This window comes from Geodermatophilus sp. SYSU D00696 (assembly GCF_054050235.1).
Genome location: NZ_JBJGYY010000015.1, coordinates 1 through 57,061, shown reverse-complemented (window position 1 = coordinate 57,061; position 57,061 = coordinate 1). Strand labels below are relative to the sequence as shown.

Here is a 57,061-nt window from a genome sequence, read left to right as displayed (position 1 = left end):
TGCGCGACGACGCCGGCCCGCTGCAGGATCGGTGAGGACGGGTCGGCCAGCGGCGGGATCCCCGCGCCGGACACCAGCTTGTAGCCGGGCGGGGTGCCCAGCCGGGTGGTCCGGGTGCGGTTGACCACCTTCCAGCTGCGCTGGGAGGCCCAGTCGGGGTCCTGGCCGCCCTCGGCCTCGGTCTCCAGCGGCCGGGTGCGCTGCACGACCGCGAGGCCGTAGGGGTTCTGCGGCGAGATCGGCGCCGCCTCGCTCTCGGAGACCAGCACGGTGTTCTCCGGCCCGTCGACCTCCATGTCGAGGCGGGCGACGACGAAGTGCTGGTGGAACGGCGCGTAGGTCTGCTCGTCGACGACCGTGCCGTACGGCGGCGGGGTGTCCGCGTAGGAGGTGGTCACCATGATCCCGGTGGCGCGGACCTCGCACTCGATCGTGCCGTCCTGGTAGAAGCGCCAGTAGGTCAGGTACTCGTAGTTGGCCACCGTGGCGTGGAACGAGACCACCATCCGCCGGGACCGCCGGACCTCGGCGCCGGCCTTCTCGTCGACGTGCTTCCACAGCACGCCGTCGTCCTCCTCGTGCAGGCAGATGGCGTTCTTGATCGTGTACGGCTCGCCGCGGGTGTCGTGCAGGACGGCGTCGACGTAGGTGATCTCGCCCAGGCAGTCGCAGCCGAGCTCCAGCGACGTCGTCATGAAGCCCAGGCCCCACTCGCCGATGTCGAACGCGGTGCGGCGGTAGTGGTCGGGGCCGGGGTCGCGGTAGGGGACCACCATCTCGGCGAAGGACAGCCGGTGCGCGATCGACCGGGTGCCGGTGCCGTCGTCGTAGCCGACCCGGTGGATCACCAGGCCCTCGCGGTGGTTGAAGCCCAGCCGCATCGTCCAGTTCTGCCAGCGCAGCTCGCAGCCGTCGAGGCGGAACGACACGCCCTCGGGCTGGGTGATCTCCAGCGGCTTCAGGTCGCTGCGCGGCACCAGCCCGGGGACCAGCGAGGGCGCGTACTCGCCCATGGCGAGGTTCGGCCCGGGTGGCGGCGTGTCCTCGACCCGGAGCAGCTCCATGGTGTTGAGGTCGACGACGAAGTGCAGCCCGTTGACCGGGTTGGCGTAGGGGTTGCCGCCGGGCACCGAGCGGCGCCACACGTCGGTCCAGCCCACCCGCCGGTCCCGCAGCCCCTCGGGGATGAGCGAGTGGCCGTAGGCCCAGGTGTCGATGAGGACCAGGTCGAGGTCGGTGATGCCGCGCGTGGCGAGCGCCTCGACGACGGTGGGGTGCCGGATGAGCGCCTCGTGGGCCTCGTGCCACTCGTCGAGGGTCATGTTGGGCTGCTCGCCGGGCACCGCCTCCCACGAGAGCACGGCGTCGTCGGTGAGGGACACGACGGCCTTGTAGGCGGTGCCCTCCTCGCGGCTCCAGCAGGTGACCCGGGCCTCGCGCCGGATCGTGTCGCCCGGGGTGAACGCGCGGACGACGTCCTTGGCCGGTTCCTTGAGCTCGATCGAGGCGAAGCGCCAGCGCTCGTCGACGCCCCGGTCGCGGCGCAGCACCGCGGCGGCGGCGCGGAACTCGTCGGCGTTGAGCGGGTCGAGGGGGTGGGCGGTCATGCCTGGGTCTCCGGGGTGGTGTGGGGGCGGTCGGCGAGGAGGGGGAGGGAGGGGTCCCAGCGGGTGCCGTCGCGGGCGTCGCGGCGGCGCCGGGCGATGGCCGAGAGGGCCTCGAGCACCACCCGGTTGGCGAGGGCGGCGGTGATGTCGGCGTGGTCGTAGGGCGGGCTCACCTCGACGACGTCGACGCCGACCACCGGCAGCTCGAGGCAGGTGCGGCGGACGGAGTCGAGCAGCTGGCGCGCCGACAGCCCGCCCGGTTCGGGCGTCCCGGTGCCGGGTGCGTGCCCGGGGTCGCAGACGTCGATGTCGACAGACAGGAACACGCCCTCGCACTCGTCGGTGGCGATGCCGAACGCCTCGGTCAGGCAGGCCTCGAGCCCGCGGTGGCCGATCTCGGTCATCTCGTAGGAGCGCATCCGCTGGCGCGCCATCCAGTCCAGCGTCTCCGGGGGCGGCCAGTAGCCGCGCAGCCCGATCTGCAGGAACCGGTCGCCGCGCAGGGCGCCGGACTCGATGAGCCGGCGCATGGGCTGGCCGTGACCCCACAGCGAGCCGAACTCGATGTCGCCGGTGTCGGCGTGCGCGTCGAAGTGGATCATCGAGACCCGGCCGTGGCCGAGGACGTTGGCCACGCCCTTCGCGTCGGCGAAGGCGATCGAGTGGTCCCCGCCGAGCACGACCGGGACGGCGCCGGCGCGGGCCACCTTCTCCACGGCCGCCTCCAGCGCGGGCAGGGCGGTCGCGATGTCGCCGGAGTACATCTCGACGTCGCCGGCGTCGACCACCCGCAGGTCGCGCAGCCCGTCGGTGCGCAGCGCCAGGCTGGGCCGGGACCCGTCGTGGCCCAGGTAGTCGGTGGTCCGGATGGCGTGCGGCCCGAACCGGGTGCCGGGACGGTGCGACGTCCCCCCGTCGAACGGCGCACCCAGGACGACGACGTCGGCGTCGGCGTAGCTGGCGGGGTCGTCGAGGTCGCAGCGGTCGACGCCGAGGTAGGTGACGTCGGGCCCGTACTGGGCGCCATAGCGGGTCATCGTGTCGCGGTCCGATCGGTCGTGCGGTCGCGGTGCCCGCAGCGTACGGGTCCATCCTGACGACGGGATCCGCGGTGTCAAGGAGGGCGGGCGACGGATTCGGGGGATCGTGGGTCCTCGGAGCGCTCGTTGCGGCGTCCCCGGCCGGGACCGCCGCTGCTCGGTGTGGGCCGTGCGGACGATCGACGGAATGCGTCACGAGCGTGCCGACACGCGCCGGAAACAGTCGCCGTGCATCCTCCTCACGCAGCGATCAGTGTGCCGGAGTGTCGACACCCCGGACGGCGGGTGTACGGCGCGGACCCTTCCCCTCCCGCGACGGTCACCCGATCGTCTCTCGCTGTGACCCGGCGCACAGGCCGGGCCTGGCTCCACGCCGTTCGGCGCAACGAGGAGGACGTGCATGACCCTGGACCAGCGGCCGGCGCCCGGACCGGCGGACCTGAGGGCCAAGGGGCTCTCGAGCAACTCGGTGGGGCTGCTCGCCAGCGTCGTCCTGGGGATCTCCAGCATCGCGCCGGTCTACGCGCTCACCGCGACGCTCGGCCCCACGGTGACCGAGGTCGGCCTGCAGATGCCGGCCGTCTTCCTCGTCGGCTTCATCCCGATGCTGCTGGTGGCCTACGGCTACCGGGAGCTCAACCGGGTGGCGCCGGACTGCGGCACGTCGTTCACCTGGGCCACCAAGGCGTTCAACCCCTACGTCGGCTGGCTCGCCGGCTGGGGGGCGCTGCTGGCCACGATCATCGTGCTGTCCAACCTCGCCGGGGTCGCGGTCTCCTTCTTCTACCTGCTGCTGGGGGAGATCACCGGGTCGGAGAGCCTCGCCTCGCTGGGCGACGACCGGCTGGTCAACGTGCTGACCTGCGTCGTGTTCGTCGCCCTGGCCACCTGGGTCACCTACCGCGGGGTGGAGGTCACCAAGCGGGTGCAGTACACCCTGGTGGGCTTCCAGATGGCGGTGCTGCTGCTGTTCGTCGTGCTCGCGCTGGTCAAGTCCGGCTCGGCGCCCGGCGGCATCCCCTTCGAGTTCTCCTGGCTCGACCCGACCGCGATCTCCTCGTTCAGCGCCTTCACCGCGGGGCTGTCGCTGTCGCTGTTCATCTACTGGGGCTGGGACACCTGCCTGACGGTCAACGAGGAGACCACCGGCTCCGCGCGGACGCCCGGCCGCGCCGCGCTGGTGACCATCGCCGTCATCGTGCTCACCTACCTGACCGCGGCGATCGCGGTGCAGATGTACGCCGGCATCGGCACCGAGGGCACGGGCCTGGGCAACCCGGACACCGGGGACAACGTCTTCGCCGCGCTCGCCGGGCCGGTGCTCGGCCCGGGGCTGGCGTTCCTGCTCTTCCTCGCGGTCGTGGCGAGCTCGGCGTCGTCGCTGCAGACCACGTTCCTCCCGCCGACCCGCACCCTGCTGGCGATGGCGACCTACGGCGCGCTGCCGAAGGGCCTGGCCGACGTGCACCCGCGCTACCGCGGCCCGTCCACGGCCACGCTCGTGGCCGGTGCCGGGACGGCGCTGTTCTACGTGGGGATGACGCTGATCAGCGAGAACGTGCTCATCGACACGATCTACGCGCTGGGCCTGATGATCTGCTTCTACTACGGGATCACCGCCTACGCCTGCGTCTGGTACTTCCGCCACGAGCTGCGCCGCAGCGCCAAGGACCTCCTGGTCAAGGGCGTCATGCCCCTGCTGGGCGCGCTGATGCTGACCGCGGTGTTCGTCCAGACGGCCATCGACACCCTCGACCCGGCCTACGGCAGCGGCTCGTCGGTGTTCGGCCTGGGCAGCGTGTTCGTCATCGGGATCGGGCTGCTGGTGCTGGGCGCGGTGCTCATGCTGGTGTGGCGCTCGCGGCACCCGGAGTTCTTCCGCGGCGAGACGCTGCGCCAGGACACCCCGTCGCTGGTCTTCGACGACTGACCGAGCGGCCTGCTCCGCGAGTCGATCATCGGACGTGTGCACGGTCGTGCGGCGTGCCCGCGCGTGTCGCGTGCACACGTCCGATGATCACGTGACGGGCCCGCCCGGGCGCCAGCCGCGGCCGACCAGGGCGGCTCGCGAGCGCTCGACCACGACGGCGGGTCCACCCAGGTGCCGCGCGGCGAAGCGCAGCACCAGCCACCCGCCGGCCGTCATGAGCGAGTAGCGATCGACGTCCCGGCCGAACTGGCCGGCCTCGGCGTGCTGCCACCCCTCGTACTCGACCGCGACGCGGTACCGCTCCCAGCCCAGGTCGGCGTGCGCGACCACGCGGCCGGACCGGTCGAGGACGGGCACCTGCACCTGCGGGCTGGGCAGATCGCTGGTCGCGAGCCAGTAGCGCAGCAGGCTCTCCGGACGGGACATCGACCCGCCGTCGAGCAACACGGCGCACGTCCGGGCCGCCACCACCCCGCGGACACGGTCCGCGCGGACCAGCCGGCCGTCGAGTGCTGCACGGGTCAGGGCGCCGGTCCGGAGCAGGGCGTCGCCGACCGCGACCAGCTCGGCGGCCGGGAGTCTCGGGGCGAGGTCGAGGAACGTCTGGGCGCCGGAGGTGACCCGCAGCCCGTCCAGCTCGGCGACGTCCTCGCTGCGCAGGTCCCTGACCGCCACGGCCAGACCGCGCCGTCGAGGCAGCACCGGCCGGGGTCGCAGTACGACCTGGACCTCAGGTGGAGGGTCAGTGTGTGCGCCGAGCAGGGCAGCGGCCGTCTCGAGGCCGAACGCGGCGTCGGGTGGGAGCAGCCGGGTCCACGCCCGGCAGCGGACGGCCAGCGACGACGGTTCCGCCCGGGACAGGTACAGGCCACGGGAGAGCTCCTCGCCGCCTTCCGCGATCTGGCGCCGCGTCGCTCCGCGCCGCCGGGCGTCCGTCCACGTCCAGCTCGACCCGAGGTCCAAGGGTTCCATGCGGCCACGCTCGGGCCGGCCGGCGCCGGTGCTGCGGGCGCGCCGTCAGCTGTGGACGGCGCTCCGGGCTGTGTACGGAGGCGCGTCAGGCCGTGATCATCCGATGCGTGCACGGGCGGACGGCGTGTCCCCGGCAGTGTCGTGCACACGTCCGATGATCAACTCGAGATGCTCCTCAGCCGTCCAGGCGGGCCAGCTGCTCGGGTGTCAGCCGCAGGTCCGCCGCGGCCGCGGAGTCCTGGATCGACGCCGGCCGCGACGCCCCGGGGATGGGCACCACGACGTCGGCCTGCGCCAGGTGCCAGGCCAGGGTCACCCGGTACACCGACACCCCCAGCTCCTGCGCGACCTCCGCGAAGGCCGGCGCGGCCGACCCCAGCGACCCGGCCGACGACACGCCGCCGAACGGGCTCCACGGCAGGAACGCCAGCCCGTGCCCGGCGCAGTGCGCGATCTCGCCGGCGGAGTGCCGCCACCCCGGCGAGAACTGGTTCTGCACGGCCACCAGCGCCGGTCCCACGATCGACCGGGCGACGTCGATCTGCGCGACGTCGGCGTTGGAGATGCCCACCATCTGCACCAGGCCGTCGTCGGCGAGCTGCCGCAGCGCGCCCATCGACTCCTCCCACGGCGTCGCGGGGTCCGGGCGGTGGAACTGGTAGAGCCCGATCGCGTCGACGCCCAGGCGCCGCAGCGAGGCCTCGCACGCCTGCCGCAGGTAGGCGGGGGACCCGTCGAGCTCCCAGTCGGTGCCGCGGCGGGTGTGCCCGCCCTTGGTCGCGACCAGCACGTCGCGCGCCCCGTCACCGTAGGAGGCCAGCGCCTCGGCCACGACCGACTCGTTGTGCCCGAACTCGGACTCGTCGAGGGCGTAGGCGTCGGCGGTGTCGACCAGCGTCACGCCCGCGTCGAGCGCGGCGTGCACGGTGGCGACGGCGTCCTCCCGGGAGGGGCGGTCGCTCCGGGTGGACAGGGGCATCGCCCCGAGCCCGATGGCGCTGACGGTCCGGTCTCCGATGTGTCGCTGCTGCACGGGACCGTCGTGCCCCGCGGGTAGCGTCGCCAAGCGTGACCAGCCTGTTCGACGAGCCGGTGGAGGCGGGCGGCGCCACCGTCGACCCGGGCGCCCCGCTGGCGGTGCGGATGCGGCCGCAATCGCTCGACGAGGTCGTCGGCCAGTCGCACCTGCTGGGCCCGCGCGCGCCGCTGCGCCGGCTGGTCGAGGCCGACGAGCCGATGTCGCTGGTGCTCTACGGCCCGCCCGGCACCGGCAAGACCACGCTCGCGCACGTCATCTCCCTGGCCACCAAGCGCCAGTTCGTGCAGCTGTCGGCGCTCGACGCCGGGGTCAAGGAGGTCCGCGCGGTCATCCAGGGCGCCAAGCGCGAGCTCACCTACGGCGGCCGGCGCACCGTGCTGTTCATCGACGAGGTGCACCGGTTCTCCAAGACCCAGCAGGACTCCCTGCTGTCCGCGGTCGAGGACCGCATCGTCAGCCTGATCGCGGCCACCACCGAGAACCCGTTCTTCTCCGTCGTCAGCCCGCTGCTCTCGCGCAGCCTGGTGCTGGCGCTGCAGCCGCTGTCCGACGACGACGTCCGCACGCTGCTGCACCGTGCCCTCACCAGCGAGCGCGGCCTCGACGGCGCGGTGACGCTGGCCGCCGACGCCGAGGAGCACCTGGTCCGCATCGCCGGCGGCGACGGGCGCAAGGCGCTCACGGCGCTGGAGTCCGGCGCCGGCGCCGCGCGGGCCGCGGGCGCGGGCGAGATCGACCTCGCCACTCTCGAGACCGCCGTCGCCCAGGCCGCCGTTCGCTACGACCGGCAGGGCGACGTCCACTACGACGTCGCCAGCGCCCTCATCAAGTCCATCCGCGGCAGCGACGTCGACGCCGCGCTGCACTACCTGGCGCGGATGGTCGTGGCGGGGGAGGACCCGCGCTTCATCGCCCGGCGCCTGGTCATCTCCGCCAGCGAGGACATCGGCATGGCCGACCCCACGGCCCTGCAGACGGCGGTCGCCGCGGCCGAGGCGGTGGCCTTCATCGGCATGCCCGAGGGCCACTTCCCACTGGCCCACGCCGTCGTGCACCTGGCCACCGCGCCGAAGTCCAACGCGGTCACCGTGGCCATCGGCGAGTCGGTGGCCGACGTGCGGGCGGGGCTCGGCGGGCCGGTGCCGCCGGGCCTGCGCGACGCGCACTACGGCGGGGCGAAGAAGCTCGGGCACGGGACGGGCTACGTCTACCCGCACGACGCGCCCGAGGGCATCGTGCCGCAGCAGTACCCGCCCGACGCGCTGGTCGGACGCGACTACTACCGGCCCACCGGCCGCGGCGCGGAGAGCGCCATCGGCGCGCGGCTGGTCAAGCTCCGGGCGATCCTCCGGCGCACCCGCTGACCGCCGGAGGCCGCGACTACTGTGGCCACGCCGGGCGTTGCCGACCACGCCGGCCGCCGACGCAACGAAGAGGAGACCCCGCGTGTCCGCAGGAGAGTGGGCCGGACTGATCGCCGCCCTGGCGCTGGTGCTGCTGGTGGTGCTGCTCGCCGTCCCGCTGCTGAAGCTCGGGCGCACCCTGGACGAGACGACGCTGACCATCCGCCAGGTGCGGGAGCAGAGCCGGCCGATCCTCGGCCAGGCCCAGACGACGATCGCCCAGGTGAACAGCAACCTCGAGCGGGTCGACGACATCACCGGCAACGCGGCCAACGTGTCGAGCAACGTCGCCGCGCTGACCAGCGTGGTGGCCGCCACCGTCGGCAGCCCGCTGATCAAGGTCGCCGCGTTCAGCTACGGCGTGCGCAGCGCCGCCCGCAAGCGCCGCGAGGGCCAGGCGATCGCCGAGGCCGCCGCCCGCGACAAGGCCGCGCGCCGCGAGCGCCGTGCCGCCCGGCGGGCCGCCTGATGCGCCGGCTGTTCTGGCTGGCGATGGGCGTCACCATCGGCGCGCTCGTCGTCCGCAAGCTGTCCCGCGCCGCCGAGAGGATGACGCCCGCCGGGATCGGCGCCTCGATCGCCGAGGGCCTGCGCGACCTCGCCGACGCCATCGGCGACTTCGGCGCCGACGTGCGCGCCGCGGCCGCCGCGCGCGAGGAGGAACTGCGCGCCGGCACCGGCCTCGACGCGCCGCTGCCCGAGCGCGACCAGGCCCAGCTGCCCACGCTGCCCGCGCGTCGGGGCGCGCACGCCGCCGACCGCTGAGCAGCTCCCACCCCGCGGGGGCTCCCCCCGCCCCGAGGACCGAGTAGGCCATGCAGACCGCCGAGATCCGCCGCCGCTTCCTGCAGCACTTCGAGCAGCGCGGCCACACCGTCGTGCCCAGCGCCTCGCTGGTGTCGCCCGACCCCTCGCTGCTGTTCACCGTCGCCGGGATGGTGCCCTTCATCCCGTACCTCACCGGCCGCGAGCCGGCGCCGTTCCCGCGCGCGACCAGCGTGCAGAAGTGCGTGCGCACCCTCGACATCGAGGAGGTGGGGAAGACCACCCGCCACGGCACGTTCTTCCAGATGAACGGCAACTTCTCCTTCGGCGACTACTTCAAGGAGGGCGCGGTCCAGCACGCCTGGGACCTGGTCACCGGGCCGGTGGCCGAGGGCGGGCTGGGCTTCGACCCCGACCGCATCTGGGTGACGGTCTACCTCGACGACGACGAGGCCGCCGACGCCTGGAACCGCGTCGCGGGCCTGCCGCGGGACCGCATCCAGCGGCTGGGCAAGAAGGACAACTACTGGCACACCGGCGCCGACGGTCCCGGCGGCCCGTGCTCGGAGATCTACTACGACCGCGGTCCGGAGTTCGGCCCCGACGGCGGGCCCCTGGTGGACACCGCCGGCGACCGGTTCCTCGAGATCTGGAACCTCGTCTTCATGCAGTACGAGCTCACCGACGTCCGGAGCAAGGAGGACTTCCGGATCGTCGGCGAGCTGCCGAAGAAGAACATCGACACCGGCATGGGCCTGGAGCGGGTCGCCTACCTGCTGCAGGGCGTCGACAACATGTACGAGATCGACGAGGTGGCGCCGGTGCTGCGCCGCGGCGCCGAGCTCGCCGGCGTCACCTACGGCAAGGACCACGACACCGACGTCCGGCTGCGCGTCGTCGCCGACCACGTCCGCAGCGGGCTGATGCTCATCGGCGACGGCGTCACCCCCGGCAACGAGGGCCGCGGGTACATCCTGCGCCGGCTGCTGCGCCGCGCCGTCCGCTCGATGCGGCTGCTCGGCGTCGACGCCGCCACCCTGCCCGAGCTGCTGCCGGTCTCCCGCGACGCGATGGGCGCGAGCTACCCCGAGCTGGTCACCGACTTCGACCGCATCAGCGCCGTCGCCTACGCCGAGGAGGAGGCGTTCCGGCGCACCCTCACCTCCGGCACCGCGCTGTTCGACACCGCGGTGGCGCAGGCCAAGGCCGCCGGCACGCCGTCGCTGTCGGGGGAGCAGGCGTTCTCCCTGCACGACACCTACGGCTTCCCGATCGACGTCACCCTCGAGATGGCCGCCGAGCAGGGCGTGACCGTCGACGAGGCGGGCTTCCGCGCGCTCATGCAGCAGCAGCGCGACCGCGCCCGCGCCGACGCCCGCGCCAAGCGCACCGGCTCGGTCGACGTGCTGGCCTACCGGCGGCTGCTCGCCGAGCACGGCCCCACCGACTGGCGGGCCTACGACACGCTGCGCACCGACTCCCGGGTGCTCGGCGTGGTGAGCGAACTCGGTGAGGAGGACGCGCCGGCCGCCCCCGCCGGGCCGGGCGAGGTCACCCGCGTCGTCCTCGACCGCACGCCGTTCTACGCCGAGTCCGGCGGCCAGGTCGCCGACGCCGGCACGCTCACCTGGGACGGCGGCCGTGCCGAGGTGCTCGACGTGCAGCGTCCGGTCAAGGGCCTGGTCGTGCACCAGGTGCGGGTGCTCGAGGGTGCGCTGGCCGAGGGTGCCGAGCTCACCGCCGAGGTCGACCGCGAGTGGCGGCTGTCGGCCTGCCAGGCGCACTCGGGCACGCACGTGGTGCACGCCGCGCTGCGCCAGGTGCTCGGCCCCCAGGCGCTGCAGTCCGGGTCGTACAACCGCCCCGGCTACCTGCGGCTGGACTTCGCCTGGCAGGGCGCGCTGACCCTGCAGCAGCGGCACGACATCGAGGACGTCGCCAACGCCGCCGTCCGCGCCGACCACCGGGTGCGGGCGGAGTTCATGACCCTGCCCGAGGCCCAGGCCATCGGCGCGCTGGCGCTGTTCGGCGAGACCTACGGCGAGAAGGTCCGCGTCGTCGAGATCGGCGGGCCCTGGTCGCGCGAGCTCTGCGGTGGCACGCACGTCACCGGCAGCGCGCAGATCGGCACGCTGGCGCTGACCGGCGAGTCGTCGGTCGGGTCGGGCGCGCGCCGGGTCGAGGCGGTCGTCGGCCTCGAGGGCTTCCGCTACCTCGCCCGCGAGCGCGACCTCGTCCGCCAGCTCGGCGAGCTGCTGAAGTCGCCCACCGACGGCCTGGTCGACCGGGTCGGCGGCGTCCTGTCGCGGCTGCGCGACGCCGAGCGCGAGATCGCCGAGCTGCGCGCCGCGCAGAACAAGGCCGCCGCCGGTCAGCTGGCCGCCGACGCGCGGGACGTCGGCGGCATCGCCGTCGTCACCGCCGCGCCGGCCGGGCTCTCCGGCGGCGACCTGCGCACCCTGGCCCTCGACGTCCGCGGGCGGCTCGGCGAGCGCCCGGGTGTCGTCTTGCTCGCCTCCGAGGCCGGGGGCAAGGTGGCTCTCGTCGCCGCGCTCACCCCGGCCGCGCAGGAGCGCGGCCTGTCGGCCAACGACGTGCTGCGGGCGGCAGCGGCCCCGGTCGGGGGCCGCGGAGGCGGGAAGGCCGACGTCGCCCAGGGGGGCGGCACGGACCCGGGCGGCATCCCCGCCGCCCTCCAGGCCGGCGAACAGGCGGTCGCGACCGCCGCAGGGAGGTGACCGGAGTGCCCGAGCAGCGCCCCGACGAGACCGGCGACGTGGGCGAGCGGCGCGTGCAGGGCCGCCCGGCCGTGCCGCCGGCCCGTCCGCGCCAGACCCCGCCGCAGCCGGTGCACCACCGCACCGAGCAGATCGACCTGCGCGCCGGGTTCCCGCCGGTGCGCAACGAGACGACCGAGATCGACCTGTCGCAGGGACTGCCGGCCGGGCTGCCGCTGCCCCCGCGCCGCACCCGCCAGGGGCGCCGGCTCGGTCTCGACGTCGGCACGGTGCGCGTCGGCGTCGCACTGTCCGACCCCACCGGCACGCTCGCCAGCCCGCTGGAGACCGTCGAGCGCCGCCGGGACGGGTCCGACCTGGACCGGATCGCCGCGCTCGTGACCGAACACGAGGTGACAGAGGTGATCGTGGGGGAGCCGAGGCACCTGTCGGGTGCGTCGGGCGCCTCCGCCCGGGAAGCGCGTGCCTACTCTCGGTCACTCGCCGGGCGCATCGGCAGCGTGCCCGTGCACCTCGTCGACGAGAGGCTCTCTACCGTGACCGCGTCCAGCTCCCTGCGGGCGAACGGGCTCGACAGCCGCGCCCAGCGCCCGGTGATCGACCAGGCCGCCGCCGTGGTCATCCTCCAGGCGTATCTCGACTCCCAGCGGGGGCGCTCATGACCGAGCTCGCGAGGTCATGGGTGGTCGCAGCACCGGCGGGCGCCGGTGCACCGAGCGCCAGCGAGGTGTGCCGGTGACCGGTCCGGTCCCGCCGTACGGGGGGCGGGGCCGGCACGCGGTGTCCGACGACGTCCCCGGCACGGGGAGCCCGGCCGGCGCCTGGTACGGCAACCGGCCGGTCGACGAGCCGCCGACGGCGCACCTCCCGGTGGGCCCGGCCCCGACCGGACCCGTGCTCAGCGGCCGGCACTCGGTACCCGGTGGCGGGCCCGACGACGTCCCCGGTGACGGCGTGCCCGGTCCCGGCGGGCCCGGCGACGACGACCGCACCGGCCCGCTGCCCACCGGGCAGCCGGCGCCGCCCGCGGCCGGCCTGCCGCCGCGCCCGAAGAGCGCCTGGTCGCGGATGGCCGGGCAGGGCGCCGCCGACCCCGACGCCACCGTGGCCGCCTACGGCACGGACCCGTCCGCCGAGGACCACCCCCCGTACGACCCGCACGAGGACGACGAGGCCACCGGCGGCCTCGACGTCCTCGGTGCCGGTGGCCGGGACGGCGGCCGCCGGGGTCGCCGCGGCCGGCGCGCCGCCGCCGCGCCCGAGCACCCCGAGCCCGAGCTCCACGAGGACGCCTACGACGTCCACTCCGACGACCACACCGACGAGCACCCCGTGCTCGGCGGGGGCCGGCGCAGCGGCTCCGGCAAGCGCCGCCGCGGGCCGCTGGCCAACGTGCTCGCCCTGCTGGTGCTGGCCGGGCTCGTCGCCGGCATCGTGTTCGGCGGCCGGGCGCTGATCGGCCTGGTCAACCCCCAGGCCGAGGACTACGCCGGCACCGGCACCGGCACCGTCGAGGTCCGCGTCGGCGAGGGCGACACCCTCAGCGACATCGCCGGCACGCTCGTCGACGCCGGCGTCATCGCCTCCAGCGAGCCGTTCCTCGACGCCGCGGAGACCCAGCCCGCCGCCATGGGCATCCAGCCCGGCGTCTACAGCCTGCGCGAGCAGATGAGCGGTGCCGCCGCCCTCGACCTGCTGCTCGACCCGGCCACCCGGCAGGTCTCGCGGGTCACCGTGCCCGAGGGCTTCACCGTCGAGGCCACCCTGCAGCGGATAGCCGAGACCACCGGGCTGCCGATCGAGGACCTCCGGGCCGCCGCGGCCGACCCCGCCGCCTTGGGCCTGCCGGCCTACGCCAACGGGCAGCTCGAGGGCTTCCTGTTCCCGGCCACCTACGACGTCGAGCCCGACGCCACCGCCGCCGACGTGCTGTCGGCGATGGTCAGCCGGTTCACCGAGACGGCCGCCGACCTGCAGCTCGAGCAGCGCGCCGCGGCCGCCGGCCGCTCGGTGTACGACGTGGTGGTCGTCGCCTCGATGGTGCAGTCGGAGACCCTGCTCGACGAGGAGCGCCCGAACGTCGCGCAGGTGGTCTACAACCGGCTGGCGCAGGGGATCGCGCTGGGCATCGACGCCACCCTCGCCTACGGCCTGCAGAAGAACGGCAACGAGCTCACCGTCACCGACCTGCAGACCGACAGCCCGTACAACACCCGCACCCGGGCGGGTCTGCCGCCCACGCCGATCAGCGCGCCGGGTGAGGCCTCGCTGGAGGCGGCGCTCGCCCCGAGCACCGGTGACCTCCTGTACTACGTCCTGGAGTCGCAGGACGGCCGGCACTTCTTCACCGCCAGCTACGACGAGTTCGTGGCCGCCCGGCAGCGCTGCGCCGACGCCGGCCTCGGGTGCGGTGGCTGACCGGCCGGTGCCCGCCGCTGGTCCCGCCGGCCGGGCGGCCGTCCTCGGCCGCCCGGTCGGGCACTCGCTGTCGCCGCTGCTGCACCGCGCGGCCTACGCCGCGCTCGGCCTGACCGGGTGGACCTACGACGCGCTCGACCTCGGCCCCGAGGACCTGCCGGTCCTGCTCGCCGGGCTGGGGCCGGAGTGGCGCGGCTTCTCGGTGACCATGCCGAACAAGCAGGCCGCCGTCGCCGCCGCCGACGACGTCGAGCCGCTGCCGCGGCTGCTCGGCGCGGCCAACACCCTCGTGCACACCGGGTCGGGCTGGCGGGCGGAGAACACCGATGTCCACGGGGTCGGGATGGCCCTGCAGGTCGGCGGCGTCGAGCGGGTCGCGCACGCGGCGGTCGTCGGCGGCGGGGGGACGGCGGCCGCCGCGGCCGTGGCGCTGGCCGAGCTCGGCGCCGAGTCGGTCGACGTCCTCGTCCGCGAGCCGTCCCGGGCCGCCGACGTCGAACGGGTGCTCGGCGCGCTCGGCGTCGAGGCCGTCGTCCGGCGGATCGCGGCCGGCCCGGTCGAGGCGCCGGTGGTCGTCAGCACCGTGCCCATCGGCGCGCACCGCGACCTCGCCGGCCTGCAGTGGCGCGGTGGGCAGACGCTGCTCGACGTCCTCTACGCGCCGTGGCCCACGCCGCTCGCGGCGCAGGCGGAGGCGGCCGGCGCCACCGTCGTCGGCGGCCTCGAGGTGCTGTTCTGGCAGGCCACCGTCCAGGTGGAGCTGATGACCGGGCGGCCCGCGCCGCTGGGCGCCATGCGCGCCGCCCTGGACGCCCGCTGACCGGAGTGGACGACGTCCTCCCGCGCGGGCCGCTGCTCGCGCTGGCGCTGCTGACCGCTGCCGTCGCCGGCCCTCTGCTGGCCCGCACCGCCGTCCGGCTGGCCACCCGCGACCCCGTCGCCCGTGCCGCGCCGGCCCGCACGGCCGCCTCGGCCGGCGTGCTGGGCGGACTGCTGTGCGGCGCGGTGCTGCTCACCGGCGCCCGCCCGGCCGGGCTCGCCTACGCCTGGGCGGCCGGTGCCGCCGTCGTCCTCGCGCAGGTCGACCTGACCGTCCACCGGCTGCCCGACCGGGTGACCTACCCGGCCACCGCCGTGGGGGCGGTCGCGCTGCTGGCGGACGCGGTGCTGATGGGCACCTGGCCGGCGCTGCTGCGCGCGCTGCTCGCCGCCGCCCTGGCCGGGGGCATCGCGCTGGCCGCCGCGCTGGCCGGGCCGTCGGGCCTGGGCCTCGGCGACGTCAAGCTGCTCGCGCTGCTCGGCCTGCTGCTCGGCTGGGCCGGGTGGGGGGTGCTGCTGGCCGGCGTGTTCCTCGGCCTGCTCGCCGGTGCCACGGTCTCGCTGGTGCTGGTGGCCACGCGGCGGGCCGGGTGGCGCACGCCGGTGCCGTTCGGCCCGCCGCTGCTGCTCGGCGCCGCCCTCGCCCTGCTCGTGGAGGGCCCGCTGGGCTGAGCCGCCCCCCGCGCGGGGATCAGGGTCCCTGATCGTCGGGCGTCCTCCCGCACCTCCCACCCTGTGGGTGGACGCCGCACGTTCAGGGACCCTGCTCGTGGCGCACGCCCCCGCGCACCACGCCCCGGACGGGTCGCGGGCCCCCGGCTGGCAGAATCCGGGGCATGTTGCGCTGGCTGACCGCCGGTGAGTCGCACGGCCAGCAGCTCACCGCCATCCTCGAGGGCCTGCCCGCCGGCGTGCGGGTGCAGACCGCCGACCTCGACGCCGACCTCGCCCGCCGCCGGCTCGGCCACGGCCGCGGCGCGCGGATGTCCTTCGAGCAGGACGTCGTCACCCTCACCGGCGGGGTCCGGCACGGGCTGACCATGGGCGGCCCGATCGCGGTGCAGGTCGGCAACACCGAGTGGCCGAAGTGGACGACGGTCATGTCGGCCGACCCGGTCGACCCCGAGGTGCTCGCCGGGCAGGCGCGCAACGCCCCGCTGACCCGCCCGCGGCCCGGGCACGCCGACCTCGCCGGCATGCAGAAGTACGGCTTCGACGACGCCCGGCCGGTGCTCGAGCGGGCCAGCGCCCGCGAGACCGCTGCCCGCGTGGCGCTCGGCGCGATCGCGCGGGCCTTCCTCCGCCAGACCCTCGGCGTGGAGGTGGTCAGCCACGTCGTCGGCATCGGCCCGGTCACCGTCCCCGACGGCGTGCTGCCCGGCCCGCAGGACAACCCGCGCATCGACGAGGACCCGGTCCGCTGCGCCGACCCCGCCACCAGCGCGGTCATGGTCGCCGAGGTCGACGACGCGCGGAAGAACGGCGACACTCTCGGCGGCGTCGTCGAGGTCGTCGTCCACGGGCTGCCGCCGGGCCTGGGCAGCCACGTGCACTGGGACCGCCGGCTGGACTCCCGCCTGGCCGCCGCGCTCATGGGCGTCCAGTCGGTCAAGGCGGTCGAGGTCGGCGACGGCCTGGAGACCGCCCGCCGTCGCGGCTCGGTCGCCCACGACGAGATCGTCAGCGACGACGGCCGGCTGCGGCGGGTCACCGACCGCGCCGGCGGCATCGAGGGCGGCATGACCAACGGCGAGGTGCTGCGGGTGCGCGCCGCGATGAAGCCGATCTCCACCGTGCCGCGGGCGCTGGCCACCGTCGACGTCGCCACCGGGGACGCCGCCGTGGCCATCAACCAGCGCAGCGACGCCTGCGCGGTGCCGCGCGGCTCGGTGGTGATGGAGGCGATGGTCGCCCTGGTGCTCGCCGACGCCGCGCTGGAGAAGTTCGGCGGCGACTCGGTGAGCGAGACCGCCCGCAACGCGCGGGCCTACCTCGACGCGCTCCCGTACCGGTGACCGCACCCGCCCTGGTCCTGGTCGGCCCGCCGGCGTCGGGCAAGACGACCGTCGGGACGGCGGTGGCGGCCGCGCTCGGCCTGGCCTTCCGCGACACCGACGCCGACGTCGAGGCCGCGGCCGGCGCGCCCGTCGCCGACCTGTTCGTCACCCACGGCGAGGCGCACTTCCGGGCGCTGGAGGAGCAGGCGGTGGCCCGCGCACTCGGGGAGCACGACGGTGTCCTCGCCCTCGGCGGCGGCGCGGTGCTCAGCCCGGCCAGCCGCGCGCTGCTGGTCGATTACGGCCGCGCCGGCGGCACCGTCGTGCACCTCGACGTCGACGTCCCCTCGGCTGCCCGGCGCGCCGGGCTGTCCCGCGACCGCCCGCTGCTGGCGGTCAACCCGCGGGCGGTGCTGCGCACCCTGCTCGAGCAGCGCGCCCCGCTCTACGCCGAGGTGGCCACCGCCGTCGTCCCCACCAGCGACCGCACCCCGGACGACGTCGTCGCCGACGTGCTGGCCGCGCTGCCCGCGGGAGCCGGCCGGTGAGGCGGGTGACCGTCGCCGGGGAGCGGCCCTACGAGGTGGTCATCGGCCCCGGTGCGCAGGCCGAGCTCGGCGTGTTGCTGGCCGGCACGCCGAAGGCCGCCGTCGTGCACGCCCCGCCGCTGGCCGCGCTGGCCGGCGCCGCGGTCGAGACGCTGCAGACCGCCGGGGTGGCCGCCGAGGCCGTCGTCGTCCCGGACGGGGAGGCGGCCAAGACCGCCGCGGTCGCCGCAGCCGCGTGGGAGGAGTTCGGCCGGCTGGGGCTGACCCGCTCCGACGCCGTGGTCGGGGTCGGCGGGGGAGCGGTCACCGACCTGGCCGGCTTCCTCGCCGCCACCTGGGTGCGCGGCGTGCGCGTCGTGCACCTGCCGACCAGCGTGCTCGGCATGGTCGACGCCGCGGTCGGCGGCAAGACCGGCATCAACACCGGCGCGGGCAAGAACCTGGTCGGCGCCTTCCACCCGCCCGCGGGCGTGCTCGCCGACACCGACGTCCTCGCCGGGCTGCCCGAGGCGGAGTTCCGTGCCGGCCTGGCCGAGGTGGTCAAGTGCGGGTTCATCGCCGACGCGGCGATCCTCGACCTGCTCGAGGCCGACCCGACCGGCCGCCGCGACACCGCGGAGCTCGTCGAGCGCAGCGTGGCGGTGAAGGCCGAGGCGGTCGCCCAGGACCTGTTCGACACCGGCGTCCGAGAGTTCCTCAACTACGGCCACACCCTCGGTCACGCCGTCGAGCGGGTCGAGGACTTCGCCTGGCGGCACGGCGAGGCGGTCGCCGTCGGGCTGGTCTTCGCCGCCGAGCTCGGCGTGCAGGCCGGGCGCCTGTCGCGCGCCGAGGCCGACCGGCACCGCGAGCTGCTCACCGCCATGGGCCTGCCCACCCGCTACCGCGGCGACTGGGCGGCGCTGCAGGCGGTGATGCGGGTGGACAAGAAGGCCCGCGGGGCGACGCTGCGCTTCGTCGTCCTCGACGGGATCGGCAGCCCGGGGATCCTCACCGACCCCGATCCGGCGTGGCTGGACGCGGCGTGGGCCGCAGTTGTGGAGGACGCGTGACGGTCCAGGTCCTGAACGGCCCCAACCTCGGCCGGCTCGGCACCCGCGAGCCCGAGGTCTACGGGACGACGACGTACGCGCAGCTCGTCGAGCTGCTCGAGAAGGCCGGGCACGAGCTCGGGATGGAGGTGCGGGTCCGGCAGACCGACGACGAGGCCGAGATGCTGCGCTGGGTCCACGAGGCCACCGACGCCGGGGACCCGGTCGTGGTCAACCCGGCGGCGTGGTCGCACACCTCCGTCGCGCTGCACGACGCGCTCGCCGCGCTGGGCACCCCGCTCGTCGAGGTGCACATCAGCAACGTCCACAGGCGCGAGGCCTTCCGCCACCACTCCTACGTCTCCGCGGTGGCCGACGGCGTCATCGCGGGGCTCGGCATCGAGGGCTACGTGCTGGCGCTGCAGTGGCTCTCGCTGCGGGGCGCGAAGTGACCCGGGAGGCCGGGCGCCGCGACCGGCTGCGGGTGACGGCGGCCGAGCAGGGTCTGGACGCCGTCCTGGTCACCAACCTGCTCAACGTCCGCTACCTGACCGGGTTCACCGGCTCCAACGGCGCGCTGCTGCTGCGCACCGACGGCAGCTCGTCCGGGGGCGGGGACCTGTTCGGCACCGACGGCCGCTACACCACCCAGGCCGGCGCCCAGGTGCCCGACGTCGAGCTGCTGGTCGACCGCGGGACCGTGCCGGCGCTGGCGCAGGAGGCGGTGCGGCGGGGTGCGGGGCGGATCGGCTACGAGAGCCACGAGGTCACCGTCGACGGGCACGCCCAGCTGCTGCGGGTGCTCACCGACGCCGCCGACGGCGGCACGGTGCCCGAGCTGGTGTCGGTGCGCCGGGCGGTGGAGGCGCTGCGTGCGGTCAAGGACGACGACGAGGTCGACGCGCTGCGGCGGGCCTGCGCGGTGGCCGACCAGGCGCTGGCCGAGCTGGCCGCCGAGGGCGCGCTGCGGCCCGGGCGCACCGAGCTGGAGGTCGGCCGCGAGCTCGACGCGCGGATGCTGACCCTGGGTGCCGAGGCGCCGTCGTTCGAGACGATCGTGGCCGCGGGCGCCAACTCCGCCATCCCGCACCACCGGCCCGACCGCACGGTGCTGCGCGAGGGCGACCTGCTCAAGCTCGACTTCGGCGCGACCGTCGACGGCTACCACTCCGACATGACCCGCACGGTCGTCCTCGGGCACGCCGCCGACTGGCAGCGGGAGGTCTACGAGCTGGTGGCCGCGGCGCAGGCGGCCGGGCGGGCGGCGCTGGCCGTCGGCGCCGACGTCGTCGCCGTGGACGCCGCCTCCCGCGACGTCGTCGCCGCGGCCGGGCACGCCGAGCACTTCACCCACGGCCTCGGGCACGGCGTGGGCCTGGAGATCCACGAGGCGCCGTCCATCGGCCCGTCCGGCGCGGGTAGGCTGGCCGCCGGCATGGCCGTCACCGTGGAGCCCGGGGTCTACCTCCCCGGCCACGGCGGTGTCCGGATCGAGGACACGCTCGTCGTCACGGCGGACGCGCCCGAGTTGTTGACCCTCACGAGCAAGGAACTGCTGGTCCTCTAGATGGCTACCACCAACGACCTCAAGAACGGCATGGTCCTCAACCTCGACGGCCAGCTGTGGTCCGTCACCGAGTTCCAGCACGTCAAGCCCGGCAAGGGCGGCGCGTTCGTGCGGACGACGCTGAAGAACGTGCTCTCGGGCAAGGTCGTGGACAAGACCTTCAACGCCGGCACCAAGGTCGAGACCGCCACGGTCGACAAGCGGAACATGACCTACCTGTACAAGGACGGCACCGACTTCGTCTTCATGGACGGGGAGACCTTCGACCAGATCCACGTGCAGGCCGAGACCGTGGGCGGCGGGGCGGACTACCTGCTGGAGAACACCGAGGCCGTCGTCGCCGTCCACGAGGGCACCCCGCTCTACGTCGAGCTGCCGGTGACCCTCGAGCTCGTCGTCGAGCACACCGACCCGGGCCTGCAGGGCGACCGCTCCACCGGCGGCACGAAGCCGGCCACCCTGGAGACCGGCGCGCAGATCCAGGTGCCGCTGTTCGTCAACACCGGCGACCGGCTCAAGGTCGACACCCGCGACGGCCGCTACCTCGGCCGGGCCAACTGACCGCGCCGGCCGGCACCGCACCCCGGAGCCCCCGCATGGCCGCCCGCACCAAGGCGCGCAAGCGCGCCGTCGACGTCCTCTACGCGGCCGACCTGCGGGGCGCCGACGCGGTGGAGATGCTGCGGGAGCGCATCGCGCTCGCCGACCCGCCGGTGTCCGACCACACGGTCCGGCTGGTCGAGGGCGTCGCCGCGCACGCCCGGCGCATCGACGAGCTGATCGGGCAGCACGCGCGCGGGTGGTCGCTGGAGCGGCTGCCCGACGTCGACCGGGCGATCCTGCGGATGGCGGTGTTCGAGCTGCTGTGGGCCGACGACGTGCCCGACGCCGTCGTCATCGACGAGGCCGTGGAGCTCGCGCGGGCGCTGTCGACCGACGACTCGCCGGCCTACGTCAACGGCGTCCTCGGCGCCATCCTCGACACCGAGGTGCCCACCTCCTCGTCGTGAGGTGCGGCCTCAGGCGGCGCCGGCCACCCCGGCGGCGGCCAGCATCGCCGCCGCCCGCGCACCGGCGTCGCGCCGCTGCGCCCGGCGCAGCGCGGCCCGGCGGCTGATGGCCAGCAGGGTCTCGCGGTCGGGCATCGGGACGGGCGGGACGGGGGTCACGGGTGCTCCTCGGGGGTGCGCGTGGTCGGCGCCGCCGACGCTAGGAGCACCCACCGACAGTTCCCGGCGCCCGGAGCCGGGCCCGGGTCGTGCACACACCGCGGTCGAGGAGCCCCGCCGGTCGCGCTGCGTGCACGTCCCGTCGGGAACGGGGCCCCGGGAACGGGACCCGGGGACGGATCGGTCAGCGCGGGGCGCGCCGGCGGTCCCAGGCCTCGTCGTCGTCGGCAGCGGCGGCGCCCAGGCCGTCCATGCCGCCCGGGTTGAGCACGCCCCACTCGATGAGGCGGGTGGTGAGCTCGTCGGGGCTCATGTCGTAGATGATCGCCAGCGACTTGAGGTCCTCCGCGCGGATGGAGAGGACCTTGCCGTTGTAGTCGTGCCGCTGTGCCTGGATGGTCGAGGCGTACCGCGCCAGCGGTCCGGCCTCGTCGGCGGGCAGCGAGCCCAGCGACTCGAGGTTGAGCACGATCTTCGTCGTGGACGTGACGGCCGAGGAGGGGCGCGGGTCGGGCAGCAGCTCGGAGACCGGCACGCCGTAGAAGACCGCCAGCTCCGAGAGGCGCTGGACGGTCACCGCCCGGTCGCCGCGCTCGTAGGAGCCGACGACGACGGCCTTCCAGCGGCCGTGCGACTTGTCCTCCACGCCCTGCAGGGAGAGGCCCTGCTGGTTGCGGATCGCCCGCAGCCGGGCACCGAGGGCCCGCGAGTAGTCCGTGCTCATGCGTGTCTGCTCACTGTCCGTCGTCGGTGGGAGGGCTCGGTCGTCACGCAGCGTACTGGTTGGGCGGACGGGGCGACAGCGCATCCCTCATCCGGGGGGCATCCTGCTTCACGCACCGCCACCAGCGGAACCGGGACGTGCCCCGAGGGCCCTCCGGCGGCATGCAGTACGGTCTGTCCCGGTCCGATCCGCTCCTTTAACGACCCGTCCCGTGAGGCGGGGAAGGAGGCCTGATGGCCGGCTCGCGCGAGCCTGCTCCCAGCCGCACGTCCACCGCCGGTGTGCTGCTCACCCCCGCCGACGTCGCCCGCGTGGTCGACCGCATGGCGCACCAGCTGATCGAGAAGGCGGGCAACGACCTCGCCGACCTCGTGCTCGTCGGCATCCCGACCCGCGGCGCCCCGCTCGCCCGCCGCCTGGCCGCCCGCGTCGAGGCCTTCAGCGGCACGGCGGTCGACGCCGGCACCGTCGACATCACCCTCTACCGCGACGACCTGCGGCTGCGCGGCGTCCGGACGCTGGAGGACACCGTCCTGCCCGAGCAGGGCATCGACGGCCGGCTGGTCGTCCTCGTCGACGACGTGCTGTTCTCCGGCCGCTCGGTGCGCGCGGCCCTCGACGCGCTGCGCGACCTCGGCCGGCCGCGGGCGGTCCAGCTCGCCGTCCTGGTCGACCGCGGCCACCGGGAGCTGCCCATCCGCGCCGACTACGTGGGCAAGAACGTGCCCACCTCGCGCGCCCAGACGGTGCGGGTGCACCTGACCGAGACCGACGGCACCGACGAGGTGCTGGTGACCGAGGGGGAGCGCCGGTGAAGCGGCACCTGCTGGAGGCGGCCGACCTCGACCGCGACGACGCCACGCTCGTCCTCGACACCGCCGCGCAGATCGACCAGGCGCTGGCCGGCCGCGAGGTCAAGAAGCTGCCCACGCTGCGCGGCCGCACGGTGGTCAACCTCTTCTTCGAGGACTCCACCCGCACCCGCATCTCCTTCGAGCTGGCGGCCAAGCGGCTCTCGGCCGACGTCATCAACTTCTCCGCCAAGGGCAGCAGCGTCTCCAAGGGCGAGAGCCTCAAGGACACCGCGCTGACGCTGGAGGCGATGGGGTCCGACGCGATCGTCGTCCGGCACTCGGCGTCCGGCGCACCGCACCGGCTGGCCGGCTGGGTGCGCGGCAGCGTGGTCAACGCCGGCGACGGCACCCACGAGCACCCCACCCAGGCGCTGCTGGACGCCTACACGATCCGGCGCCGGCTGGGCCGCCTCGACGGCGTCCGGGTGGCGGTCGTCGGCGACGTCCTGCACAGCCGGGTGGCCCGGTCCAACGTGTGGCTGCTGACGACGCTCGGCGCGGAGGTGACCCTGGTCGCGCCGCCCACCCTGCTGCCGGTGGGCGTGGGCTCCTGGCCGGTGGAGGTCTCCTACGACCTCGACGCGGTGCTGCCCAAGGCCGACGCGGTCATGATGCTGCGGGTCCAGGCCGAGCGGATGGACGCCTCGTTCTTCCCGAGCGCGCGGGAGTACAGCCGCCGCTACGGCCTCGACGCCCGCCGGATGGCGGCGCTGTCCGACGACGCGATCGTCATGCACCCCGGCCCGATGAACCGCGGCATGGAGATCGCCGCCGACGTCGCCGACTCGGTCCGCTCGACCATCGTCGAGCAGGTCGGCAACGGCGTCTCCGTCCGCATGGCCGTGCTCTACCTGCTGCTCGGAGGAACGTCCTCGTGACCACGCTGATCAAGGGGGCGCGCGTCCTGGGCGGCGACCCCGTCGACCTGCTGCTCAGGGACGGCCGGATCGCCGCGGTCGGCGACCGGCTCTCGGCGCCCGGCGCCACCGTCGTCGACGCCGACGGGCTGGTCGCGCTGCCCGGCCTGGTCGACCTGCACACCCACCTGCGCGAGCCCGGCCGCGAGGACGCCGAGACCGTCGAGACCGGCAGCCGCGCGGCGGCCCTGGGCGGGTTCACCGCGGTGCACGCGATGGCCAACACCGACCCGGTCGCCGACACCGCCGGCGTCGTCGAGCAGGTGTGGCGCCTCGGCCAGGAGGCCGGGCTGGTCGACGTCGTCCCGGTGGGCGCGGTGACCGTCGGGCTGCGCGGCGAGCGGCTGGCCGAGCTCGGCGCGATGGCCGACTCCGCCGCCCGCGTGCGGGTGTTCTCCGACGACGGGCACTGCGTCGCCGACCCCGCGCTCATGCGGCGGGCGCTGGAGTACGTCAAGGCCTTCGACGGCGTGGTCGCGCAGCACGCCGAGGAGCCGCGGCTGACCGCCGGCGCGCAGATGAACGAGGGCGACCGCTCCGCGCGGCTGGGGCTCACCGGCTGGCCGGCCGCCGCCGAGGAGGCGGTCATCGCCCGCGACGTGCTGCTCGCCGGCCACGTCGGCGCCCGGCTGCACGTCTGCCACGTCTCGACCGCGGGGTCGGTGGAGATCCTGCGGTGGGCGAGGTCCCGCGGCGTGCAGGTGACCGCCGAGGTCACCCCGCACCACCTGCTGCTCACCGAGGCCTGCGCCGAGACCTACGACCCGGTGTTCAAGGTCAACCCGCCGCTGCGCACCGACGAGGACGTGCAGGCCCTCCGTGCCGGGCTGGCCGACGGCACGATCGACGCCGTCGCCACCGACCACGCCCCGCACGCGGTGGAGGACAAGGAGAGCGAGTGGGCGCAGGCCCGGCCCGGGATGCTGGGGCTGGAGCAGGCGCTGTCGGTCGTCGTCGAGGCGCTGGTGGAGCCCGGCCTGCTCGACTGGGCCGGCGTCGCCGACCGCATGTCGGTCCGCCCCGCGGCCATCGGCCGCCTGGCCGGCCACGGGCGCCCGCTCGCGCCCGGCGAGCCGGCCAACCTGCTGCTGCTCGACCCCGCCGCCCGGGCGACCGTCGACCCGGCCGCGCTGGCCAGCCGCAGCCGCAACAGCCCCTACGCCGGCCGGGAGCTGCCCGGCCGCGTGGTCGCCACGTTCCTGCGGGGCGAGGCGACCGTGCTCGACGGGAAGGCGCAGAAGTGACCCAGGCGATCCTCGTGCTCGAGGACGGGCGGACGTTCCGCGGCGAGGCCTACGGCACGGTCGGCACGACGGTCGGCGAGGCGGTGTTCGCCACCGGGATGACCGGCTACCAGGAGACGCTGACCGACCCCAGCTACGCCGGCCAGATCGTCACCATGACCGCCCCGCACGTGGGCAACACCGGCGTCAACGACGAGGACGACGAGAGCCGCCGCATGTGGGTGGCCGGGTTCGTCGTCCGCGACCCCGCCCGCCGCCCGGCCAACTGGCGGGCCACCGGCAGCCTCGACGACGAGCTCGCCGACCAGGGCGTCGTCGGCATCAGCGGCATCGACACCCGCGCCCTCACCCGCCACCTGCGCGAGCGCGGCGCGATGCGGGCCGGGATCAGCAGCGAGTCGCTCGACGCCGATGCGCTGCTGGCCCGGGTGCGCGCGGCCGAGGGGATGACCGGGGCCGACCTCGCCCCGGGGGTGAGCACCCGCGAGCCCTACGTCGTCCCGGCGGCGGGGGAGCGGCGGTTCACCGTCGCCGCGCTCGACCTGGGCATCAAGAGCGCCACCCCGCGGCACCTGGCCGCCCTCGGCGTCGAGACCCACGTGCTCCCCGCGACGGCGACGGCGGAGGACCTGCTCGCGCACGGCTCCGACGGCGTCTTCCTCTCCAACGGCCCGGGCGACCCGGCCGCGGCCGACTACGCGGTGGCCGCCGTGCGGGGCGTGCTCGACGCCGGCCGGCCGCTGTTCGGCATCTGCTTCGGCAACCAGATCCTCGGCCGGGCGCTGGGCCTGGGCACCTACAAGCTGCGCTTCGGCCACCGCGGCCTGAACCAGCCGGTGCTCGACCGGGTCAGCGGCACCGTCCGCGTCACCAGCCACAACCACGGGTTCGCCGTCGACGCGCCGCTGGACCGGCCCACCGACACCCCCTACGGCCGGGTCGAGGTCAGCCACGTGGGCCTCAACGACGACGTCGTCGAGGGGCTGCGGCTGCTCGACGCCCCGGCGTTCAGCGTCCAGTTCCACCCGGAGTCCGCGGCCGGGCCGCACGACGCCGCGCCGCTGTTCGAGCGGTTCGTCGACCTGATGGGGGAGGCCCGCTGATGCCCCGGCGCACCGACATCTCGCACGTCCTGGTGATCGGGTCCGGCCCGATCCTCATCGGCCAGGCCGCGGAGTTCGACTACTCCGGCACCCAGGCCTGCCGCGTGCTGCGCGCCGAGGGGCTGCGGGTCAGCCTGGTCAACAGCAACCCGGCGACGATCATGACCGACCCCGAGGTCGCCGACGCCACCTACGTCGAGCCGCTGACGCCGGAGTTCGTCGAGCGGGTCATCGCCCGTGAGCGCCCCGACGCGCTGCTGGCCACCCTCGGCGGGCAGACGGCGCTCAACATCGCCATCGGCCTGTACCAGAACGGCACCCTCGACCGGTACGGCGTGCGGCTCATCGGCGCCGACGTCGACGCGATCAACCGCGGCGAGGACCGGCAGCTGTTCAAGGACATCGTCCGCTCGGTCGGCGCCGACGCCCCGCGCTCGCGGGTCTGCTCGACCGTCGAGGAGGCGCTGGAGACCGCCGCCGAGGTCGGCTACCCGGTCGTCGTCCGCCCGTCGTTCACCATGGGCGGGCTGGGCTCGGGCTTCGCCACCGACGAGCCGATGCTGCGGCGGATGGCCGCCCACGGCCTGGCCGACTCCCCGGTGCACACCGTGCTGGTCGAGGAGTCGGTGCTCGGCTGGAAGGAGTACGAGCTCGAGCTCATGCGCGACCGCAGCGACAACGTGGTCGTCGTCTGCTCGATCGAGAACGTCGACGCGATGGGCGTGCACACCGGCGACTCGGTCACCGTCGCGCCGGCCATGACCCTCACCGACGTCGAGTACCAGCGGATGCGCGACGTCGGCATCGCCGTGCTGCGCGAGGTCGGCGTCGACACCGGCGGCTGCAACATCCAGTTCGCCGTCGACCCGGCCGACGGGCGGCTGGTCGTCATCGAGATGAACCCGCGGGTGTCGCGGTCCTCGGCGCTGGCGTCGAAGGCCACCGGCTTCCCGATCGCCAAGATCGCCGCGAAGCTGGCCATCGGCTACACGCTCGACGAGATCACCAACGACATCACCGGCGTCACCCCGGCGTCGTTCGAGCCGGCGCTGGACTACGTCGTCGTCAAGATCCCGCGGTTCGCGTTCGAGAAGTTCCCCGGCGCCGACCCGCGGCTGACCACGACGATGAAGAGCGTCGGGGAGGTCATGGCGCTGGGCCGCAACTTCCCCGAGGCGCTGGGCAAGGCGATGCGGTCCACCGAGACGGCGGTGGCCGGCTTCTGGACCGGCCCGCCGGACCCGCGGACCGCCGACGAGCTGCTCGAGGCGCTGCGCACCCCCGTCGACGGCCGGCTGTACCTCGCCGAGCGGGCGCTCGCGGCGGGCGCGACCGTCGAGCAGGTGGCCGAGGCCAGCGGCTTCGACCCGTGGTTCGTCGACCAGGTCGCGCTGGTGCGCGAGGTGGGGGAGCAGGTGCGCGACGCGCCGGCGCTCACCCCCGAGCTGCTGCGGCGGGCCAAGCGGCACGGGCTCTCGGACCGGCAGGTCGCCGCGCTGCGGCCGGAGCTCGCCGGTGAGGACGGCGTCCGGGTGCTGCGCTGGCGCCTGGGCATCCGGCCGGTGTTCAAGACCGTGGACACCTGCGCCGCCGAGTTCGCCGCCCGCACGCCCTACCACTACTCGTCCTACGACGAGGAGACCGAGGTCGAGCCGCGCGAGCGCCCCGCGGTGCTCATCCTCGGCTCGGGGCCCAACCGCATCGGCCAGGGCATCGAGTTCGACTACTCCTGCGTGCACGCGGTCATGGCGCTGCAGGACGCCGGCTACGAGGCCGTGATGGTCAACTGCAACCCCGAGACCGTCTCCACCGACTACGACACCGCCGACCGGCTGTACTTCGAGCCGCTGACCTTCGAGGACGTCCTCGAGGTGGTCGAGGCCGAGCGGGCGGCCGGCCCGGTGGCCGGGGTGGTCTGCACCCTGGGCGGACAGACGCCGCTGGGCCTCGCGCAGCGGCTCAAGGACGCCGGGGTGCCGGTGCTGGGCACCTCGCCCGAGGCCATCGACGACGCCGAGGACCGCGGCGCGTTCTCCCGGGTGCTCGCCGACGCCCGCCTCCGCGCGCCCGAGCACGGCACCGCCACCACGTTCGCCGAGGCGCGGCAGATCGCCGCGGCGATCGGCTACCCGGTGCTGGTGCGCCCGTCCTACGTCCTCGGCGGGCGCGGCATGGAGATCGTCTACGACGACGCCACGCTCGAGGCCTACATCGCCAAGGCCACCGACGTCAGCCCCGCCCACCCGGTACTGGTCGACCGGTTCCTCGAGGACGCCGTCGAGATCGACGTCGACGCGCTCCACGACGGCGCCGAGCTCTACCTCGGCGGGGTCATGGAGCACATCGAGGAGGCCGGCATCCACTCCGGCGACTCCGCGTGCGCGCTGCCGCCGATCACCCTGGGCACCGAGGACCTGGCGAAGATCCGCACCGCCACGGAGGCGCTGGCCACCCGGATCGGCGTGCGCGGGCTGCTCAACGTGCAGTACGCGCTCAAGGACGACGTCCTCTACGTGCTGGAGGCCAACCCGCGGGCGTCGCGGACCGTGCCGTTCGTGTCCAAGGCGACCGCCGTGCCCCTGGCCAAGGCCGCGGCCCGGATCGCGGTGGGGGAGACCATCGCCGACCTGCGCGCCGCGGGCGTGCTCCCGGCCGCCGGCGACGGCGTCGAGCTCTCCGAGCGCGCGCCGATCGCGGTGAAGGAGGCGGTGCTGCCCTTCCACCGGTTCCGCACCGTCGACGGCCACGGGGTCGACACCGTGCTCGGCCCGGAGATGAAGTCCACCGGCGAGGTCATGGGCCTCGACGACGGCTTCGGCACCGCCTTCGCCAAGTCGCAGGTCGCCTCCTACGGCCCGCTGCCCACCTCGGGGACGGTCTTCGTCTCGCTGGCCAACCGGGACAAGCGGGCCGCGGTCTTCCCGGTCAAGCGGCTGGCCGACCTCGGCTTCCGCGTGCTCGCCACGGCCGGCACCGCGCAGGTGCTGCGCCGCAACGGCGTCGAGTGCGAGGTGGTCGGCAAGTACAGCGAGGGCCCGGGCAACTGCGTGGAGCGGATCCTCGCCGGCGACGTCGACATCGTCGTCAACACGCCGTTCGGGTCGCCCGGCAACAGCGGGCCGCGGCTGGACGGCTACGAGATCCGCACCGCCGCCGTCGCCGTGGACATCCCGTGCATCACCACCGTGCAGGGGATGGCCGCGGCGGTGCAGGGCGTCGAGGCGCTGCGCCGCGGCGGGCTCGGCGTGCGCAGCCTGCAGGAGGTCCACGCGGCGCTGTCCCCGCGCGCATGAGCGTCGTCGGGCGGGTGGGCGACGACCTCGCCGCCCGCGGGCTGCTCGACGGGCTGCCCGCCGCCTTCCTCGCCGGGGTCACCCGGTTCGCCGCGCCGCCGGCCGCGGAGCTCGCGGCGCTGCGGGCCGGCGCCGAGGGCCTGGCCGGCCGGCTGGCCGCGGGGGAGGCCGGCGACGCCGACCTGCCGCTGCTCACCCGCGTGCTCGTCCTCGCCGGGCACGGCGGGCTGCTGGCGGCGCACGGCGTGCGGACGCCCTCCTACGACATGCTGCGCTCCTACCGGGAGAACCTGACGACGCCGGTCGGCCCGCGGCTGGCCGAGCGCCCGCGCGCGGGGGACCGCCGCTGGCGGGTGCTCGGCCGCGACGTCGGCTTCCCGGTCGGGGTGCCCTCGTGCGTGCTCAACGGCGGCGAGGAGTGGGTGCGCTACCACGCCCGCAACGGCTTCAGCGTGCTCACCTACAAGACGGTGCGCAGCCGCGCGCACGAGCCCAACGCCCAGCCGAACTGGACCTTCGCCCCCCGGCCCGGGGCCGGCGTCGTGGTGGCCGACCCGTGGGACTGGATCCCGCCGGGCGACCCGGAGGTCAGCACGGTGAACTCCTTCGGGGTGCCCTCCCCGGCGCCGGAGGAGTGGATGCCCGACCTCGAGCGGTCGCTGGCCACCGTCGACGAGGACCAGCTGCTGCTGGTCAGCGTCATGGGGGAGGGCGACGGGCCGGCGCTGGCGGCCGACTTCGCCTGGACCGCGCGGCTGGCCGAGGAGGCCGGCGCGACCGTGGTCGAGCTCAACCTCTCCTGCCCGAACACGCTCACCGCGTCCCCCGACGGCGTCAGACCGCCGCTGTGCCTCGACGCCGACGCCACCGTCGCGGTGGTCGAGGCGGTGCGCCGCGACCTCGACGACCGCACCGGCCTGGTCGCCAAGCTCTCCTGGCTCGACGAGGACCGGCTCGCCGCGCTGGTGCCCCGGCTGGCGCCGCTGGTCGACGGCGTCGCGGGCATCAACACGGTGCAGACCCGCGTGGTGCGCCGCGACGGCGGGCCGACGTTCCCCGGCCGGGCCCTGGCCGGGCTGTCGGGGGCGGCGGTCCGCGGGCGCGCCCTGGACCTCACCCGCCGGCTGGTCGGGCTGCGCGAGGCCGGCGGGTGGGGCTTCAGCGTGCTGGCGATGGGCGGGGTGACCGACCCGGCGTCGTTCGCGGCGCTGCACGCGGCCGGCGCCGACGCGGTGCAGTCGGCGGCCGGTGCCTTCGCCGACCCGTTCCTCGCCCGCGACTGCATCGCCGCGTACGGCGACACCCTGCCGCGGTCGGTGCCGCGGTGACGGGGACCGAGCCGTTCGGGCGGCGCCTCGCCGACGCCGTCGCCGCCCGCGGGCCGCTGTGCGTCGGCCTCGACCCGCACGCCGGGCTGCTGGAGCGCTGGGGCCTGCCCGACGACCCCGTCGGGCTGGCCCGCTTCACCGACGCCGTCGTCGACGCGCTCGCCGGCCAGGTGGCGGTGCTCAAGCCGCAGTCGGCCTTCTACGAGCGGCACGGCGCGCGTGGGCTGGCGGTCCTCGAGGACGCCGTCGCCCGGGCCCGCGCGGCCGGGGCGCTGGTGCTGCTCGACGCCAAGCGCGGCGACATCGGCTCCACGATGGACGCCTACGCCGACGTGCTGCGCCCGGAGCACCCGTGCGCGGTCGACGCGCTCACCGTCAGCCCCTTCCTCGGCCCCGGCTCCCTGCAGCCGGCCGTGGACACCGCGCGGCTCACCGGCGGCGGGCTGTTCGTGCTGGCCCGCACCTCCAACCCCGACGCCGGCACGCTGCAGCACGCGCGGGTGGGGGAGCGGTCGGTCGCGCAGGTCGTCGTCGACGCCGTCCGCGGCTGGAACACCCCCGGCTGGGTCGTCGGCGACCCGCTGCCCGACCCCGGCGCGGTGCGGGACGTCGCCGGCCGCTGGGGCGCGGCGACGGGGTCCTTCGGCGTCGTCGTCGGCGCCACCCTGCGCGACCTGGACGTCGACCTCGACGGGCTCGGCGGCCCGGTGCTCGCCCCAGGCCTCGGCGCGCAGGGCGGCACGGTGCCCGACCTGCGGCGGCTGTTCGGGCAGGATCGCGCCGTGCTCCCCACCGTCTCCCGCGACGTGCTCGCCGCCGGACCGGACCCGGCCGCGCTGCGGGCCGCCGCCGCCCGCTGGACCGAGGAGCTGACCGCGTGAGGCAGGGCCCGGCGTCGGCGCTGCTGGTGGCGGCAGCCCTGCTGGTCTCCGGCGTCGGGCTGTTCTGGCGGGCGGACACGGGGCCCGTGGGCGTCCCGTCCGGGGGCAGCTACGCCTACGCGCCCCTGACGTCCGCCGACGCCTACGGGAGCACCCTGACGCCGACCGCCGGCGGGGTGGTCACCTGGACGACCGGGCACCTGGCCGGCATCGGGCTGGCCGTCCTCGGTGCGGTGGTGCTCGCCGCGGTCGGGCGGGTGGGCGCTGGGCCGCCGGTCGGCCCGCTGAGTTCCCGTCCCCCGGCGTGTCGGGCTCCGCGTGTCTCGCGCGGCACATGCGGACCTAATACGTTCCGTATACTTTCTGACCTGCGGGTCTCACGGACCGTCACCCGGCCGGTGGACGGAGCGTGAGGTGCGGACGGGCGGAGATCGGAAACTCCGCGCGCACCGCGCGTGACCTGCGGATTCCCGGTTACTAGGTTGACCGCCGGGCCCGAGATCACGGGTTCCGGACCAGCCGCACGGCACGGACACAGCACCGAGACGCGGGGGGCGAAACCCCTGCGACGACACGATTGGGACGCACCATGCCCCTGCCTGACCTGTCCCCGGAACAGCGCGCCGCCGCCCTGGAGAAGGCCGCCGCGGCCCGCAAGGCACGTGCCGAGCTGCGCGAGCGGCTCAAGAGCAAGGGCGCCACGGTCGGTGACGTCCTGCGCCAGGGCGACACCGACGAGGTGATCGGCAAGATGCGCGTCTCCGCGGTCCTGGAGTCCCTGCCCGGCGTCGGCAAGGCCCGTGCTGCGAAGATCATGGAGCGGCTCGAGATCTCCCCGACCCGCCGGGTCCGCGGCCTGGGCGCCAACCAGCGCCGCGCCCTGGAGGCGGAGTTCGGCGGCGAGCAGGTGGTCCCCGACCAGGTGCCCGCCGACTCCACGGCCTGAGGTCCGGTGCCGCACGCCCCGTCCGACACCAGCACCACGAGGGACCTCCCGTTGCCGACCGCCCTCCCGACCCCCGTCCCGGCGCGCCTGACGGTGCTCTCCGGTCCCTCGGGGGTCGGCAAGGGCACCGTCGTCGCCGAGGTCCGCCGCCGGCACCCCGACGTGTGGGTCTCGGTGTCGGTGACCACCCGGCGGGCCCGGCCCGGGGAGGTGGACGGGGTGCACTACCACTTCGTCGACGACGCCGAGTTCGACCGGCTCGTCGCCGAGGACGGCCTGCTCGAGTGGGCCGAGTACGCCGGCAACCGCTACGGCACACCGGCCGCCCCGGTCCGCGAGCGACTCGCGACCGGGGCGCCGGCGTTGCTGGAGATCGAGCTGCAGGGCGCGCGCCAGGTCCGCGCCCGCGACGCCGACGCCCAGCTGGTCTTCCTCGCCCCGCCGTCGTGGGCCGAGCTGGTCAGCCGGCTGGCCGGCCGCGGCTCCGAGCCCCCGGCGGTGCAGGAGCGCCGGTTGGCCATCGCGCAGGCCGAGCTGGACGCCGCCGGCGAGTTCGACGTCGTGGTGGTCAACGACGACGTCACCCGGGCCGCGGACGAGTTGGTATCCTTGCTAGCTGCGCCGTCGTCCGGGACGACCGGCGCGCCCGAGTGACCGGCCCCCCGAGGCCCCTCACCCCCGTCGAGCCAGCCGAGGAGTCCCGCGCCCGTGTCCGGAGTCGCACCCGCCCCCGAGGGCATCACCAACCCGCCGATCGACGAGCTGCTCGAGCGCACCAGCAGCAAGTACGGCCTGGTGATCTTCGCCGCCAAGCGCGCGCGGCAGATCAACGCCTACTACAGCCAGCTCTCCGAGGGCCTGCTGGAGTACGTCGGCCCGCTGGTCGACACCGCGCCGCAGGAGAAGCCGCTGTCGATCGCCCTGCGCGAGATCAACGAGGGTCTGCTGACCCACACCGCCGGCGAGAACTAGGAGGACCCCGGTCCTCCTCACCCCTCGCGAGCCCGGGGTGAGCCTCTGGACCGGGGCCGCGGCTGGTGGCGTTCCCACCGGTTGTCGCGCCCCGTGCGAGTGACGCCCCTGGCACCTGGTGCCGGGGGCGTCGCCGTGTCTGCGGGAGGATGGGGCACATGAGCCGGATCGTCCTGGGCGTCGCCGGTGGGGTGGCCGCCTACAAGGCCGCGCTGCTGCTGCGCGCGCTCACCGAGGCCGGGCACGACGTGCGCGTCGTCCCCACCCCGGGCGCGCTGCACTTCGTCGGGGCGGCCACCTTCGAGGCGCTGTCGGGTCACCCGGTCACCACCGACGTGTGGTCCGACGTCCCCGAGGTCGCCCACGTCCGGATCGGGCAGACCGCCGACCTCGTCGTCGTCGCCCCGGCCACCGCCGACCTGCTGGCCCGCGCGGCCGCCGGCCGCGCCGACGACCTGCTCACCGCGACGCTGCTCACCGCGCACTGCCCGGTGGTCTTCGTCCCGGCGATGCACACCGAGATGTGGCTGCACCCGGCCACCCAGGACAACGTGGCCACCCTGCGCCGCCGCGGGTCGGTCGTGCTGCCGCCGGCCGTGGGCCGGCTGACCGGCCCCGACTCCGGTCCCGGCCGGCTGCCCGAGCCCGCCGACGTCGCCGCGCTCGCGCAGGTGGCGCTCACCGCCGGCGCCGACGTGCTGCGCGCCGACCTCGCCGGGCGCCGCGTCGTGGTCAGCGCCGGCGGCACCCGCGAGCCGCTGGACCCGGTGCGCTACCTGGGCAACCGCTCGTCGGGCCGGCAGGGCTGGGCGCTGGCCCGGGTGGCCGCGGCCCGCGGCGCCGAGGTCACCCTGGTGGCGGCCAACGTCGACCTGCCCGCGCCGTTCGGCGTCCGCGTCGTCCCGGTGGGGACGGCGGAGGAGCTGCGCGCCGCGGTGCTCGCCGAGGCCCCGGAGGCCGACGTCGTGGTCATGACCGCCGCGGTCGCCGACTTCCGGCCGGCCACGGTCGCGGCCACGAAGCTCAAGAAGGACAGCGCGAGCGAGCCCGACAGCGTGCCGCTGGTGCGCAACCCGGACGTGCTCGCCGAGCTGGTCACCAAGCGCGCCGCCGGCCAGCTGGTCGTCGGCTTCGCCGCCGAGACCGGCGACGAGCACGGCGACGTGCTCGCCCACGCCCGCGCCAAGCTCGCCCGCAAGGGCTGCGACCTGCTGGTCGTCAACGACGTCTCCGGCGGCGGGGTGTTCGGCCGGCCGGACAACGCCGCCGTCGTCCTGGCCGCCGACGGCAGCGCCACCGAGGTGCCGCACGGCACCAAGGACGCCGTCGCCGCGGCCGTCTGGCAGGCCGTGCTGCCCCGCCTGGCCTGACCGCCGGCTGCTGTCCCGGAGGCGCGCCGGTACCGTGCTCACGCGGCGGGGGGACGCCGCCCGTGACCCACCCACCGCCCGCGAGCCCGTCACCGAACCAGGGAGAACCGAGTGCCACGCCGCCTCTTCACGTCCGAGTCGGTGACCGAGGGCCACCCGGACAAGATCGCCGACCAGATCAGCGACGCGATCCTCGACGAGATGCTCCGCCAGGACCCGCGCAGCCGGGTCGCGGTGGAGACGCTGATCACCACCGGGCAGGTGCACATCGCCGGCGAGGTCACCACCGCCGGCTACGTCGACATCGCCGACATCGTGCGCCGGACGGTGCTGCGGATCGGCTACGACTCCTCCCGCAAGGGGTTCGACGGCGCCTCCTGCGGCGTGAGCGTCTCCATCGGCGCCCAGTCGCCCGACATCGCCCAGGGCGTCGACACCGCCTACGAGGCGCGCACCTCCGGCACCGCCGACGACGAGATCGAGCGCCAGGGCGCCGGCGACCAGGGCCTGATGTTCGGCTACGCCACCGACGAGACCCCCGAGCTCATGCCCCTGCCGATCGCGCTGGCCCACCGCCTGTCGCGCCGGCTGGCGGCGGTCCGCAAGGACGGCTCGGTGCCCTACCTGCGCCCCGACGGCAAGACCCAGGTCACCGTCGTCTACGAGGACGACCGGCCGGTCGGCGTCGACACCGTCGTCGTCTCCTCGCAGCACGCCGAGGACATCTCCATCGAGCAGCTGCTCACCCCCGACGTGCAGGAGCTCGTCGTCGAGCCCGAGCTCGCCGAGCTGGGCCTGCCCACCGACGGCTACCGGCTGCTGGTCAACCCGACCGGCAAGTTCGTCATCGGCGGTCCGATGGGCGACGCCGGCCTGACCGGCCGGAAGATCATCGTCGACACCTACGGCGGCATGGCCCGCCACGGCGGCGGCGCGTTCTCCGGCAAGGACCCGTCGAAGGTCGACCGGTCGGGGGCCTACGCGATGCGCTGGGTGGCCAAGAACGTCGTCGCCGCGGGCCTGGCGCGCCGCTGCGAGGTGCAGGTGGCCTATGCGATCGGCGCCGCGCACCCGGTGGGCCTGTTCGTCGACACCCACGGCACCGGCACCGTCCCCGACGACGTCCTGGAGAAGGCGGTCACCACGGTGTTCGACCTGCGCCCGGGCGCGATCGTGCGCGACCTCGACCTGCTGCGGCCGATCTACGGGCCGACCGCCGCCTACGGCCACTTCGGCCGCACCGACGTCGAGCTGCCCTGGGAGCGCACCGACCGGGTCGAGGCGCTGCGCTCGGCCGTCGGCTGAACCCCGGGACCGTCGTACCCGGCGGGGACACTGCTGCGACACGACCCCGCCGAACGGAGAACAGCGCTGTCGAAGGAAGCCGCGCCCCTTCCCCCTCGCGAGCTCGGGGCGAGCCTCCGCGCGGGGCCGCCGCGGGTGGCCCGGGTCGTCGTCGACGTGCCGCTGGCCCACCTGGACCGGCCCTTCGACTACACCGTCCCCGACGACATGGCCGGCGAGGTCCGGCCCGGCTGCCGGGTGCGGGTGCGCTTCGCCGGGCAGCTCGTCGACGGGTTCGTGCTCGAGCTGGCCGACACCACCGGCACCGACCGCAAGCTCGCCCCGCTGGCGAAGCTGGTCTCGCCCGAGCCGGTGCTCACCCCCGAGGTGGCCGCGCTCGCCCGCTCGGTCGCCCAGCGCTGGGGCGGCACGCTGACCGACGTCCTGCGGCTGGCCGTCCCGCCGCGCCGCGCCGCCGCCGAGAAGCGCCCGCCGGCCGAGCCCCCGCCACCGCCGACGCCGCCGGACCCGGCCGGCTTCGCCCGCTACCCGACCGGCCCGGCCCTGCTCGCCGCCGTCGCCGAGGGGCGGTCCGCACGTGCGGTGTGGACCGCGCTGCCCGGCGAGGACTGGCCGGCGCGGCTGGCCGAGCTGTGCCGGGCGGCGCTCTCGGGCGGGCGCGGCGCGCTGGTCGTGGTCCCCGACGGGCGCGACCTCGACCGGCTGGAGGCCGCGGCCGGCGCCGTCCTGCCGCCGGGGTCGTTCGTGGTCCTGCGGGCCGACGCCGCCCCCGACGCCCGCTACCGGCGCTTCCTCGACGCCGCCCGCGGCAGTGCCCGGGTGGTGCTGGGCACCCGCGCCGCAGCGTTCGCGCCGGTCGCCGACCTCGGCCTGGTGGCCGTCTGGGACGACGGCGACGACCTGCACGCCGAGCCCCGGGCGCCCTACGCGCACGCCCGCGACGTGCTCGTGCACCGCGCCCACCTGGCCTCGTGCGCGGCCGTCGTCGCGGCCACCGCACGCACCGCCGAGGCCGCGCTGCTGGTCGAGAGCGGCTGGGCGCACGAGCTGGCCGCCGACCGCGCCACCCTGCGCGCGGCCGCCCCGCGGGTCCAGGCGCTGGGCGAGGACTCCGAGCTGGCCCGCGACCCCGCCGCCCGCACCGCCCGGCTGCCCAGCCTCGCCCACCGGGTGGCCCGCCAGGCGCTGGCCGACGGCGCCCCGGTGCTCGTGCAGGTGCCGCGCGCCGGGTACGCCCCGGGGCTCTCGTGCGACCGCTGCCGCGCCCCGGCCCGCTGCGCGGTGTGCTCCGGCCCGCTCGGCATCGCGCCCACCCCCGGGCCGGGCGGCTCGCGCATCCCCGCCTGCCGCTGGTGCGCCCGCCCGGCGACCACCTTCGACTGCCCGCACTGCCACGGCACCAAGCTGCGCGCCTCCGTCGTCGGCGCGGCGCGGACCGCCGAGGAGCTGGGCCGGGCGTTCCCGGGCGCCGCGGTGCGGGTGTCCGGGCGCGGGTCGGGCGTGCTCGCCGCGGTGCCCGCGGGGCCGGCGCTGGTCGTGGCCACCCCCGGCGCGGAGCCGGTGGCCGAGGGCGGCTACGGCGCGGCGCTGCTGCTCGACTCGTGGGCGCTGCTGGGCCGGGCCGACCTGCGGGCCGGCGAGGAGACCCTGCGCCGCTGGATGAACGCGGCCACCCTGGTGCGCTCCTCCGGCACGGTCGTCGTCGCCGCCGACGGCGCGCACCCCGTCGTCCAGGCGCTGGTGCGCTGGGACCCGGGCTGGCTGGCGGCGCGGGAGCTGGCCGACCGCCGCGCGCTCGGCTTCCCGCCGGCCACCCGGATGGCCGCGCTGTCGGGGTCCCCGGCGGCGCTGGCGGAGTTCCTCGACGCCGCCCGGCTGCCCGCCGACGCCGACCTGCTCGGCCCCGTCCCCGAGCCGCCGCGGCCGGGGCAGGAGGGCGAGCGGGAGCGCTACCTGGTGCGGGTGCCGCGCGGCGAGGGCACCGCGCTGGCGACCGCGCTGGCCGAGGTCCAGGGCGTCCGCAGCGCCCGCAAGGCGAGCGAGCACGTGCGGGTCCAGCTCGACCCGCTCGAGCTGGTCTGAGGGAGGCTGTTCCCGCCCCTCGGTCCGCGCCCCCGAGTGGGCAGTTGCGGCCGGCGACACGCGCCGACACGCCGTGGAGAGCCGCGACGACGGTTCACTCGGCAGCGCGAGCCCCGTCCGGGATCCGCCCGCGAGCAGAACCCGACGCGTGCACGTCCGCGGAAGTGCACCTCCGCGGAAGTGCGCACGGGCAACTCCGCGGACGTGCACGGGACGGCCCCACCTACGATCGACCGGTGAGCGTCACCCCCATCCGGCTGCTCGGCGACCCGGTCCTGCACCGGCCCGCGGCCCCCGTCGTCGACTTCGACGCCGACCTGCGCCGCCTGGTCACCGACCTGACCGAGACCATGCACGCCGCCGGGGGCGCGGGCCTGGCCGCACCGCAGATCGGGGTGGGCCTGCGGGTGTTCACCTGGCACGTCGACGGCGAGGTCGGGCACCTGGTCAACCCCTCGGTCGACCTCGTCGGCGACGAGACCGAGGAGGAGCCCGAGGGGTGCCTGTCCATCCCCGGCTACCGCTTCGACTGCCGCCGCCACCTGCACGTGGTCGCCACCGGCTGGAACCAGCACGGCGACCCGGTGCGGGTGGAGGGCTCGCACCTGCTCGCCCGCGCGGTGCAGCACGAGGTCGACCACCTCGACGGCGTCGTCTTCGTCGACCGGCTCGACCCCGGGGCGCGGGCCGCCGCCCTGGCCGCGCTGGCCGAGGCGGAGTGGGCCGGCATGGCCGCCTGGGTGCCGCGGGTGGAGGTGAGCCCCCACTGAGGCTCCTGTTCGCCGGGACGCCCGAGGCCGCCGTCCCCTCGCTGGAGGCGCTGCTGGCCTCCGACCACGAGGTGGTCGCCGTGCTGACCCGGCCCGACGCCCGCTCCGGCCGCGGCCGGAAGGTGAGCCGTTCCCCGGTGGCCGAGCGCGCCGACGCCGCCGGCCTGCCGGTGCTGCAGCCCCGCTCGCCGCGCGAGCCGGAGTTCCTGACGCGGCTGGCCGACCTCGCCGTCGACTGTGCTCCGGTGGTGGCCTACGGCGCGCTGGTCCCGCCCGCCGCGCTCGACCTGCCCGCGCACGGCTGGGTCAACCTGCACTTCTCCCTGTTGCCGGCCTGGCGCGGCGCGGCGCCCGTGCAGCACGCGGTCATGGCCGGCGACGAGGTCACCGGCGCGTGCACCTTCCGGCTCGAGCAGGGCCTCGACACCGGGCCGGTGTACGGCGTGGTCACCGAGGAGATCGGCCCCCGCGACACCGCCGGCGACCTGCTGGGCCGCCTCGCGGTCAGCGGCGCCCGGCTGCTGGTGGCCACCCTCGACGGCATCGCCACCGGCACGCTCGAGCCGCGGCCCCAGCCGGCCGAGGGCGTCAGCCTGGCTCCGCGGCTCGAGCCCGCCGACGCCCGCGTCGACTGGGACCTGCCGGCGCACGTCGTCGACCGCCGGGTGCGCGGGGTGACCCCGGCACCGGGCGCGTGGACCACCTGGCGCGGCGGCCGCTTCCGCCTCGGGCCGGTCGAGCCGCTGCCGACGGCGCTGGCGCTGGCGCCTGGTGAGCTGTCGGTCGGCCCGGGCGGCGTCGTCGTCGGCACCGGCCGCGGGTCGGTCCGGCTGGGGGAGGTGCAGCCGGCCGGCAAGCGGCTGCAGCCGGCCGCCGACTGGGCGCGCGGCGCCCGCCCGGCGCCGGGCGAGCGGTTCGGGACGTGACCGGCCCGCCCCGCCGCCCGGCCGGCCCGCGCGGAGGGCGCCGGGACCGCCGCCCGCCCCGCCGCCCGCCCCTCGACGGTGCCCGGCTGACCGCCTACGACGTCCTCGACGGCGTCTCCGGCCGGGACGCCTACGCCAACCTGCTGCTGCCCCAGCTGCTGCGCGAGCGCGACCTCGAGCCGCGCGACGCCGCCTTCGCCACCCAGCTCGCCTACGGGACGCTGCGGGCGCAGGGCACCCTCGACGCCGTCCTCGAGCAGGTGGTCGACCGCCCGCTCGCCGAGCTCGACCGCCGCCTGCTCGACCTCCTGCGGCTGGGGGCCTACCAGGTGGTCGACCTCCGGGTGCCCGCCCACGCCGCCGTCGCCACCACCGTCGACCTGGTGCGCGCGATCGTCGGCGCCGGGCCCTCGGGGCTGGCCAACGCCGTGCTGCGGAGGGTAGCGGCGGGCGGGGACCGGGCCGCGTGGCTGGCCCGGCTGGACGCCGACGGCGATCGCCGGCTGGGCCTGGCCACCGACCACCCCGCGTGGATCGTGGCTGCCTGGCGGGAGGCCCTCGGCGGCGGCGCCGAGCTCGAGGACGCCCTGCTCGCCGACGACGCCGCCCCCGAGGTGCACCTGGTCGCCCGCCGGGTGGCCCGCGACGCCCTCGCCGAGGAGTCCGGCGGGACGCCGGGTCCCTGGTCGCCGTACGCGGTGCGCCTCGGCGGGGGAGACCCCGGGCGGCTGCCGTCGGTGCGCGCGGGCGCGGCGGCGGTGCAGGACGAGGGCAGCCAGCTCGCCGCCCTGCTGCTGGCCCGCGCGCCGCTGGAGGGCCCCGACGCGCGCTGGCTCGACGTCTGCGCCGGCCCCGGCGGCAAGGCCGGCCTGCTGGCCGCCGTCCGCCCGGCCGGGGTGCACCTCACCGCCGCCGACCGCGCGCCGCACCGCGCCGAGCTGGTCCGCGGGGCGCTGGCGGGGGAGGACGACGTCGAGGTGCTCGTGGCCGACGGGCGGCAGCCGCCGTGGGCGCCGGGCTCGTTCGACCGGGTGCTGCTCGACGCGCCGTGCACCGGGCTGGGCGCGCTGCGCCGGCGGCCGGAGGTGCGCTGGCGCCGCACGGCCGACGACGTCGCCCCGCTGGTCGACCTGCAGACGGCGCTGCTCGACGGCGCGCTGGCCTCCGTGCGGCCGGGCGGGGTCGTGGCCTACGTGACCTGCTCGCCGCACGCCGCGGAGACCGTCGCGGTCGCCGACGCCGCCGCCGCGCGCGGCGACGTCGAGGTGCTGCCCGTGGCGCCGCTGTTCCCCGGGGTCCCCGGCGTCGAGCGGGGCCGCTACGGCCAGCTGTGGCCGCACCGGCACGGCACCGACGCGATGTTCCTGGCCCTGCTGCGCCGCACCCGCTGACCGCCCGGGGCCCGCCGTGGCGGCGGTTCATGCACGCACCGCCGCCACCGAGCGGCCGCGGTCGCGCTGCGTGCACCCACCGCGGACGGCGTCGGTCGCCTACCCTGCCCCGCCGTGACCTCGCCCGCGAAGCCCTGGCTCCCCGACGACTTCGTCCACCCGCTGCGCGCGGACCTGCCCACCGGGCAGCACCTGCGGCCCATGGGCCCGGCCGACACCGAGATCGACTTCCCCGCCGTGATGGGCTCCCGCGAGCGGCTGTGGAGCATCTACGGCGAGGCATGGGGCTGGCCCCCGGCGCACATGACGATCGAGGCCGACCGGGAGGACCTCGCCCACCACGAGCGGGAGATCGAGGCCCACGAGAGCTTCCTGTACGGCCTGTTCGAGGACGACGAGGCCGAGCTGCTCGGCTGCCTCTACATCGATCCCCCGAGCAAGGCCGGGGACGCCGACGCCGAGGTGTCGTGGTGGGTGGTCGACCGGCTGGTCGGCTCCGACGTGGAGCGGGCCCTGGACGAGTTCGTGCCGCGCTGGCTGGCCGAGCGGTGGCCGCTGCGCGCGCCGCGGTACGTCGGGCGCGACCTGACCTGGGCGGAGTGGAACGCCCTGCCCGACCGCGGCTGAGCACCCGCCCGGACGCCGAACGGCCCCCCGGCGTGCGCCGGGGGGCCGTCCTGGGCCTGCGGGTCAGTTCACCCGCACCTGCATGAAGGTGTCCTGCGCGCCCGTGCTCACCACGGTGATCCGGGTGCCGGTCTCCGGGACGTCCACGCCGGCCCAGCCGTTGGCGTCGGGCTGCTCACCCGGCGCCACGTACCAGTCCTGCGTGTCGTCGAAGGTCGGCACGGCGGGCAGCCCGCCGTAGGTGCCGGCCGCCCCGGTGTCCGGGTCGTGCAGCGTGATCCGGTCCGTCGCCTGCCGCCCGAAGGTCGAGTCGTAGGACTGGATCCGCGGCCGCCAGCTCTCGCCGTCGCTGCGGTTCGTCCCCTCGTCGTCGGTGGGCTCGTACAGCAGCCCGGGGTGGGCGTCGACCGGCAGGACCAGCCCGCCACCCGGGTGGGCGCCGACGTTGTTGTCCTCGTACTGGGTGTTCCAGTAGCTGATCAGCAGGCCGTCCTGGTAGGGCAGCCGCTCGGCCCAGTCCGCGCGCGCCGGGTCGCCGAAGTTGTACGGGCCGGTGCGCAGACCGGCGTCGTAGCCGGTGTAGGTGCGGTTCTCGGCGAGGTAGGCGTTGAAGAACCGCTCGGTCGCCGTGCCGGTGGTGACGGTGAACCCGTCGAGGGTCCAGTCGGTCACCGGGGTGCCGCCGAGGGCGACGGCGTCCACCTGCAGGCCGGGCTCGACGGCGGCGCCGTCGGTCCAGTAGCGGAACCCGACCTGGGCACCGTCCGGGACCGCGCTGACGTCGGCGGTGAGGTCCACCCACTGGCCGCCGGTGCTGCCGGTGATGCCGTGGCCGGCGTTCTGGCCGTTCGGGTCGGTGGTCGTCGACCGGCTGGTCGGCAGCGGCGTGAAGGTGCCGTTCTGCACGTACCCGGCGTAGGCGTAGTCCCAGTCCTGCTCGATCTGGTAGCGGACCTGCGCCGTCAGCGTCGTCGCGCCGGCCGGCTTGGCGGTCAGCATGGTGTGGTCGAGGTCGTCGCCCTGGCCCGAGTACCAGAAGTCCGCGCCCTCGTAGGGGTCCCCGATGTCCGTGGTGACCTCGCGGTCGGGCAGCAGGACGACGAGCGCCTGCGCCTGCCTGGTGGTCGCGGTGGACGGGCCGAGCCGCACGTTGGCCGTGGCGCCGGGCCGCACCACCTCGTAGTCCAGCCAGCCCAGCTGGAGCTTCTCCCAGGCGCCCATGTGGGTGGGCCGCGTGCCGATGCCGTCCGCGGGCTCACCGCTGTTGCCGTAGGAGCCGGAGGACATCAGCGACCAGAAGCCGGTGCTGTTCTCCGCGCCGCCGCTGTTGCCGGAGGTGTCGTAGAGGTCGGGCAGGCCGAGGTCGTGGCCGAACTCGTGGGCGAAGACGCCGACGCCGCCGTTCTCGGGCTCGATCGTGTAGTCGCCGATCCAGTAGCTCGACTGGCCGACCTGCGTGCCGCCGAGCGGGTTGGTCCCGCCGTCCACGGTCGGGCCGCCGGCCCCGACCCGGGTGGTCTGGTTGTACCAGCGGTGGCTCCAGATGGCGTCCGCGCCGAGGGCGCCGCCGCCGACCTCCTCGCCCATGCCCGCGTGCACGGCCTGGAAGTGGTCGATGTAGCCGTCGGCCTCGTCGAAGTCGCCGTCGGAGTCGTGGTCGTAGCGGTCCCACACGTCGAACTGGGACAGGTACTCGTCGATCTCCGCGGCGGTCTTCCCGGCCGCCAGCTGGTCGGCGTACCAGGTGTTGACCGACTCGTTGACGAACTCCCACGGGCGGCGGCCGTCGTCGCCCTCGCCGTAGTAGGACGCGTCGTGGTCGTCGACGGTGACCCAGTCCTCGACCTCGCCGGTGACGGTGTAGCGGCCCGAGGACAGCTCCTCGTAGAAGTTGGCGACCGAGTTGACCCCGGCCTCGGAGCTGTAGAGCAGCCGGTCGAAGTAGGGCTGCGAGAAGTCCTCGGTCCAGATCGTGGTGTTGTCCACGCTGCGGTCCGGCCGCGGGATCTGGTTGTGCGGCAGGTCGCCGAACTCGCCGAGGACGGTCCAGATCGCGTCGCTGTCGGTCTGGGCGAGCTCGACGTACTGGCCCCGGGCGACCTCGACGACCTTGTTGTCGCCGCGCGGCGTGGCCTCGCCGGACAGGACCTCCTCGAGGGCCTGCTCACGCAGCTCCCGCTGCTTGTCACCCAGCGGGTTGGGCAGGTCGTGCGCCCGGTCGGGCGCCGCGGCGGGCTCCTCCGGTGGCGGGGCCGCGTTGGCGGTCGCGGGCATCGCCGCGACCAGCGCGGCACCCACGACCAGGGGAAGAACTCTCTTCTTCAAGGACCGTCTCCCGTAGTCGGCTGAGGGCTGCCGTCAACCGGTGCGGTTCCACCGATATCACTCTGTGACAACCCGGGCTGACCGTAGGTAACGGCTGTGGTGCAGTCCACCCGGCGTTATCGGACGGTTACATTTCGAGACCCGCGGGTCCGGGGAGGCCGTGGTCCGTCGCCGGACGGCGCTGATCACGCCGCACCTAGACTCGGACGACGTGGCCCGCACCCCGATGATCGCCCCCAGCCTGCTGTCCGCGGACTTCGCCCGGCTGGCCGACGAGGTGGCCCGGGTGGCCGACGCCGACTGGCTGCACGTCGACGTCATGGACGCCCACTTCGTGCCCAACCTGACGCTCGGCCGGCCGGTGGTCGAGGCGATCCAGAAGGTCAGCCCGGTGCCGCTGGACTGCCACCTCATGATCGAGGCGCCCGAGCGCTGGGCCCCGGGCTACGCCGAGGTCGGCGCCCGCAACGTCACCGTGCACGCCGAGGCCTGCACCGGCGACCCCCGCGACGTCGCCCGCGACATCCGCGCCGCCGGGGCACTGGCCGGCCTGGCCGTGAAGCCAGGCACGCCGCTGGAGCGGTACGAGGAGGTCCTCCGCGACTTCGACACGCTGCTGGTCATGACCGTCGAGCCCGGCTTCGGCGGCCAGGCCTTCATCGCCGACGTGCTGCCCAAGGTGCGCCGCGCCCGCGAGCTGGTCGACACCGGCCACCTGCGGCTGCTGGTCGAGGTCGACGGCGGCATCAACGCCGACACCATCGAGCGGGCCGCCGAGGCCGGCGCCGACGTCTTCGTCGCGGGCTCGGCCGTCTACGGCGCCGACGACCCCGCCCGGGCCATCGCCGCGCTGCGCGACCGGGCCGCCGCGGCCGTCGTCGGGTGAGTCCCCGGGAACGAGCCGCCATGGCCCGGGCGCGCGAGCTCGGGCGGTCGGTCCTCGGCACCACCAGCCCCAACCCGCCCGTCGGCGCGGTGGTCCTCGACGCCGACGGCGCGGTCGTGGGGGAGGGGGCCACCTCGCCGCCCGGCGGGCCGCACGCGGAGGTGCACGCGCTGGCGCAGGCCGGGGAGCGCGCCCGCGGCGGCACCGCCGTCGTCACCCTCGAGCCGTGCGCGCACACCGGCCGCACCGGGCCGTGCGCCGACGCGCTGCTCGCCGCCGGGGTCGCGCGCGTCGTCGTCGCGGTCCCGGAGCCCACCCGGCTCGCCGTCGGCGGGGCCGACCGGCTGCGGGCCGGCGGGGTCGACGTCGAGCTGGGCGTGGAGCGGGAGGCCGCCGAGGACGGCGCGCTGGCCGCGTGGCTCACCGGCGTCCGCGAGTCCCGGCCGTTCGTGGTCTGGAAGGTGGGGGCCACCCTCGACGGGCGGGTCGCCGCCGCCGACGGCACCAGCCGCTGGATCACCGGGCCGGTCGCCCGGGCCGCGGTCCACGCGCTGCGCGCCACCTGCGACGCCGTCGTCGTCGGGTCGGGCACCGCCCTGGCCGACGACCCGCAGCTCACCGTCCGCGACGCCGAGGGCCGCGACGCCGCCCGCCAGCCGCTGCGCGTGGTGCACGACCGGCGCGGCCGGCTGCCCGCGACCGCCCGGGTCCTCGACGGCGCCGCGCCCACCCACGTCAGCCGCGCCGCGGGCCCCGCCGAGCTGCTCGCCGAGCTGTTCGACCGCGACGTCCGACGGGTCCTGCTCGAGGGCGGGCCGACCCTCGCCGCCGCCTTCCTCCGTGCCGGGCTGGTCGACGAGGCGGTCGTGCACCTCGCCCCGAAGCTGCTCGGCGCCGGGCCCTCCCTCGTGGGGGACCTGGGAATCAGCACGATCGGCGCGGCGCTCCCCCTCGAGGTGCGCGAGGTCACCGTGCTGGGCGGGGACGTGGCGCTCCGCCTGCGGCCCACCCGGCACACTGGGGACGAGCGGTACGCGGACAGGAGGGACTGAGGGTGTTCACAGGCATCGTCGAGGAGGTCGGCACCCTCGTCGTGCGCGAGGACTCCGCCGACGCCGCGGTGCTGCGCATCCGCGCCCGCCGGGTGCTCGAGGACGTCTCCCTGGGCGACTCGATCGCGGTCAACGGCGTCTGCCTGACCGTCACCGGCGTCGAGCCCGACGGCGACGGGACGGCGGTGTGGTCCACCGACGTCATGGCCGAGACCCTCCGGCGCAGCAGCCTCGGGGGCCTGGGCGGCGGCGACCCGGTCAACCTCGAGCGGGCGGTCAGCGCCTCCGGCCGCCTCGGCGGGCACGTCGTGCAGGGTCACGTCGACGGCGTCGGCACCGTGCTGTCCCGCTCGCCGAGCGAGCACTGGGACGTCGTGCGGGTGTCGCTGCCCCCGCAGCTGGCCCGTTACGTCGTCGAGAAGGGCTCGATCACCGTCGACGGCGTCTCCCTGACGGTCAGCGCCCTCAGCGCGGCCGACGACCCCGAGCCGTGGTTCGAGGTCAGCCTCATCCCCGCCACCCTGCGCGAGACCACGCTGGGCGGCCGCGCCCCGGGGGACCCGGTCAACCTGGAGGTCGACGTGATCGCCAAGTACGTGGAACGCCTGCTGGGAGCCCGCCGATGACCGGCACGGTCCGCCTGGACACCGTCGAGAGCGCCATCGCCGCGATCAAGGACGGCCGCCCCGTCGTGGTCATCGACGACGAGGACCGGGAGAACGAGGGCGACCTCATCTTCGCCTCCGAGCTCGTCACCCCGGAGCTGGTGGCGTTCATGGTCCGCTACACCTCGGGCTACATCTGCGTCTCGGTGACCGAGGCCGACGCCGACCGGCTCGACCTGCCGCCGATGTTCCGGGTCAACCAGGACCGCCGCGGCACCGCCTACACCGTGACCGTCGACGCCCGCGAGGGTGTGACCACCGGCATCTCGGCGGCCGACCGGGCGCACACCATCCGGCTGCTCGCCGACGCCGGGACCTCCTCGGCCGACCTCGCCCGCCCCGGCCACATCGTGCCGCTGCGCGCGAAGGACGGCGGCGTGCTGCGCCGGCCCGGGCACACCGAGGCCGCCGTCGACCTCGCCGTCCTCGCCGGGCTGCGGCCCTCCGGGACGCTGTGCGAGCTGGTCAGCGAGAAGGACCCGACCGGCATGGCGCGCGCCGAGGAGCTGCGGGTCTTCGCCGACGAGCACGACCTGTGCCTGATCTCGATCGCCGACCTGATCGCCTACCGCAAGCGGTTCGACAAGCTCGTCGAGCGGGTCGCCGAGGCCACCGTGCCGCTGGGACCGGGCACCTTCACCGCCGTCGGCTACCGCAGCTCCTACGACGACCGCGAGCACGTCGCCTTCGTCTACGGCGAGGTCGGTGACGGCGAGGACGTGCTGGTCCGGGTGCACTCCGAGTGCCTCACCGGCGACGTGTTCGGCTCGCTGCGCTGCGACTGCGGCCCGCAGCTGCAGGCCGCGCTGGCCGCCGTCGCCCAGGAGGGTCGCGGCGTCGTGCTCTACATCCGCGGGCACGAGGGCCGGGGGATCGGCCTGCTGCACAAGCTGCAGGCCTACCAGCTGCAGGACGCCGGCGTGGACACCGTCGACGCCAACCTCGACCTGGGCCTGCCCGCCGACGCCCGCGACTACGGCACCGGCGCGCAGATCCTCGTCGACCTCGGCGTGCACACCATGCGGCTGCTGACCAACAACCCGGCCAAGCGGGCCGGCCTCGAGGGCTACGGGCTCCGGATCACCGGCCGCGTGCCGCTGCCCAGCCACGTCACCGCCGAGAACCTGTCCTACCTGCGCACCAAGCGCGACCGGATGGGGCACCTGCTCGACATCATCGAGCCCGAGACCGAGTCCGGTCCGGCCGACGTCCCCGTCGGCGGCGCGGCGAGCAGCGCCGACGTGCCCCGGGGGCAGACGGAGCAGCGGCTGTGAGTGGTGAGGGGCGCCCCGAGGCCGGAGCGGTCGACGCCGCCGGGCTCTCCCTGGGCATCGTGGCCACCACCTGGCACGCCGAGCTCACCGACAGCCTGCTGGCCCGCGCGGTGGCGGCGGCGCGGGCCAGCGGCATCGCCGAGCCGACCGTCGTCCGCGCGCCCGGTGCCGTCGAGCTGCCGGTGGTCGCCCAGGCGCTGGCCGAGCGGCACGACGCCGTCGTCGCGCTCGGGGTGGTCGTCCGAGGCGGCACGCCGCACTTCGAGTACGTCTGCGACGCGGTCACCGCGGGCCTGACCCGGGTCGCGCTCGACGCCGGCAAGCCCGTCGGCAACGGCGTGCTGACCTGCGACACCGAGCAGCAGGCGCGCGACCGCGCGGGCCTGCCCGGCTCGGCGGAGGACAAGGGCTGGGAGGCCGCGATCGCCGCCCTGGCCACCGCGCTGACCCTCCGCGAGCTGAGGACCCCGCGGCACACCACCGGCTTCCAGGTCACCCCGGCCGTCGGGCAGGGGCTGGCGTGAAGCGCTTCGACGACCTGTTCGCCGAGCTGTCGGCCAAGGTCGCCGCCGGTGATCCCGCCTCGGGCACGGTCACCGCCGTCCGCGACGGCGTGCACGCCGCGGGCAAGAAGGTGGTCGAGGAGGCGGCGGAGTCCTGGATGGCCGCCGAGCACGAGGGCCCCGAGCGGACGGCGGAGGAGATCAGCCAGCTGCTCTACCGGGTGCAGGTCCTCATGCTGGCCCGCGGGCTGACCCTCGACGACGTCTACACCCACCTCTGAACCGACCCCCACAGGAGAACCGCCGTGCTGCGAGTCGCCGTGCCCAACAAGGGCGTCCTCAGCGAGCCCGCGGCCGCGATGCTCGCCGAGAGCGGCTACCGCCAGCGGCGCAGCACCAAGGACCTCGCGGTCTACGACCCCGACAGCGACACCGAGTTCTTCTACCTGCGCCCGCGCGACATCGCCGTCTACGTCGCCTCCGGCACGCTCGACGTCGGCATCACCGGCCGCGACATGCTGCTGGAGACCACCCCGGTCGACGGCGAGGGCCCGGCCGCGGTCGAGGTCATGCCGCTGGGCTTCGGCCGGTCCTCCTTCCGCTTCGCCAGCCCCGTGGAGTCGGGCATCGACTCGGTCGAGCAGCTGGCCGGCCGGCGGATCGCCACCGCCTACCCCGTGCTCCTGCAGCACCACCTGGAGGAGCAGGGCATCAAGGCCGGCGTGGTGAAGCTCGACGGCGCGGTGGAGACCGCCTGCCGGCTCGGGGTGGCCGACGCGGTCTGCGACGTCGTCGAGACCGGGACGACGCTGCGCGCCGCGGGCCTGCGGATCATCGGCGAGCCGCTGCTGACCAGCGAGGCGGTGCTCGTGGGCCGGGAGGGCGCCGGGGAGATCCCCGCCGTCGCCCAGCTGCGGCGCCGGCTGCGCGGGGTCCTGGTCGCCCGTCAGTACGTGATGCTCGAGTACGACTGCCCCAACGAGCTGCTCGCGCGGGCCACCGCGCTCACGCCGGGTCTCGAGGGGCCCACGGTCAGCCCGCTGCAGACCGAGGGCTGGTCGGCGGTGCGCGCGATGGTGCGGCAGACCGACACCAACCGGGTCATGGACGAGCTCTGGGACGTCGGCGCCCGCGCCATCCTGGTCACCAGCATCCACGCCTGCCGCCTCTGACGCCGTGCGCACCCTCGTGCTCGCGGTGGCGCTCGTGGCGCTGGCCGGGTGCGCCGAGCGGGGGAGCGGGACCTCCGGCCCCGGCACGGCGACCGCGCCGCCGGGTGACGAGCTGGTCGTCGAGGTCGACCCCGGTGACGGCGGCACCGCCGAGCGGTACACGCTCACGTGCGGGGAGACCCCCGGCGGCGACCACCCCGACCCGGGCGCCGCGTGCGCGCACCTGGCCGGTCTCGAGGACCCGTTCGCGCCGCTGCCGGCCGACGTCGCGTGCACCGAGGTCTACGGCGGGCCGCAGACCGCCCGGGTCACCGGCAGCTGGGACGGCGCCCCGGTCGACGTCGCGCTGTCGCGGACCGACGGCTGCCTGATCGAGCAGTGGGACGGCCTGGGCCCGCTGCTGCCCGGCCCGGTCGGCGTCGACGAGCTGCCCGGCTGAGGCGAGCGGGCAGGGTGTGCGCCGAGGCCGCACTCCGGGGCCGGGAACCCGGCGCCCGCGCACACCCTCGGAGCACGGGAGGGCCGCCACACGGCAGCGGCCCCCTCCCCGGGTGGGGAGGGGGCCGCCGTCGGACCTTCGGTCAGCGCACGCGGGTGGTCCGGTCGACCAGGTCGATCGCGGTGCACAGGCCCAGCGCCATCGCCCGGCCGCTGGTCGAGCCGGTGGCCAGCAGGCCCTGGATCGCCGGGCCGAGCGGCCGCTCACCGACCAGGCCCTGCAGGACCGCGGCGTACTCGCCGCTGACCCGCCCGGCCGCCGCGTGCCGCAGCAGCGCCCGCGAGAGCTCCGTGGTGCGGCCGGCGGCCAGCGAGTAGACGCCGGCGGCGAAGCGCTCGGCGGACGGGTGCCCGAGGAGGACCAGCCCGGCCATCGTGCCGGCCATGACGTCGTCGCCGGCCGGGGTCAGGCCGGGGCCGAGGCCGATCAGCCGGGCCGCGGTGCGCAGCGCGGCGTCGAGGTCGGCACGGCGGACCGCGCCGCGCAGCGCCGCGAGCGGACCACCGGGACCGGCGGGCAGGCCCGGCAGCGTGAACGCGCTGTGCGGCACGCCCTCGCCGTAGAGGGTGCTGCGCAGCTGGCGCACGCCCTCGGGGAGCAGCGCCGGGCGGGCGCTGGGCAGCCGCGGCCGCGGGTCCCACCACGCCGCGGCGCGGACCACGAGGTCGCCGACGACGATCCGCCCGCCGCCCACCTCGGCGGGGGCGCCGCTGGGCAGGGCGGCCAGGGGCCGGCCGTTGCTCGGGCGGAACAGGATGCAGCCGAGGGGGAGCCGGGCGGCGTCACTGGTCAGGACCCCGACGACGTCGCTGCCGCGGTCGGTGGGGACCTGCAGGTACACCGCCGCCGGGGCGCTCATCAGCACGCGGGCCGGGCGCACCGGGCCGCGGAGCAGGTCGGCGACGCCGGTGCTGGCCGAGGACGGGACGGCGGAGGCGGCGCGGGCCGGCGGCGCGGTGCGCAGCGTCTCCTGGACCGAGGCGCGCGGGAGGGGGATCACCGGGACGCCGGCGCGGGCCGCCCGTCCCATCCCCGTGGTGCCGCTGCCGTTCCCGCTGCTGGTGTGGTCGATGGTGCGCATCCGCTGTGTCCTTCCCCGTCGGGACAATGGGAGCGACCCTCCGCTCGGGTCCCCCACGGGGCCGGTCCCGTCCGGAGGAGGGGGGAGGGCACCGCGTGCGGCGACCGCCTACCATCCAGCGGACGGGAACTGGCCGGCTTCGAAGCTAAGCGGCGCGTCGCACGTCCTCGTATGGCGAATGTGACCAAGAATGGGGGGTGCCGTCCAGGCACACCTGCCAGGTTCCAGCAACTCGAGAACGCCACAGGCCCATTAGGAGGGCGAGTCGTGACGCAGGGTGAGGTCTCGATGACCTCAGGGTCCTACCCCACCGCACCCATGTCGTTCCACCGGGGATGGCAGACGGCGGGCGCGGCGCGGTCGGCGACCCCGCGGAACGAGTGGCGCGACCGCGTGGGCCTGCGGGTCGCCGAGGCGCTGCGGCTGCCCCGCCTGGCCGGGGTCGAGGTCGTCGCCGGCCGTTCGGGCCTGGACCGCCTCGTGCGGCACATGGTCGTCGACGACCCCGCGGCGCCACTGGCCACCGCCGGCGCCGACGTGGTCGTCGTCCTGGGCGCCCGGCTGCCCCCCGCCGACCCCGCCGACTGCCGGGCGCTGGTCGACCGGCTCGACCACCTGGGCACCGCCGCGCTGGCCTACCGCCGGACCGAGGGCCCGCCCGCCGTGCCCGCCGAGGTGCTCGCCGAGTCCGACCGGCGGGGGCTGCCGGTGCTCGCGCTGCCGCCGACCGTGCGCATGGACGAGGCGGTGTCGGAGGTGCTGGGCGCGGTCGTGCGCAAGCAGGGCGAGGCGCTCACCCTCTCGGCCCGCATGCACGACCAGTTCATCGACGTCGCGCTCAGCGGCGGCGGCCTGGCCGAGGTCACCGACCGGCTGGCCACCTACCTCGAGGGCGCCGCGGTGCTCGGGCTCGGTCCCGACCGCGAGATCGTCACCACCGCCGGGCCGCCCGAGGACGTCGCCGAGATCAGCGACTGGCTGTGGCTGCTCGACGCCGAGGCCGAGGACGAGCTGGCGATGATGGCCCCGGCCCACCGGCTCTCGGGCGTGCGCGCCGACCAGACCGTCGTCACCCCGGCCGACGTGCTCGCCGACGCCGACCTGTCCCCGGCCGACGGGATCCTGCTCGTGCCCGGCCACCACGAGCTGCCCGGCGGGGTGGGGGAGTACGCCGTCGCGCCGATCATGGCCGGCGAGCACCGGCACGGCTGGCTGGTGGCGGTGCACCGCAGCGGTCAGATGGTGGTCGGCGCCGGCGGTGTCCTCGAGCGCGCCGCCGTCGTCTCGGCGCTGTCGGTCATCCGGCAGCAGGCCGTGCACTCGGTGGAGCTGCGCTTCCAGGGCGACCTGGTGCGCCGGCTGGTCGCCGGGTCGCTGCGGCACACCGAGCGGGCGCTGGCGCAGACCCGGTCGTTCGGCTGGCGGCTCGACGGGCCGGTCGTGGTCCTGGTGACCGCCACCGAGACCGCCGCCGACCCCGCCGCCGACCCGACCCGCGCCCTCGACGTCCTCGACCGGCTGGCCGACGGCTGGCGGATGGCGCTGGAGTCGGAGGTGACCGGCGCCGCGGTGGCGGGCCTGTCGACCGAGATCGTCACGGTGCTGCCGCTCGACGGCCGCACGCCCGAGGAGATCACCGCCCTGGTGACGGCCGTGACCAGCCGGGTCAACGCCCGGGTCCGGCGGGTGGGCCGTGTGCTGGCCACCGGCATCGGTCGGCCGGCGGAGTCACTGTCGGCCCTGGGCGAGGCATACCAGCAGGCGCAGCGGGCGCTCGGCGTCGGCCAGGAGATCCACGGCCCGGCCACCGTCACGCACTTCGACCAGCTCGGTGTCTTCCGGCTGCTGTCGCTCATCCCCGACAGCACGGAGCTGCGGTCCTACGTCGACGAGGTGCTCGGCTCGCTGGCTGATGCCGGCGACCCCGACTCCGCCGACCTGCGCGAGACGCTGCGGGTGCTGCTGGAGACCAACCTCAACGTGGCCGAGTCCGCCCGCCGGCTGCACTTCCACTACAACACGATGCGCTACCGGATCGGCAAGCTGGAGCGGCTGCTGGGTCCCTTCACGACCGACCCGACGCTGCGGCTGAACCTGCTGCTGGCGCTGCACGCGGCGCGCATGCGGGGGCTCGACCAGCCGCACCGGCCGCCGGTCGACGCGGGCCTGCTGCCGCCCGACGACGGGTTCGACGCCCTGGTCTAGGCGCTCCGGTCGGCGGGTGACAGCCCCACGAGTTCGTCGCTGACGTCCCACAGCTCGCGCGCCCGGCCGGGGTCGAGGCTCTCCGGCGACGACGGCGCCTCGGTGCCGCGCTCGACGTGGCGGCCACTGGTCCCACCCGAGTCGGTCACCACCGCCGCGAGCTGGGTCGCGGCGCGCTCGGGTGTCTGTGCGCCCGGCATCCGCTCGAGCAGCGGGGTGAGGCCGCGGTAGGTCGCCCGGGCCCACGCCGGGTAGTCACGCGCCAGGCGCGGGCCGAGGTGACCCGCCGGGCCGTCGCGCTGTTCGCGGAGCAGGGGTACGCGGCCACCAGCACCGAGCAGGTCGCCGCGGCGGCCGACGTCTCGCGCAGCACCCTGTTCCGGCTGTTCGCCGACAAGGAGGACCTGCTCTTCGGCCTCGAGGACGACCTGCCGGCCACCGCCACGGTCGCCGTCGCCGAGGTGCCGCCGGAGCTGCCGCCCTGGACGGCGCTGCGGGCCGCCGCCGTGGCGATCGCCGAGCAGGTGGCCCCGCTGCGGGACCTGCTGCTCACCCGGGAGCGGGTGGTCGGCACCGTGCCGGCGCTGGCCGCCCGCGCGGCCGCGAAGCACCGGCGCTGGGAGGCCGCGCTCGCCGAGGGGCTGGCCGCCAGGGGCGTCGCGTCCGGCGAGGCGCTGCTCCTGGCGAAGCTCGCGCTCGCCTGCTTCGAGGTGGCCCAGGCCGACTGGCTGGCCGGCTCCGCCGAGGACCTGCCCGCGCTGCTCACCGCGGCGCTCGAGCGGCTCCCCGGCCTGCTCGACCGCTGACCTGCGGAGCCCGTCCGCGCCGGGCAGCATCGCGGTCGTGACCGCGCCGGTGGACGAGCTCATCGACCGCATGCAGGGGGTGCTCGACGGGCTGACCGCCGACGGCGACCCCGCCCGCCACTTCCTCGGTACCTACCTGCGCACCACGCAGGCCGTCGGCGCGGCCATCGACGACGGGCGCTTCGAGGACCCGGACTGGGTCAGCGCCTGGGACGTCGACTTCGCCGGGCTCTACCTCGACGCCCTCGAGGCGCACCGGCGCGACCCGGCGACCCCGCCGGCGCCGTGGCGGGCGGCGTTCGGCACCGGCGCGGCGACCCGGCCCGAGGGCCACGTGCTGCTGGGCATGAACGCCCACATCAACTACGACCTGCCGCAGTCGCTGGTGCGGGTCATCGGTCCGGCCGACTTCGCCGACCCGCGGCTGCTCGACTCCCGCCGGCGCGACCACGAGCGGATCGACGAGGTCCTCGCCGGGCGGGTGAGCGAGGAGGACCGGGCGCTGGAGGCGGGCGGGAGCCGGCGCACCGCCCTGGACCGCCTGATGGGCGGGGCCAACCGGGCCGCCGCCCGCGCGCTGCTGCGGGAGTCCCGGCGCAAGGTGTGGGCCAACACCGAGGCGCTGCACGCCGCCCGGCTGCGCGGCCCCGACGCCTACGCCCGCCGGGTGGCCCAGCTTGAGGCGGCCGCCGCCGCGCGGGTGGCCGACCTGCGGCGCGGCGGGCCGGTGCTGCTGCGGCTGGCCGTCTGCGGCTTCGGCGTCGTCCTGCCGCCGGAGTGAGCGGCCTGGCGTGAGGGGGTGACGACCCGGCCGGGGGCCTCCCGCGGGGAGGTCGGGGCGCCGCCGCTGCGGGTGGTGCCACGGCTGCGCGGGGTGGACGTGCTGCGCGGCCTCGCGGTCATCGGGATGCTCCTGGTCGACAACCGCGGCAGCACCGCGATGCCGGACCAGATGGAGCACGCGGCGTGGGACGGGTTGCACGTCGCCGACGTCGTCTTCCCGGTCTTCCTGCTGGTGGTGGGGGTCTCGGTCCCGTTCTCCCGGCGGGCCGGCCGCCCCGGGCCGGTGCTCGCCCGGGTCGTCCGGCTCACCGTGCTCGGCTGGCTGGTGGTCACGGCGAAGCACGGGTCGGCCACCGTCGGGGTGGGCGTGCTCGGGCACGTCGCCGGCGCGTACCTGCTGTGCTGGCTGCTGCTCCGGCTGCCGGGTCCGGCGCAGGTCGCCACCGCGGCCGGGGTGCTGGTGGCCCTCGGCGTGGCCACCGTCGCCGGCGGCGCCGCGCCCGACCGGTCGTGGGGGCACACCGTGGACGCCGCGCTCGGCCTGCCGTTCTCGGCCGAGACGCCGCACTCCTACCTCGGCAGCGCCGTCACGGTCTTCCTCGGCGTGCTCGCCGGGCGCGTGCTGGCCTCCGGCGGCGGGCGGGCGGCCCTGGCGCGGCTCTCGGCGGGCGGGGCCGCGCTGCTGGCCACCGGGCTGGCGCTCGCCCCGGTGGTACCGGTGAACAAGCGGCTGTGGTCGCCGTCGTTCGTGCTGGTCACCGGCGGCATCGGGCTGCTCGCGCTGGCCGTGGTGCACCGGCTGGTCGACGAGCGCGGCGTCGTGCGCCCGTTCCGGCCGCTGGGGGTGCTCGGCGCCAACGCGATCGTCGCGTTCGTGTTCTCCGAGGTCGTGTTCCGCGCGGTCCTGGCGCACGCGGTCCAGCCCGCGGTCGACGCCTGGCTGAGCTCGGTGACCGGGGCGGTCGCGGCCGCCTGGCTCCGCGCGGTGCTGTCGGTCGTGGTCGTGTGGGCGGTCTGCGCCGCGCTGCTGCGCCGCGGGGTGCTCCTCCGCGTCTGACTGCCCACCGGTCCGGTTCTGCGCTGCCGGATCCCCCGCGCGGGCGCAGGCTGTCCGGGACGCCGCACCGGGCGGCGCGGGAGGAGGATCGCATGACCGACGTCGGCCGGCCCCTGTCCGGGAGGGTCGCCCTGGTGACCGGTGCGTCGTCGGGGATCGGCGAGGCCACCGCCGTGGCGCTCGCGCGGGCCGGCGCCGCCGTCGCGATCGGTGCGCGGCGCGCCGACCGGCTGGAGGCGCTGGCCGGGAGGCTGCGCGACGACGGCGCCCGGGTGCTCACCCTCGACCTCGACGTCACCGACGAGACCGCCTGCCGGGACGCCGTCGACCGCACGCGCGAGGGGCTCGGCGGGCTCGACGTCCTGGTCAACAACGCCGGGGTGATGCTGCTGGGCACCATCGTCGGCGCCGACGTCGAGGACTGGCGGCGGATGCTGTCGACCAACGTGCTGGGCCTGATGTACCTGACCCACGCGGCGATCGACGGCATGCTCGAGCAGGGCTCGGGCGACGTCGTGAACGTCTCCAGCGTCGCCGGCCGCACCGCCCGCAAGGGAGCGGGTGTCTACAACGCGAGCAAGTGGGCGGTGAACGCCTTCAGCGAGTCGCTGCGGCAGGAGGTGACCACCCGTGGCGTCCGGGTCAGCCTCGTCGAACCCGGCGCGGTGGCCACCGAGCTCACCGACCACATCACCCAGCCCGAGGCGAAGGCGGCGACGCAGCGGATGGTCGGCGGGATGACACCGCTGCAGGCCGCCGACGTCGCCCGCGCGATCGTGTACGTGGTCAGCCAGCCGCCGCACGTCGCGGTCAACGAGGTGCTCGTCCGCCCCACCGACCAGGAGCGCTGAGCCCACGCCCACGCCCACGCCCACGCCGGGCCGGCGCCCGTCCCGCCGGCTGGTCGGGATGTGGGGGGGGGGGGGGGCCGGGCGGGTGGGGATGGCGGGTTCTCGTCGGCGGGGGGCGCAGCGGAG

At 75.8% G+C, this 57,061-nt stretch carries 56 protein-coding genes (1 of these 56 cut by a window edge); 47 read left to right on the top strand and 9 right to left on the bottom strand.

The annotated features are described in order from the left end of the window. Together ACI79O_RS11570 and speB are read right to left on the bottom strand one after the other, a co-directional pair. On the bottom strand, positions 1 to 1,607 hold the 5' portion of the coding sequence (locus ACI79O_RS11570; RefSeq protein WP_456914197.1) for a primary-amine oxidase. The gene continues 289 nt to the left of window position 1, outside the view; the window shows 1,607 of its 1,896 coding nt (coding positions 1-1,607); its start codon is at positions 1,605 to 1,607; the stop codon falls past the left edge of the window. Then, positions 1,604 to 2,644 carry an agmatinase gene (gene speB / locus ACI79O_RS11565; protein ID WP_456914196.1) on the bottom strand — a complete coding sequence of 347 codons (1,041 nt, stop codon included), beginning with the start codon at positions 2,642 to 2,644 and terminating at the stop codon, positions 1,604 to 1,606. Before speB ends, ACI79O_RS11570 begins: the two co-directional genes overlap by 4 nt. Positions 2,645 to 3,047: 403 nt before the next feature. On the opposite strand from speB, the gene ACI79O_RS11560 reads away from it, so the two are divergent. Beyond that, on the top strand, positions 3,048 to 4,577 hold the full coding sequence (locus ACI79O_RS11560) for an APC family permease (protein ID WP_456888206.1): 1,530 nt from the start codon (positions 3,048 to 3,050) through the stop codon (positions 4,575 to 4,577). An 87-nt stretch (positions 4,578 to 4,664) separates the two neighbouring features. Here ACI79O_RS11560 and ACI79O_RS11555 read toward each other — a convergent pair whose 3' ends face one another. Together ACI79O_RS11555 and ACI79O_RS11550 are read right to left on the bottom strand one after the other, a co-directional pair. Further along, on the bottom strand, positions 4,665 to 5,549 hold the full coding sequence (locus tag ACI79O_RS11555) for an endonuclease domain-containing protein (RefSeq protein ID WP_456914195.1): 885 nt from the start codon (positions 5,547 to 5,549) through the stop codon (positions 4,665 to 4,667). A 175-nt stretch (positions 5,550 to 5,724) separates the two neighbouring features. After that, positions 5,725 to 6,582, bottom strand: coding sequence for an aldo/keto reductase (locus tag ACI79O_RS11550; protein ID WP_456888210.1), 858 nt, complete (start codon positions 6,580 to 6,582; stop codon positions 5,725 to 5,727). A 35-nt stretch (positions 6,583 to 6,617) separates the two neighbouring features. Between ACI79O_RS11550 and ACI79O_RS11545 the strand changes: the two genes are divergently transcribed. The 15 genes from ACI79O_RS11545 (at position 6,618) to nusB (ending at position 20,884) form a co-directional block, all read left to right on the top strand. Next, the gene (locus tag ACI79O_RS11545; RefSeq protein ID WP_456888211.1) at positions 6,618 to 7,952 is read left to right on the top strand and encodes a replication-associated recombination protein A; all 1,335 of its coding nucleotides are present in this window, start codon (positions 6,618 to 6,620) and stop codon (positions 7,950 to 7,952) included. 82 nt (positions 7,953 to 8,034) lie between these two features. Beyond that, positions 8,035 to 8,460 carry a DUF948 domain-containing protein gene (locus ACI79O_RS11540; RefSeq protein WP_456876895.1) on the top strand — a complete coding sequence of 142 codons (426 nt, stop codon included), beginning with the start codon at positions 8,035 to 8,037 and terminating at the stop codon, positions 8,458 to 8,460. Continuing rightward, positions 8,460 to 8,756 (top strand): hypothetical protein, encoded by a 297-nt coding sequence (locus tag ACI79O_RS11535; RefSeq protein ID WP_456876896.1) that lies wholly within the window; start codon positions 8,460 to 8,462, stop codon positions 8,754 to 8,756. Before ACI79O_RS11540 ends, ACI79O_RS11535 begins: the two co-directional genes overlap by 1 nt. 50 nt (positions 8,757 to 8,806) lie before the next feature. Further along, positions 8,807 to 11,494, top strand: a complete 2,688-nt coding sequence (gene alaS, locus ACI79O_RS11530; protein WP_456914194.1) for an alanine--tRNA ligase — start codon at positions 8,807 to 8,809, stop codon at positions 11,492 to 11,494. 5 nt (positions 11,495 to 11,499) lie between these two features. After that, entirely contained in the window at positions 11,500 to 12,156 is a 657-nt protein-coding gene (ruvX, locus tag ACI79O_RS11525) for a Holliday junction resolvase RuvX (RefSeq protein WP_456888214.1), read from the top strand. Between the two features lie 73 nt (positions 12,157 to 12,229). Beyond that, positions 12,230 to 13,912, top strand: coding sequence for an endolytic transglycosylase MltG (mltG, locus tag ACI79O_RS11520; RefSeq protein ID WP_456888216.1), 1,683 nt, complete (start codon positions 12,230 to 12,232; stop codon positions 13,910 to 13,912). Further along, on the top strand, positions 13,905 to 14,732 hold the full coding sequence (locus ACI79O_RS11515) for a shikimate dehydrogenase (protein WP_456888218.1): 828 nt from the start codon (positions 13,905 to 13,907) through the stop codon (positions 14,730 to 14,732). The genes mltG and ACI79O_RS11515 overlap by 8 nt, the downstream gene beginning before the upstream one ends. 5 nt (positions 14,733 to 14,737) lie before the next feature. Beyond that, positions 14,738 to 15,403 carry a prepilin peptidase gene (locus ACI79O_RS11510; RefSeq protein ID WP_456888221.1) on the top strand — a complete coding sequence of 222 codons (666 nt, stop codon included), beginning with the start codon at positions 14,738 to 14,740 and terminating at the stop codon, positions 15,401 to 15,403. 164 nt (positions 15,404 to 15,567) lie between these two features. Continuing rightward, positions 15,568 to 16,746: a chorismate synthase gene (aroC, locus tag ACI79O_RS11505; RefSeq protein ID WP_456888223.1), complete on the top strand. Its 1,179-nt coding sequence runs from the start codon at positions 15,568 to 15,570 to the stop codon at positions 16,744 to 16,746. Then, positions 16,743 to 17,276 (top strand): shikimate kinase, encoded by a 534-nt coding sequence (locus tag ACI79O_RS11500; RefSeq protein ID WP_456876581.1) that lies wholly within the window; start codon positions 16,743 to 16,745, stop codon positions 17,274 to 17,276. Before aroC ends, ACI79O_RS11500 begins: the two co-directional genes overlap by 4 nt. Then, a complete protein-coding gene (gene aroB, locus ACI79O_RS11495; protein WP_456914193.1) occupies positions 17,273 to 18,328 on the top strand; it encodes a 3-dehydroquinate synthase in 1,056 nt (351 codons plus the stop codon). The genes ACI79O_RS11500 and aroB overlap by 4 nt, the downstream gene beginning before the upstream one ends. Further along, entirely contained in the window at positions 18,325 to 18,759 is a 435-nt protein-coding gene (gene aroQ, locus ACI79O_RS11490) for a type II 3-dehydroquinate dehydratase (RefSeq protein ID WP_456914192.1), read from the top strand. Before aroB ends, aroQ begins: the two co-directional genes overlap by 4 nt. Further along, on the top strand, positions 18,756 to 19,874 hold the full coding sequence (locus ACI79O_RS11485; protein WP_456914191.1) for a M24 family metallopeptidase: 1,119 nt from the start codon (positions 18,756 to 18,758) through the stop codon (positions 19,872 to 19,874). The genes aroQ and ACI79O_RS11485 overlap by 4 nt, the downstream gene beginning before the upstream one ends. Continuing rightward, a complete protein-coding gene (efp, locus tag ACI79O_RS11480; RefSeq protein ID WP_456914190.1) occupies positions 19,875 to 20,435 on the top strand; it encodes an elongation factor P in 561 nt (186 codons plus the stop codon). Positions 20,436 to 20,470: 35 nt separating this feature from the next. Further along, on the top strand, positions 20,471 to 20,884 hold the full coding sequence (nusB, locus tag ACI79O_RS11475) for a transcription antitermination factor NusB (RefSeq protein WP_456876586.1): 414 nt from the start codon (positions 20,471 to 20,473) through the stop codon (positions 20,882 to 20,884). Between the two features lie 9 nt (positions 20,885 to 20,893). Here nusB and ACI79O_RS11470 read toward each other — a convergent pair whose 3' ends face one another. Together ACI79O_RS11470 and bldD are read right to left on the bottom strand one after the other, a co-directional pair. Beyond that, the gene (locus tag ACI79O_RS11470; protein WP_456876587.1) at positions 20,894 to 21,043 is read right to left on the bottom strand and encodes a hypothetical protein; all 150 of its coding nucleotides are present in this window, start codon (positions 21,041 to 21,043) and stop codon (positions 20,894 to 20,896) included. A gap of 184 nt (positions 21,044 to 21,227) precedes the next feature. Beyond that, positions 21,228 to 21,767 carry a transcriptional regulator BldD gene (gene bldD / locus ACI79O_RS11465; protein ID WP_456876588.1) on the bottom strand — a complete coding sequence of 180 codons (540 nt, stop codon included), beginning with the start codon at positions 21,765 to 21,767 and terminating at the stop codon, positions 21,228 to 21,230. A 233-nt stretch (positions 21,768 to 22,000) separates the two neighbouring features. On the opposite strand from bldD, the gene pyrR reads away from it, so the two are divergent. The 18 genes from pyrR (at position 22,001) to ACI79O_RS11375 (ending at position 41,776) form a co-directional block, all read left to right on the top strand. Continuing rightward, positions 22,001 to 22,582, top strand: a complete 582-nt coding sequence (gene pyrR / locus ACI79O_RS11460) for a bifunctional pyr operon transcriptional regulator/uracil phosphoribosyltransferase PyrR (RefSeq protein WP_456888230.1) — start codon at positions 22,001 to 22,003, stop codon at positions 22,580 to 22,582. Further along, positions 22,579 to 23,499: an aspartate carbamoyltransferase catalytic subunit gene (locus tag ACI79O_RS11455; protein ID WP_456888232.1), complete on the top strand. Its 921-nt coding sequence runs from the start codon at positions 22,579 to 22,581 to the stop codon at positions 23,497 to 23,499. Before pyrR ends, ACI79O_RS11455 begins: the two co-directional genes overlap by 4 nt. Then, entirely contained in the window at positions 23,496 to 24,782 is a 1,287-nt protein-coding gene (locus ACI79O_RS11450) for a dihydroorotase (protein ID WP_456888233.1), read from the top strand. The genes ACI79O_RS11455 and ACI79O_RS11450 overlap by 4 nt, the downstream gene beginning before the upstream one ends. Next, on the top strand, positions 24,779 to 25,885 hold the full coding sequence (gene carA, locus ACI79O_RS11445) for a glutamine-hydrolyzing carbamoyl-phosphate synthase small subunit (protein ID WP_456888235.1): 1,107 nt from the start codon (positions 24,779 to 24,781) through the stop codon (positions 25,883 to 25,885). Before ACI79O_RS11450 ends, carA begins: the two co-directional genes overlap by 4 nt. After that, positions 25,885 to 29,178, top strand: coding sequence for a carbamoyl-phosphate synthase large subunit (carB, locus tag ACI79O_RS11440; RefSeq protein WP_456888237.1), 3,294 nt, complete (start codon positions 25,885 to 25,887; stop codon positions 29,176 to 29,178). Before carA ends, carB begins: the two co-directional genes overlap by 1 nt. Beyond that, positions 29,175 to 30,506, top strand: a complete 1,332-nt coding sequence (locus ACI79O_RS11435) for a dihydroorotate oxidase (protein ID WP_456914189.1) — start codon at positions 29,175 to 29,177, stop codon at positions 30,504 to 30,506. The genes carB and ACI79O_RS11435 overlap by 4 nt, the downstream gene beginning before the upstream one ends. Further along, positions 30,503 to 31,387, top strand: coding sequence for an orotidine-5'-phosphate decarboxylase (pyrF, locus tag ACI79O_RS11430; protein WP_456888240.1), 885 nt, complete (start codon positions 30,503 to 30,505; stop codon positions 31,385 to 31,387). Before ACI79O_RS11435 ends, pyrF begins: the two co-directional genes overlap by 4 nt. Further along, a complete protein-coding gene (locus ACI79O_RS11425) occupies positions 31,384 to 31,800 on the top strand; it encodes a hypothetical protein (protein ID WP_456914188.1) in 417 nt (138 codons plus the stop codon). The genes pyrF and ACI79O_RS11425 overlap by 4 nt, the downstream gene beginning before the upstream one ends. Positions 31,801 to 31,976: 176 nt before the next feature. Then, entirely contained in the window at positions 31,977 to 32,333 is a 357-nt protein-coding gene (mihF, locus tag ACI79O_RS11420; protein WP_456876597.1) for an integration host factor, actinobacterial type, read from the top strand. Between the two features lie 51 nt (positions 32,334 to 32,384). After that, positions 32,385 to 32,987, top strand: coding sequence for a guanylate kinase (gene gmk / locus ACI79O_RS11415; protein ID WP_456888243.1), 603 nt, complete (start codon positions 32,385 to 32,387; stop codon positions 32,985 to 32,987). A gap of 54 nt (positions 32,988 to 33,041) precedes the next feature. Continuing rightward, positions 33,042 to 33,305, top strand: coding sequence for a DNA-directed RNA polymerase subunit omega (gene rpoZ, locus ACI79O_RS11410; RefSeq protein WP_012949163.1), 264 nt, complete (start codon positions 33,042 to 33,044; stop codon positions 33,303 to 33,305). 158 nt (positions 33,306 to 33,463) lie between these two features. Next, positions 33,464 to 34,675, top strand: coding sequence for a bifunctional phosphopantothenoylcysteine decarboxylase/phosphopantothenate--cysteine ligase CoaBC (coaBC, locus tag ACI79O_RS11405; protein WP_456914187.1), 1,212 nt, complete (start codon positions 33,464 to 33,466; stop codon positions 34,673 to 34,675). Between the two features lie 111 nt (positions 34,676 to 34,786). Further along, positions 34,787 to 35,980: a methionine adenosyltransferase gene (gene metK, locus ACI79O_RS11400; RefSeq protein ID WP_456876600.1), complete on the top strand. Its 1,194-nt coding sequence runs from the start codon at positions 34,787 to 34,789 to the stop codon at positions 35,978 to 35,980. A gap of 135 nt (positions 35,981 to 36,115) precedes the next feature. Continuing rightward, entirely contained in the window at positions 36,116 to 38,062 is a 1,947-nt protein-coding gene (locus tag ACI79O_RS11395) for a primosomal protein N' (protein ID WP_456888246.1), read from the top strand. 236 nt (positions 38,063 to 38,298) lie between these two features. Then, complete coding sequence (def, locus tag ACI79O_RS11390; protein WP_456914186.1) at positions 38,299 to 38,832, top strand: peptide deformylase; 534 nt, start codon at positions 38,299 to 38,301, stop codon at positions 38,830 to 38,832. Further along, entirely contained in the window at positions 38,781 to 39,758 is a 978-nt protein-coding gene (gene fmt / locus ACI79O_RS11385; RefSeq protein WP_456914185.1) for a methionyl-tRNA formyltransferase, read from the top strand. Before def ends, fmt begins: the two co-directional genes overlap by 52 nt. Beyond that, complete coding sequence (locus ACI79O_RS11380) at positions 39,755 to 41,149, top strand: RsmB/NOP family class I SAM-dependent RNA methyltransferase (protein ID WP_456914184.1); 1,395 nt, start codon at positions 39,755 to 39,757, stop codon at positions 41,147 to 41,149. The genes fmt and ACI79O_RS11380 overlap by 4 nt, the downstream gene beginning before the upstream one ends. Before the next feature lie 114 nt (positions 41,150 to 41,263). Beyond that, entirely contained in the window at positions 41,264 to 41,776 is a 513-nt protein-coding gene (locus ACI79O_RS11375) for a hypothetical protein (RefSeq protein ID WP_456914183.1), read from the top strand. Between the two features lie 63 nt (positions 41,777 to 41,839). Here ACI79O_RS11375 and ACI79O_RS11370 read toward each other — a convergent pair whose 3' ends face one another. Continuing rightward, entirely contained in the window at positions 41,840 to 44,101 is a 2,262-nt protein-coding gene (locus ACI79O_RS11370; RefSeq protein ID WP_456914182.1) for an immune inhibitor A domain-containing protein, read from the bottom strand. Positions 44,102 to 44,312: 211 nt separating this feature from the next. Between ACI79O_RS11370 and rpe the strand changes: the two genes are divergently transcribed. Genes rpe through ACI79O_RS11330 form a run of 8 tightly spaced genes read left to right on the top strand, consistent with a single transcriptional unit; the run spans position 44,313 to position 50,092 of the window. Then, positions 44,313 to 44,987, top strand: coding sequence for a ribulose-phosphate 3-epimerase (gene rpe / locus ACI79O_RS11365; protein ID WP_456876607.1), 675 nt, complete (start codon positions 44,313 to 44,315; stop codon positions 44,985 to 44,987). Positions 44,988 to 45,007: 20 nt separating this feature from the next. Beyond that, positions 45,008 to 46,039, top strand: a complete 1,032-nt coding sequence (ribD, locus tag ACI79O_RS11360) for a bifunctional diaminohydroxyphosphoribosylaminopyrimidine deaminase/5-amino-6-(5-phosphoribosylamino)uracil reductase RibD (RefSeq protein ID WP_456914181.1) — start codon at positions 45,008 to 45,010, stop codon at positions 46,037 to 46,039. Between the two features lie 2 nt (positions 46,040 to 46,041). After that, positions 46,042 to 46,665, top strand: a complete 624-nt coding sequence (locus ACI79O_RS11355; protein ID WP_456876609.1) for a riboflavin synthase — start codon at positions 46,042 to 46,044, stop codon at positions 46,663 to 46,665. Continuing rightward, entirely contained in the window at positions 46,662 to 47,978 is a 1,317-nt protein-coding gene (locus ACI79O_RS11350; RefSeq protein WP_456888257.1) for a bifunctional 3,4-dihydroxy-2-butanone-4-phosphate synthase/GTP cyclohydrolase II, read from the top strand. The genes ACI79O_RS11355 and ACI79O_RS11350 overlap by 4 nt, the downstream gene beginning before the upstream one ends. Beyond that, complete coding sequence (ribH, locus tag ACI79O_RS11345) at positions 47,975 to 48,502, top strand: 6,7-dimethyl-8-ribityllumazine synthase (protein WP_456888258.1); 528 nt, start codon at positions 47,975 to 47,977, stop codon at positions 48,500 to 48,502. The genes ACI79O_RS11350 and ribH overlap by 4 nt, the downstream gene beginning before the upstream one ends. Next, entirely contained in the window at positions 48,499 to 48,762 is a 264-nt protein-coding gene (locus ACI79O_RS11340; RefSeq protein ID WP_456876612.1) for a phosphoribosyl-ATP diphosphatase, read from the top strand. Before ribH ends, ACI79O_RS11340 begins: the two co-directional genes overlap by 4 nt. A 24-nt stretch (positions 48,763 to 48,786) precedes the next feature. Then, positions 48,787 to 49,653, top strand: a complete 867-nt coding sequence (gene hisG / locus ACI79O_RS11335; protein WP_456888260.1) for an ATP phosphoribosyltransferase — start codon at positions 48,787 to 48,789, stop codon at positions 49,651 to 49,653. Between the two features lie 4 nt (positions 49,654 to 49,657). Then, positions 49,658 to 50,092 (top strand): SSI family serine proteinase inhibitor, encoded by a 435-nt coding sequence (locus ACI79O_RS11330; protein WP_456888262.1) that lies wholly within the window; start codon positions 49,658 to 49,660, stop codon positions 50,090 to 50,092. Between the two features lie 142 nt (positions 50,093 to 50,234). Here the strand turns inward: ACI79O_RS11330 and ACI79O_RS11325 are convergent, their stop codons facing one another. Further along, positions 50,235 to 51,233, bottom strand: coding sequence for a DUF2877 domain-containing protein (locus ACI79O_RS11325; protein WP_456888264.1), 999 nt, complete (start codon positions 51,231 to 51,233; stop codon positions 50,235 to 50,237). 267 nt (positions 51,234 to 51,500) lie between these two features. Here ACI79O_RS11325 and ACI79O_RS11320 point away from each other — a divergent pair, with 267 nt between their 5' ends. Beyond that, positions 51,501 to 53,438, top strand: a complete 1,938-nt coding sequence (locus ACI79O_RS11320) for a PucR family transcriptional regulator (RefSeq protein WP_456888266.1) — start codon at positions 51,501 to 51,503, stop codon at positions 53,436 to 53,438. Here the strand turns inward: ACI79O_RS11320 and ACI79O_RS11315 are convergent. After that, entirely contained in the window at positions 53,435 to 53,638 is a 204-nt protein-coding gene (locus ACI79O_RS11315; RefSeq protein WP_456914180.1) for a hypothetical protein, read from the bottom strand. The two genes, ACI79O_RS11320 and ACI79O_RS11315, sit on opposite strands and share 4 nt — an antisense overlap. Before the next feature lie 78 nt (positions 53,639 to 53,716). Here ACI79O_RS11315 and ACI79O_RS11310 point away from each other — a divergent pair, with 78 nt between their 5' ends. The 4 genes from ACI79O_RS11310 (at position 53,717) to ACI79O_RS11295 (ending at position 56,935) form a co-directional block, all read left to right on the top strand. Next, complete coding sequence (locus tag ACI79O_RS11310) at positions 53,717 to 54,244, top strand: helix-turn-helix domain-containing protein (RefSeq protein WP_456914179.1); 528 nt, start codon at positions 53,717 to 53,719, stop codon at positions 54,242 to 54,244. Positions 54,245 to 54,281: 37 nt separating this feature from the next. Next, complete coding sequence (locus tag ACI79O_RS11305; protein WP_456914178.1) at positions 54,282 to 55,025, top strand: DUF5995 family protein; 744 nt, start codon at positions 54,282 to 54,284, stop codon at positions 55,023 to 55,025. Between the two features lie 18 nt (positions 55,026 to 55,043). Further along, on the top strand, positions 55,044 to 56,084 hold the full coding sequence (locus tag ACI79O_RS11300; protein WP_456914177.1) for a heparan-alpha-glucosaminide N-acetyltransferase domain-containing protein: 1,041 nt from the start codon (positions 55,044 to 55,046) through the stop codon (positions 56,082 to 56,084). A gap of 92 nt (positions 56,085 to 56,176) precedes the next feature. Beyond that, on the top strand, positions 56,177 to 56,935 hold the full coding sequence (locus tag ACI79O_RS11295; protein WP_456888276.1) for an SDR family NAD(P)-dependent oxidoreductase: 759 nt from the start codon (positions 56,177 to 56,179) through the stop codon (positions 56,933 to 56,935). Positions 56,936 to 57,061 lie beyond the last annotated feature (126 nt).

What these genes read in the sequence shown, in the direction of transcription:
- ACI79O_RS11295 (WP_456888276.1), top strand. Translation starts at nt 56,177, where the DNA reads ATGACCGACGTCGGCCGGCCCCTGTCCGGGAGGGTCGCCCTGGTGACC.
- pyrR (WP_456888230.1), top strand. Translation starts at nt 22,001, where the DNA reads ATGGCCGGCTCGCGCGAGCCTGCTCCCAGCCGCACGTCCACCGCCGGT.
- speB (WP_456914196.1), bottom strand. Translation starts at nt 2,644, where the DNA reads ATGACCCGCTATGGCGCCCAGTACGGGCCCGACGTCACCTACCTCGGC.
- ACI79O_RS11560 (WP_456888206.1), top strand. Translation starts at nt 3,048, where the DNA reads ATGACCCTGGACCAGCGGCCGGCGCCCGGACCGGCGGACCTGAGGGCC.
- carB (WP_456888237.1), top strand. Translation starts at nt 25,885, where the DNA reads ATGCCCCGGCGCACCGACATCTCGCACGTCCTGGTGATCGGGTCCGGC.
- coaBC (WP_456914187.1), top strand. Translation starts at nt 33,464, where the DNA reads ATGAGCCGGATCGTCCTGGGCGTCGCCGGTGGGGTGGCCGCCTACAAG.
- ACI79O_RS11435 (WP_456914189.1), top strand. Translation starts at nt 29,175, where the DNA reads ATGAGCGTCGTCGGGCGGGTGGGCGACGACCTCGCCGCCCGCGGGCTG.
- ACI79O_RS11350 (WP_456888257.1), top strand. Translation starts at nt 46,662, where the DNA reads ATGACCGGCACGGTCCGCCTGGACACCGTCGAGAGCGCCATCGCCGCG.
- ribD (WP_456914181.1), top strand. Translation starts at nt 45,008, where the DNA reads ATGGCCCGGGCGCGCGAGCTCGGGCGGTCGGTCCTCGGCACCACCAGC.
- mihF (WP_456876597.1), top strand. Translation starts at nt 31,977, where the DNA reads ATGCCCCTGCCTGACCTGTCCCCGGAACAGCGCGCCGCCGCCCTGGAG.
- alaS (WP_456914194.1), top strand. Translation starts at nt 8,807, where the DNA reads ATGCAGACCGCCGAGATCCGCCGCCGCTTCCTGCAGCACTTCGAGCAG.
- bldD (WP_456876588.1), bottom strand. Translation starts at nt 21,767, where the DNA reads ATGAGCACGGACTACTCGCGGGCCCTCGGTGCCCGGCTGCGGGCGATC.
- efp (WP_456914190.1), top strand. Translation starts at nt 19,875, where the DNA reads ATGGCTACCACCAACGACCTCAAGAACGGCATGGTCCTCAACCTCGAC.
- ACI79O_RS11555 (WP_456914195.1), bottom strand. Translation starts at nt 5,549, where the DNA reads ATGGAACCCTTGGACCTCGGGTCGAGCTGGACGTGGACGGACGCCCGG.
- ACI79O_RS11325 (WP_456888264.1), bottom strand. Translation starts at nt 51,233, where the DNA reads ATGCGCACCATCGACCACACCAGCAGCGGGAACGGCAGCGGCACCACG.
- ACI79O_RS11315 (WP_456914180.1), bottom strand. Translation starts at nt 53,638, where the DNA reads ATGCCGGGCGCACAGACACCCGAGCGCGCCGCGACCCAGCTCGCGGCG.
- aroC (WP_456888223.1), top strand. Translation starts at nt 15,568, where the DNA reads ATGTTGCGCTGGCTGACCGCCGGTGAGTCGCACGGCCAGCAGCTCACC.
- ACI79O_RS11535 (WP_456876896.1), top strand. Translation starts at nt 8,460, where the DNA reads ATGCGCCGGCTGTTCTGGCTGGCGATGGGCGTCACCATCGGCGCGCTC.
- nusB (WP_456876586.1), top strand. Translation starts at nt 20,471, where the DNA reads ATGGCCGCCCGCACCAAGGCGCGCAAGCGCGCCGTCGACGTCCTCTAC.